Origin of the sequence: Megamonas funiformis (assembly GCF_010669225.1) — a bacterium.
In the GTDB taxonomy this organism is placed as follows: domain Bacteria; phylum Bacillota; class Negativicutes; order Selenomonadales; family Selenomonadaceae; genus Megamonas; species Megamonas funiformis.
This window is the reverse complement of sequence record NZ_CP048627.1, coordinates 692,058-749,728: the sequence shown is the minus strand read 5'-3', so window position 1 is coordinate 749,728 and position 57,671 is coordinate 692,058. Positions and strand designations below refer to the sequence as shown.

The 57,671-nt window shown below is 29.1% G+C and carries 60 protein-coding genes and 1 pseudogene (2 of these 61 cut by a window edge); 19 read left to right on the top strand and 42 right to left on the bottom strand.

Annotated features, from left to right (window positions below; genetic code table 11):
- The 3 genes from GXM21_RS03695 to rpmB form a co-directional block, all read right to left on the bottom strand.
- Positions 1 to 341, bottom strand: the start of a protein-coding gene (locus GXM21_RS03695) for a YitT family protein (RefSeq protein ID WP_008538484.1). 553 nt of this gene lie to the left of the window's left edge; only the first 341 of its 894 coding nucleotides appear in the window; its start codon is at positions 339 to 341; the stop codon falls past the left edge of the window.
- 555 nt (positions 342 to 896) lie between these two features.
- Positions 897 to 2,141, bottom strand: a complete 1,245-nt coding sequence (locus GXM21_RS03690; RefSeq protein WP_008538485.1) for a methionine gamma-lyase family protein — start codon at positions 2,139 to 2,141, stop codon at positions 897 to 899.
- 117 nt (positions 2,142 to 2,258) lie between these two features.
- Positions 2,259 to 2,447: a 50S ribosomal protein L28 gene (gene rpmB, locus GXM21_RS03685; RefSeq protein ID WP_008538486.1), complete on the bottom strand. Its 189-nt coding sequence runs from the start codon at positions 2,445 to 2,447 to the stop codon at positions 2,259 to 2,261.
- Positions 2,448 to 2,822: 375 nt separating this feature from the next.
- Here rpmB and nadE point away from each other — a divergent pair, with 375 nt between their 5' ends.
- From nadE to GXM21_RS03640, 9 genes and pseudogenes are all read left to right on the top strand, one after another.
- On the top strand, positions 2,823 to 4,721 hold the full coding sequence (gene nadE / locus GXM21_RS03680) for an NAD(+) synthase (RefSeq protein WP_008538487.1): 1,899 nt from the start codon (positions 2,823 to 2,825) through the stop codon (positions 4,719 to 4,721).
- Complete coding sequence (gene rsmD / locus GXM21_RS03675) at positions 4,718 to 5,290, top strand: 16S rRNA (guanine(966)-N(2))-methyltransferase RsmD (protein WP_008538489.1); 573 nt, start codon at positions 4,718 to 4,720, stop codon at positions 5,288 to 5,290. Before nadE ends, rsmD begins: the two co-directional genes overlap by 4 nt.
- A 3-nt stretch (positions 5,291 to 5,293) precedes the next feature.
- Positions 5,294 to 5,788: a pantetheine-phosphate adenylyltransferase gene (coaD, locus tag GXM21_RS03670; RefSeq protein ID WP_008538490.1), complete on the top strand. Its 495-nt coding sequence runs from the start codon at positions 5,294 to 5,296 to the stop codon at positions 5,786 to 5,788.
- 26 nt (positions 5,789 to 5,814) lie between these two features.
- Entirely contained in the window at positions 5,815 to 6,315 is a 501-nt protein-coding gene (locus GXM21_RS03665; protein ID WP_008538491.1) for an ATP synthase subunit B family protein, read from the top strand.
- Between the two features lie 93 nt (positions 6,316 to 6,408).
- Positions 6,409 to 8,969, top strand: a pseudogene (locus GXM21_RS03660) (TIGR03960 family B12-binding radical SAM protein).
- Positions 8,970 to 9,133: 164 nt separating this feature from the next.
- Positions 9,134 to 9,514 carry a universal stress protein gene (locus GXM21_RS03655; protein WP_008538494.1) on the top strand — a complete coding sequence of 127 codons (381 nt, stop codon included), beginning with the start codon at positions 9,134 to 9,136 and terminating at the stop codon, positions 9,512 to 9,514.
- 33 nt (positions 9,515 to 9,547) lie between these two features.
- Positions 9,548 to 10,051, top strand: a complete 504-nt coding sequence (locus GXM21_RS03650; protein ID WP_008538495.1) for a gamma carbonic anhydrase family protein — start codon at positions 9,548 to 9,550, stop codon at positions 10,049 to 10,051.
- An 18-nt stretch (positions 10,052 to 10,069) separates the two neighbouring features.
- Positions 10,070 to 10,528: a nucleoside-diphosphate kinase gene (gene ndk, locus GXM21_RS03645; RefSeq protein WP_008538496.1), complete on the top strand. Its 459-nt coding sequence runs from the start codon at positions 10,070 to 10,072 to the stop codon at positions 10,526 to 10,528.
- Between the two features lie 14 nt (positions 10,529 to 10,542).
- Positions 10,543 to 11,040: a cob(I)yrinic acid a,c-diamide adenosyltransferase gene (locus GXM21_RS03640; protein WP_008538497.1), complete on the top strand. Its 498-nt coding sequence runs from the start codon at positions 10,543 to 10,545 to the stop codon at positions 11,038 to 11,040.
- Between the two features lie 42 nt (positions 11,041 to 11,082).
- On the opposite strand, the gene GXM21_RS03635 is transcribed toward GXM21_RS03640, so the two are convergent.
- From GXM21_RS03635 to GXM21_RS03540, 20 genes are all read right to left on the bottom strand, one after another.
- Positions 11,083 to 11,583, bottom strand: a complete 501-nt coding sequence (locus tag GXM21_RS03635) for a Gx transporter family protein (protein ID WP_008538498.1) — start codon at positions 11,581 to 11,583, stop codon at positions 11,083 to 11,085.
- Positions 11,584 to 11,592: 9 nt separating this feature from the next.
- Positions 11,593 to 11,964 (bottom strand): NusG domain II-containing protein, encoded by a 372-nt coding sequence (locus tag GXM21_RS03630; protein WP_008538499.1) that lies wholly within the window; start codon positions 11,962 to 11,964, stop codon positions 11,593 to 11,595.
- On the bottom strand, positions 11,961 to 13,022 hold the full coding sequence (locus tag GXM21_RS03625) for an FAD:protein FMN transferase (protein ID WP_008538500.1): 1,062 nt from the start codon (positions 13,020 to 13,022) through the stop codon (positions 11,961 to 11,963). The genes GXM21_RS03630 and GXM21_RS03625 overlap by 4 nt, the downstream gene beginning before the upstream one ends.
- 32 nt (positions 13,023 to 13,054) lie before the next feature.
- Positions 13,055 to 13,759: a flavodoxin gene (locus GXM21_RS03620; RefSeq protein ID WP_008538502.1), complete on the bottom strand. Its 705-nt coding sequence runs from the start codon at positions 13,757 to 13,759 to the stop codon at positions 13,055 to 13,057.
- Positions 13,760 to 13,815: 56 nt separating this feature from the next.
- A complete protein-coding gene (locus GXM21_RS03615) occupies positions 13,816 to 14,193 on the bottom strand; it encodes a MerR family transcriptional regulator (protein ID WP_008538503.1) in 378 nt (125 codons plus the stop codon).
- A 22-nt stretch (positions 14,194 to 14,215) separates the two neighbouring features.
- Positions 14,216 to 14,455 (bottom strand): hypothetical protein, encoded by a 240-nt coding sequence (locus GXM21_RS03610; protein WP_008538504.1) that lies wholly within the window; start codon positions 14,453 to 14,455, stop codon positions 14,216 to 14,218.
- 111 nt (positions 14,456 to 14,566) lie between these two features.
- Positions 14,567 to 15,451 (bottom strand): LysR family transcriptional regulator, encoded by an 885-nt coding sequence (locus GXM21_RS03605; RefSeq protein WP_008538505.1) that lies wholly within the window; start codon positions 15,449 to 15,451, stop codon positions 14,567 to 14,569.
- 62 nt (positions 15,452 to 15,513) lie between these two features.
- Entirely contained in the window at positions 15,514 to 16,404 is an 891-nt protein-coding gene (locus GXM21_RS03600) for a type II restriction endonuclease (protein ID WP_008538506.1), read from the bottom strand.
- Between the two features lie 23 nt (positions 16,405 to 16,427).
- Entirely contained in the window at positions 16,428 to 17,255 is an 828-nt protein-coding gene (locus GXM21_RS03595) for a DNA adenine methylase (RefSeq protein WP_008538507.1), read from the bottom strand.
- Between the two features lie 20 nt (positions 17,256 to 17,275).
- Complete coding sequence (locus GXM21_RS03590) at positions 17,276 to 17,992, bottom strand: TRM11 family SAM-dependent methyltransferase (RefSeq protein ID WP_008538508.1); 717 nt, start codon at positions 17,990 to 17,992, stop codon at positions 17,276 to 17,278.
- A gap of 123 nt (positions 17,993 to 18,115) precedes the next feature.
- Positions 18,116 to 18,391 carry a hypothetical protein gene (locus GXM21_RS03585; protein WP_008538509.1) on the bottom strand — a complete coding sequence of 92 codons (276 nt, stop codon included), beginning with the start codon at positions 18,389 to 18,391 and terminating at the stop codon, positions 18,116 to 18,118.
- Positions 18,392 to 18,739: 348 nt separating this feature from the next.
- Positions 18,740 to 21,313, bottom strand: coding sequence for a CRISPR-associated helicase/endonuclease Cas3 (locus GXM21_RS03580; protein ID WP_008538510.1), 2,574 nt, complete (start codon positions 21,311 to 21,313; stop codon positions 18,740 to 18,742).
- 70 nt (positions 21,314 to 21,383) lie between these two features.
- Positions 21,384 to 22,214, bottom strand: coding sequence for a type I-B CRISPR-associated protein Cas5b (gene cas5b / locus GXM21_RS03575; RefSeq protein ID WP_008538511.1), 831 nt, complete (start codon positions 22,212 to 22,214; stop codon positions 21,384 to 21,386).
- Positions 22,215 to 22,217: 3 nt separating this feature from the next.
- Positions 22,218 to 23,135 carry a type I CRISPR-associated protein Cas7 gene (locus tag GXM21_RS03570; RefSeq protein WP_008538512.1) on the bottom strand — a complete coding sequence of 306 codons (918 nt, stop codon included), beginning with the start codon at positions 23,133 to 23,135 and terminating at the stop codon, positions 22,218 to 22,220.
- Positions 23,136 to 23,150: 15 nt separating this feature from the next.
- Entirely contained in the window at positions 23,151 to 24,950 is a 1,800-nt protein-coding gene (locus tag GXM21_RS03565) for a hypothetical protein (RefSeq protein WP_008538513.1), read from the bottom strand.
- A 30-nt stretch (positions 24,951 to 24,980) separates the two neighbouring features.
- Positions 24,981 to 25,673 carry a CRISPR-associated endoribonuclease Cas6 gene (gene cas6, locus GXM21_RS03560; protein ID WP_008538514.1) on the bottom strand — a complete coding sequence of 231 codons (693 nt, stop codon included), beginning with the start codon at positions 25,671 to 25,673 and terminating at the stop codon, positions 24,981 to 24,983.
- Positions 25,674 to 26,186: 513 nt separating this feature from the next.
- Positions 26,187 to 27,440 (bottom strand): cytosine deaminase, encoded by a 1,254-nt coding sequence (gene codA, locus GXM21_RS03555; RefSeq protein ID WP_008538515.1) that lies wholly within the window; start codon positions 27,438 to 27,440, stop codon positions 26,187 to 26,189.
- Between the two features lie 43 nt (positions 27,441 to 27,483).
- Positions 27,484 to 28,236 (bottom strand): creatininase, encoded by a 753-nt coding sequence (locus GXM21_RS03550; RefSeq protein WP_008538516.1) that lies wholly within the window; start codon positions 28,234 to 28,236, stop codon positions 27,484 to 27,486.
- A gap of 36 nt (positions 28,237 to 28,272) precedes the next feature.
- Positions 28,273 to 29,745, bottom strand: coding sequence for a sodium:solute symporter family transporter (locus GXM21_RS03545; RefSeq protein WP_008538517.1), 1,473 nt, complete (start codon positions 29,743 to 29,745; stop codon positions 28,273 to 28,275).
- A 120-nt stretch (positions 29,746 to 29,865) separates the two neighbouring features.
- Positions 29,866 to 30,036: a hypothetical protein gene (locus tag GXM21_RS03540; protein WP_008538518.1), complete on the bottom strand. Its 171-nt coding sequence runs from the start codon at positions 30,034 to 30,036 to the stop codon at positions 29,866 to 29,868.
- A gap of 317 nt (positions 30,037 to 30,353) precedes the next feature.
- On the opposite strand from GXM21_RS03540, the gene GXM21_RS03535 reads away from it, so the two are divergent.
- Both GXM21_RS03535 and GXM21_RS03530 read left to right on the top strand, forming a co-directional pair.
- On the top strand, positions 30,354 to 31,544 hold the full coding sequence (locus GXM21_RS03535) for a PucR family transcriptional regulator (RefSeq protein WP_008538520.1): 1,191 nt from the start codon (positions 30,354 to 30,356) through the stop codon (positions 31,542 to 31,544).
- A 69-nt stretch (positions 31,545 to 31,613) separates the two neighbouring features.
- Positions 31,614 to 32,096 carry a prolyl-tRNA synthetase associated domain-containing protein gene (locus GXM21_RS03530; RefSeq protein ID WP_008538521.1) on the top strand — a complete coding sequence of 161 codons (483 nt, stop codon included), beginning with the start codon at positions 31,614 to 31,616 and terminating at the stop codon, positions 32,094 to 32,096.
- On the opposite strand, the gene GXM21_RS03525 is transcribed toward GXM21_RS03530, so the two are convergent.
- Positions 32,091 to 32,528, bottom strand: a complete 438-nt coding sequence (locus tag GXM21_RS03525) for a GNAT family N-acetyltransferase (protein WP_008538523.1) — start codon at positions 32,526 to 32,528, stop codon at positions 32,091 to 32,093. The two genes, GXM21_RS03530 and GXM21_RS03525, sit on opposite strands and share 6 nt — an antisense overlap.
- A gap of 70 nt (positions 32,529 to 32,598) precedes the next feature.
- Positions 32,599 to 33,819 carry a class I SAM-dependent rRNA methyltransferase gene (locus tag GXM21_RS03520; protein ID WP_008538524.1) on the bottom strand — a complete coding sequence of 407 codons (1,221 nt, stop codon included), beginning with the start codon at positions 33,817 to 33,819 and terminating at the stop codon, positions 32,599 to 32,601.
- Positions 33,820 to 33,950: 131 nt separating this feature from the next.
- Between GXM21_RS03520 and GXM21_RS03515 the strand changes: the two genes are divergently transcribed.
- From GXM21_RS03515 to GXM21_RS03480, 8 genes are all read left to right on the top strand, one after another.
- Positions 33,951 to 34,397 carry a GNAT family N-acetyltransferase gene (locus GXM21_RS03515; RefSeq protein ID WP_008538525.1) on the top strand — a complete coding sequence of 149 codons (447 nt, stop codon included), beginning with the start codon at positions 33,951 to 33,953 and terminating at the stop codon, positions 34,395 to 34,397.
- A gap of 164 nt (positions 34,398 to 34,561) precedes the next feature.
- Positions 34,562 to 35,320, top strand: coding sequence for a class I SAM-dependent methyltransferase (locus GXM21_RS03510; protein WP_008538526.1), 759 nt, complete (start codon positions 34,562 to 34,564; stop codon positions 35,318 to 35,320).
- Between the two features lie 29 nt (positions 35,321 to 35,349).
- Positions 35,350 to 36,087: a class I SAM-dependent methyltransferase gene (locus tag GXM21_RS03505; protein WP_008538527.1), complete on the top strand. Its 738-nt coding sequence runs from the start codon at positions 35,350 to 35,352 to the stop codon at positions 36,085 to 36,087.
- Between the two features lie 46 nt (positions 36,088 to 36,133).
- A complete protein-coding gene (locus GXM21_RS03500; RefSeq protein WP_008538528.1) occupies positions 36,134 to 37,069 on the top strand; it encodes an ABC transporter permease in 936 nt (311 codons plus the stop codon).
- 1 nt (position 37,070) lies between these two features.
- Entirely contained in the window at positions 37,071 to 37,880 is an 810-nt protein-coding gene (gene nikC, locus GXM21_RS03495) for a nickel transporter permease (RefSeq protein WP_008538529.1), read from the top strand.
- Positions 37,881 to 37,899: 19 nt separating this feature from the next.
- The gene (locus tag GXM21_RS03490) at positions 37,900 to 39,441 is read left to right on the top strand and encodes an ABC transporter substrate-binding protein (RefSeq protein WP_008538530.1); all 1,542 of its coding nucleotides are present in this window, start codon (positions 37,900 to 37,902) and stop codon (positions 39,439 to 39,441) included.
- A gap of 18 nt (positions 39,442 to 39,459) precedes the next feature.
- Positions 39,460 to 40,233: an ATP-binding cassette domain-containing protein gene (locus tag GXM21_RS03485; RefSeq protein WP_008538531.1), complete on the top strand. Its 774-nt coding sequence runs from the start codon at positions 39,460 to 39,462 to the stop codon at positions 40,231 to 40,233.
- A 20-nt stretch (positions 40,234 to 40,253) separates the two neighbouring features.
- Entirely contained in the window at positions 40,254 to 41,009 is a 756-nt protein-coding gene (locus GXM21_RS03480) for an ABC transporter ATP-binding protein (protein ID WP_008538532.1), read from the top strand.
- Between the two features lie 95 nt (positions 41,010 to 41,104).
- Here GXM21_RS03480 and GXM21_RS03475 read toward each other — a convergent pair whose 3' ends face one another.
- The 17 genes from GXM21_RS03475 to GXM21_RS03395 form a co-directional block, all read right to left on the bottom strand.
- Complete coding sequence (locus tag GXM21_RS03475; RefSeq protein ID WP_008538533.1) at positions 41,105 to 42,613, bottom strand: IMP dehydrogenase; 1,509 nt, start codon at positions 42,611 to 42,613, stop codon at positions 41,105 to 41,107.
- Positions 42,614 to 42,774: 161 nt separating this feature from the next.
- Positions 42,775 to 44,604: a glutamine--fructose-6-phosphate transaminase (isomerizing) gene (gene glmS, locus GXM21_RS03470; RefSeq protein ID WP_008538534.1), complete on the bottom strand. Its 1,830-nt coding sequence runs from the start codon at positions 44,602 to 44,604 to the stop codon at positions 42,775 to 42,777.
- Positions 44,605 to 44,951: 347 nt separating this feature from the next.
- Complete coding sequence (glmM, locus tag GXM21_RS03465; RefSeq protein ID WP_008538535.1) at positions 44,952 to 46,301, bottom strand: phosphoglucosamine mutase; 1,350 nt, start codon at positions 46,299 to 46,301, stop codon at positions 44,952 to 44,954.
- Positions 46,302 to 46,319: 18 nt separating this feature from the next.
- Positions 46,320 to 47,921 (bottom strand): NAD(P)/FAD-dependent oxidoreductase, encoded by a 1,602-nt coding sequence (locus tag GXM21_RS03460; protein WP_008538536.1) that lies wholly within the window; start codon positions 47,919 to 47,921, stop codon positions 46,320 to 46,322.
- Between the two features lie 30 nt (positions 47,922 to 47,951).
- Complete coding sequence (locus tag GXM21_RS03455) at positions 47,952 to 48,899, bottom strand: CdaR family protein (RefSeq protein WP_008538537.1); 948 nt, start codon at positions 48,897 to 48,899, stop codon at positions 47,952 to 47,954.
- On the bottom strand, positions 48,896 to 49,717 hold the full coding sequence (cdaA, locus tag GXM21_RS03450; protein WP_008538539.1) for a diadenylate cyclase CdaA: 822 nt from the start codon (positions 49,715 to 49,717) through the stop codon (positions 48,896 to 48,898). The genes GXM21_RS03455 and cdaA overlap by 4 nt, the downstream gene beginning before the upstream one ends.
- 93 nt (positions 49,718 to 49,810) lie before the next feature.
- Positions 49,811 to 50,245 (bottom strand): type 4a pilus biogenesis protein PilO, encoded by a 435-nt coding sequence (pilO, locus tag GXM21_RS03445; RefSeq protein ID WP_244263870.1) that lies wholly within the window; start codon positions 50,243 to 50,245, stop codon positions 49,811 to 49,813.
- 88 nt (positions 50,246 to 50,333) lie between these two features.
- The gene (locus GXM21_RS03440) at positions 50,334 to 51,422 is read right to left on the bottom strand and encodes a PilN domain-containing protein (protein ID WP_244263878.1); all 1,089 of its coding nucleotides are present in this window, start codon (positions 51,420 to 51,422) and stop codon (positions 50,334 to 50,336) included.
- Between the two features lie 97 nt (positions 51,423 to 51,519).
- A complete protein-coding gene (locus GXM21_RS03435) occupies positions 51,520 to 51,969 on the bottom strand; it encodes a hypothetical protein (RefSeq protein WP_008538542.1) in 450 nt (149 codons plus the stop codon).
- A 36-nt stretch (positions 51,970 to 52,005) separates the two neighbouring features.
- Positions 52,006 to 52,614, bottom strand: a complete 609-nt coding sequence (locus tag GXM21_RS03430) for a hypothetical protein (RefSeq protein ID WP_008538543.1) — start codon at positions 52,612 to 52,614, stop codon at positions 52,006 to 52,008.
- On the bottom strand, positions 52,556 to 52,930 hold the full coding sequence (locus GXM21_RS03425; protein WP_008538544.1) for a hypothetical protein: 375 nt from the start codon (positions 52,928 to 52,930) through the stop codon (positions 52,556 to 52,558). Before GXM21_RS03425 ends, GXM21_RS03430 begins: the two co-directional genes overlap by 59 nt.
- Positions 52,927 to 53,370 carry a hypothetical protein gene (locus GXM21_RS03420; protein WP_008538545.1) on the bottom strand — a complete coding sequence of 148 codons (444 nt, stop codon included), beginning with the start codon at positions 53,368 to 53,370 and terminating at the stop codon, positions 52,927 to 52,929. The genes GXM21_RS03425 and GXM21_RS03420 overlap by 4 nt, the downstream gene beginning before the upstream one ends.
- A 6-nt stretch (positions 53,371 to 53,376) precedes the next feature.
- The gene (locus GXM21_RS03415) at positions 53,377 to 53,850 is read right to left on the bottom strand and encodes a prepilin peptidase (RefSeq protein WP_008538546.1); all 474 of its coding nucleotides are present in this window, start codon (positions 53,848 to 53,850) and stop codon (positions 53,377 to 53,379) included.
- A gap of 42 nt (positions 53,851 to 53,892) precedes the next feature.
- Entirely contained in the window at positions 53,893 to 54,297 is a 405-nt protein-coding gene (locus tag GXM21_RS03410) for a prepilin-type N-terminal cleavage/methylation domain-containing protein (protein ID WP_008538547.1), read from the bottom strand.
- A gap of 32 nt (positions 54,298 to 54,329) precedes the next feature.
- Entirely contained in the window at positions 54,330 to 55,553 is a 1,224-nt protein-coding gene (locus tag GXM21_RS03405) for a type II secretion system F family protein (RefSeq protein ID WP_008538548.1), read from the bottom strand.
- A 1-nt stretch (position 55,554) separates the two neighbouring features.
- Complete coding sequence (locus GXM21_RS03400) at positions 55,555 to 56,571, bottom strand: type IV pilus twitching motility protein PilT (RefSeq protein WP_008538550.1); 1,017 nt, start codon at positions 56,569 to 56,571, stop codon at positions 55,555 to 55,557.
- A protein-coding gene (locus tag GXM21_RS03395) for a GspE/PulE family protein (protein ID WP_008538551.1) crosses the window boundary here: on the bottom strand, positions 56,531 to 57,671 show its 3' portion. 161 nt of this gene lie beyond the right edge of the window; the window shows 1,141 of its 1,302 coding nt (coding positions 162–1,302); its start codon lies beyond the right edge, outside the window; the stop codon is at positions 56,531 to 56,533. Before GXM21_RS03395 ends, GXM21_RS03400 begins: the two co-directional genes overlap by 41 nt.

Genomic DNA, 57,671 nt, shown 5'->3' with positions numbered 1-57,671 from the left:
TTAAGTATAGGGTCTTCTACCAGGTGATAGTTTCCAATAAAACTTGTAGCATCAATAGCTACGGATAACATTACTGTTCCAATAATCGTATCAATCGCATATAATTTACCAAAAACTCTATATGCTAAATATACAATTGGGATATTATATACTATTAATTGTAAACCAATCGGTAAATCAATCATATAGTAAACAATAACAGCAATACCACTGAGTCCACTAGCAAGCAACTTCGCAGGAATAATAAACGTACTATAACCTAAACCTGCAATTAACGAGCCAATTAAGATTTTTAAGTAACGCCAAATATGTGTGTTTGCTAATTCTGACATATGTCTCATCTTTCTCCTCCTATAAAATTTCAAAGTTATGTAAATCTCAGCAAAATGTATTTTAACATATTTAAATTATTATTTGTACCATTTTCACATATTCTTAACAATTCCAAAATAATACTATAAATAAGACTATTTTTCTACTAAAATATTTCTTTTATCAAAATCCATTTTTTTATTATTCCGTTTACCAATCTCTCTATTATTTATTTTAACTTATCTAATTATATAAAGCTATTCTAAAAAAAATTTATTTTTATTTATGTATTGAAATTGATTATCATTTATGTTATATTATATATAAGCTTTTCCTTGACTCTCCAATTATGATATATATACAAGCAAAAAAGGCACGAAACAACGTGTCTTTTTTTGTTATACACAAATATTTAACCAACAAAAATTTTTATGATTTAATTCATTTTAGGTATTGAAAATCATTATCATTTATGTTATATTAAATACAAGCTTTTCCTTAGCTCTCCAATATAATATATACACACAAAAAAAGACACGAAATAACGTGTCTTTTTTTGTATTTATTTTACTTTATCACTAAGATTATTTATTTAAATCTTCTACTGCTTGACCTGCACCCATAATAGCAACTAAAGAATGTTCAAAAGTCAATGCGCCTTGAAGATATACATTATATGGTTCACGAATAGGACCATCTGCACTAAGTTCAATAGAAGCTCCTTGTACAAAAGTACCAGCTGCCATGATAACTTGATCTTCATAGCCTGGCATATCCCATGGTTCTGGAGCTGCATAAGAATCAACTGGAGAATATTTTTGAATACCTTGACAAAAAGCAACTAATTTTTCTTTGCTACCCATTTCAATAGCTTGAATAATATCATTTCTTTTTGTATCTGGTGCAGGTAATGTTTTAAATCCTAATAAATCAAAAAATGCAGCAGCAAAAATCGCAGATTTTACAGCTTGAGCGACAACATGTGGTGCTAAAAATAATCCTTGGAATAACAAGCGGTTATTTGCAAGAGAAGCACCAAGTTCTGCTCCCATACCAGGAGAAGTCATGCGATAAGAAGCAAGTTCTACTAAATCTTTTCTACCTACAATATATCCACCTGTTGGAGCAATACCGCCACCTGGATTTTTAATTAAAGAACCAGCAATAATATCAGCGCCTACTTCAATAGGTTCTTTTGTATCTGTAAATTCACCATAGCAATTATCTATATAACAAATACAATTAGGATTGATTTCTTTGACGAATTTGCAAATTTCACCAATTTCATCTACGCTTAAACTTGGACGCATCATATAGCCACAAGAACGCTGAATAACTACCATTTTAGTTTTTGTAGTAATTTTTTCTTTAGCTACATTAAAATCAACACAACCATCTTTTAATGGCACTTCATCATATAAAATACCAAATTCTTTTAATGAACCTGGGCTATCTGTTGCATAACCAATTACTGTTTGCATAGTATCATATGGTGTTCCTGTAATATATATCAATTGATCACCAGGACGCAATATACCAAATAAAACAGTAGCTAAAGCATGTGTACCAGATACAAATTGTGTACGCACTAAAGCCGCTTCTGCTTTGAAGACTTCTGCATATAATTCTTCAATTTTATTTCTACCAATATCATCATAAGCATATCCAGATGTTGTATTAAAATGTGCTTCAGACACTTTTACTTTTCTCATAGCATCAAGAATTTTTAAAGTATTAAATTCTGCTATTTCATCAGGACGAGCAAAATATTCTTTACATAAAGCTAAAGCTTTTTGTCTAGTTTCAATAATTTTTTCAGAAAATGCCATTTTTTTCTCCTATTATTTTTCCTTAAAATTTAATCATGATATTTGATTTATTCTAGCAATAAAAAATAAGCTGCTTAATACTAAGCAGCTTATTTTTTATAATGTCCGTTAAGACCATTAAGCACGCTGGATTTTACCAGAACGCATGCAGCTAGTGCAAACATTAACACGTTTAACTTCACCGTCAACTACAGCACGTACACGCTGAATGTTTGGTTTCCAAGTGCGTTTAGTTTTTAAATGAGAATGGCTTACATTCATTCCTGCTCTTTCACCTTTAGCGCAGATTTCGCAAACATTTGCCATTTAGCACACCTCCTTAAGGAATGGAAGATAGAAAATAATTACTAAGTCATGAACTGCCTTCTATAATAATAGAAATAATTTACATATTATAATAGTTGACTTCTTGCTTCATCAAATTCGTTACCTACTATCTCCACAAGCTTAAATTCGGGTTGTTCTTGCCCTATTGTCTTGACGACTACATATTTATTATATCTAATAAAAATCATGTCGTACTTTTAAAAAACACAGTGCTAACATTATATCACAGAAAGAATTTAAATTGCAAGCTTTTTATTTATATATATCTCTATTTATCTGCTCATTTACTTGTAAATCAATACAATTCGTGCTATTGTAGTAACATAATTAATTAATAATAAAGGCGGTTGTTTTATGGTAAAAATCTGTTTCAGCCAAATTGATGTTGAACCAAGTCATCCTGACCTAAATGTAGAGCGTATGCTTCAAGCTATTGATGAAGCTAAACAAAATAATACAGATATTATAATTTTCCCTGAAATGTGTATTCCAGGTTATCTCTTAGGTGATACTTGGGAACAAACAGCATTTTTAAAAGATTGTTTAAGCTATGGCGAAGATATTATCGCAGCTTCTCAAGATATTTGTATCATTTTTGGTAATATTGCTGTTGACTGGGATAAGAAAAATACTGATGGTCGCGTTCGTAAATACAATGCTTTATATACAGCTTATAATGGCAAATTAATCAAACCTGAAAAATCTCCATATCCATTTGTCATCAAAACTCTATTTCCAAATTATCGTGAATTTGATGATAGTCGTTATTTCTTCAGTTTACAAAGCTTAGCAACTGAACTAAAACTCAATTTAAATGATATTCTTTCTCCTGTAAAAGTCAATATCAAAGGTCAAGAATTAAATTTAGGTTGTATTTTATGTGAAGATGGTTGGAGTGATGATTATGCCTTTGCTCCGATTGATATTCTTTGTCAAAATTATAAATTAGATATGTTAATCAATATATCTGCTTCTCCTTATACTTTCGGCAAAAATAATAAACGCCATCGCGTATTTGCAAAACAAGCAAAAGATAATAACATTCCTTTAATATATGTAAATAATATTGGTATTCAAAACAATGGTAAAACTATCTATACTTTTGATGGTTCTAGCACAGTTTATGATGAAAATGGAAATATCATTGCAACTTGCCCTGCTTATAAAGCTCAAAATAATTATATAAACTTACTTGGCAATGATGAATATACTCCTCTTCCAATTCCTCAAAATGATGATATTTCTAATATTTATCAAGCACTTCATTATGGTATCAAAAAATTCCTCAAAAATATTCGTATGCAAAAAGTAATCATCGGTATTTCTGGTGGTATTGACTCTGCTGTTGCTTCTGCTCTTTATGCAGATATTTTAGGTGCTGAAAATATTACCTTAATTAATATGCCTAGTAAATTCAATTCTGCTACAACAAAAGGTCTTTCTAGTCAATTGGCTCATAATTTAGGCTGTAATTATGCTATTGTGCCAATTCAAGAAGTTGTTGATTTCACTGTAAATCAATTTGAAAATACTGATATCACTCATTTAGCTACTAATGATGTTCATAAAGTACAAGTATCTTCTTTTGTCAAAGAAAATATCCAAGCTCGCGACCGTTCAGCTCGCATTTTAGCTGGTATGGCAGCTAGCATTAGTGGGGGCTTTACTTGTAATGCCAATAAAGCAGAAACTACAGTCGGTTATTCCACATTATACGGTGACCAATCTGGATTTTTAGCTGGTCTTGCTGATTTATGGAAATATCAAGTATATGAATTAGCTCATTATCTAAATGAACATGTATATAAACGTGAAGTAATTCCTCAAGGTATTATTGATATTGTACCTAGTGCCGAACTTTCTAGTGAACAAGATGTTGATGCTGGTAAGGGCGACCCTATTAAATATCCATATCACGATTATTTATTCCGCGCTTTTGTCGAAAGCTGGCAAAAAGTTACTCCAGAAGATATTCTTCTTTGGTATAGTGAAAAAACTTTAGAAGAACATATTGGTTGCAAGGCTGGTCTTGTAGATAAATACTTTGCTACAGCTAAAGACTTTATCTGCGACTTAGAACGTTGGTGGAATTTATTCACAGGTATGGCAGTAGCTAAACGCATTCAAGCACCACCTATCTTAGCTATAAGTAGACGTGCTTATGGTTTTGACCATCGTGAATCTCAAAATGGCCCATACTATACAAAAGCTTATAAACAATTAAAAGCTAAATTATTAGGTGATAATTTATGAGAATAATCACAGGTTCAGCTCGCGGGGCAAAATTAAAAGCCCCTAAAGGGCAAAATACTCGACCTACTGCTGACAGAATAAAAGAATCTTTATTTAATATATTAGGTTCTTTTATCTATGATAAAAATGTCTTAGATTTATTTTCAGGAACTGGCAGTTTATCCTTAGAAGCACTCAGTCGAGGAGCCAATCATGCCATCATGGTAGATTGCTCTTTAGATAGTATTTCAACTATTAAATTTAATGCTACGCATACAAAACTTATTGATAAATCTACTATCTTAAAAGCTGATGTCTTTGCTACCATAAAAAAATTACATCTAAAACAAACAAAATTTGATATAATATTTTGTGACCCGCCATATCATCAAGATTTATGCTTAAAAGTTTTGCAAATGCTCCATGAATATCCATTATTAACTGAAGATGGTATAATTATTATGGAACATGCTATTGAAGATAAACTACCTTCAGATTTTCATCAATATACTTTATTGCGTAATCAAAAATATGGTTCTACTACACAAATAAGTATTTATGAATTAAAATCAAATAAAAGTGAGGATTAATGTATGACTATTGCTATCTGTCCTGGAAGTTTTGACCCTGTAACTAATGGGCATATTGATATTTTTGAACGAGCTTCTAAAATGTTTGATGAAGTAATTGTTGGTGTTTTCAATAATATAAATAAAAAACCTTTATTTACTGTTGAAGAACGCGTAGCTTTATTAAAACAAGCTACTGCTCATATTCCTAATGTAAAAGTTGATTGTTTTGCTGGTCTACTTGCTGACTATGCTCATCAAAAAAATGCTCATGTAATCGTTCGCGGTTTACGTGATGCCAACGATTTTCTCTATGAGTTTCCACGCGCTATGCTCATCAAAAACATGGCTCCAGATATTGAAAATATCTTTTTAACTACTGATAATAAATATTATCATGTATCTTCATCTGCAATTCGAGAATTAGCTCAGTTCGGTGGAAATATCACTCATTTAGTTCCTCATTGTGTAGAACTTGCTATACATGAAAAAATCAAACGAGTACCTACATCAAAATAATTATAAATTATAGAGGTAATATCACTATGGATTTATTAGACTCCCTTCACGAATTAGAAGATCTTGTGGCTAGTTCTTCTCGTTTCCTTTTAACTAACAAATGCTTAGTAAACGAAGAAGAACTCATTCGTCTCATAAGTAATATTCGCAAAGAATGGCCTTCTGCTTTAAAAGAAGCTGAAGAAATCAATGCAAATCGAGATAAAATAATCGAAGATGCTCGCATAGAAGCCAAAAATATCATAGAACAAGCAAAAGTATATGCTCAAAAAAAAGCTTCTGAAAATGAAATTACTTTAGCTGCCGAAGCTAAAGCAAAAGAAATTTTAGAAAAAACATATAAACATTCTGAAGCTATGCGCAATGATTCTGTTCAATATGCTGAACAAGTATTTGACCATATGAGTGTTTATATCCAAAACATTTTAAATACAGTTCAAGTAGCTAAAAATGGTCTTCAACATGTTGGTCTTCCTGAAAAAGATGAAACTGAAGAAAAACAAAAGTCTACTGAACAAAAAGATTAATTATTATTTGGTATATATTATATTTAAAAGCTACTGTATGAAAAATAAAAATTTCCTATACAGCAGCTTTTTTCATGAAGAAAGGATATTAAATTGATTAAACTAGACCCTTCTATTTTACAAACTGTTACCAAACCTGCTCGCTATACTGGTGGCGAATTAAACGCTGTACACAAAAATCATAAAGATGTTGATTGTCGCTTTGCTTTATCCATGCCTGACGTTTATGAAGTAGGTATGTCCAATTTAGGCTTAAAAATTCTCTATGAAGTATTAAATGAAAGACAAGATACTGTAGCTGAACGTGTTTATGCTCCTTGGCTTGATATGGAAGACAAAATGCGTGAACATAATATACCACTTTATGCTTTAGAATCTTTTACACCAATCAAAGAATTTGATTTTGTTGGCTTCTCACTTCAATATGAAATGATTTACACTAATGTTTTAAATATGTTAGACTTAGCCAACATGCCTCTTTGGCAAAAAGACCGCACAGAAAATGACCCATTTATCGTTGGTGGTGGCCCTTGCGTATATAATGTTGAACCTGTAGCTGATTTCTTTGATTTCTTTGTCATCGGTGAAGGCGAAGAAGTTTTAAATGAAATCGTAGATACTTTCATCACTTGGAAAAAACAAGGTAAAGTAGGTGGCAGACAAGGATTTTTAAAAGAACTTGCTAAATTAGACGGCATCTATGTTCCTTCATTATATGAAGTTCATTACAATGAAGATAATACTTTCAAAGAAATTTTACCGCTTTGCCCAGAAGCTAAACCTGTAATCAATAAACGTGTAATCAAAAATTTCCGCGACTCTTTCGCTATCAAAAAACCTGTATTACCTTATATTGATATCGTTCATGACCGTGTAATGCTCGAATTATTCCGCGGTTGTACTCGTGGTTGTCGTTTCTGTCAAGCTGGTATATCTTATCGTCCTGTACGCGAACGCACTGCTGACCGCTTACGCACTATCGCTAAAGAAATGCTCGATAACACTGGTTATAATGAAATGAGTCTTACATCTTTAAGCTCTGCTGATTATACTTGCCTTGGTGAAATCGTAGATGACCTCATGGAAGATTATAAAAACGAACGTGTATCTTTCTCTTTACCATCTCTACGCATTGATAGTTTCTCCATTGACCTTGCTCACAAAATGCAACAAGTCCGTAAAAGTGGTTTGACTTTTGCTCCTGAAGCTGGTACACAAAGATTACGCGATGTAATCAATAAAGGTGTAACTGAAGAAAATCTTATGGAAGCAACAGGCGCTGCTTTCCGTCATGGCTGGAAAACAGTAAAACTTTACTTCATGATGGGTCTACCAACTGAAACTGATGAGGATATCATCGGCATTGCTGAACTCGGTGCAAAAGTTGCTAAATTATATCGTTATATCACTAAACGCCGTGATATTCGCGTTACTGTTAGCGTATCTTGTTTTGTACCAAAACCATTTACACCATTCCAATGGTTCCCACAAAATACTTTAGAAGAATTCCAACGTAAACAACAATTATTAAAATCTCATATCACTGACCGCTCTATCCAGTTTAACTATCATACTGCTACAACTAGTATCCTAGAAGGTACTATTTCTCGTGGCGATAGACGCCTTAGCAAAGTAATCTATCAAGCATGGTTAGATGGAGCAAAATTTGATGGTTGGAGCGAAGAATTTAAATATGATGTTTGGATAAACGCTTTTGCCAAATGCAATATTGACCCATATTTTTATAATATGCGTGAATATAAATTTGATGAAAAACTCCCTTGGGAACATACTACTCCAAGTGTTAGCAAAAAATTCTTATTGCGTGAATACGAAAAAGCTACAAAAGGCGAGTTAACAAGAGATTGCCGTCATGGCAATTGCAACGCTTGCGGAATTTGCCCTACACTTGATACTGATATGGATACTATTAAATAATTATCTATTATGTTTATGGAGGTTTTTATTAAATGATAAAATATCGCTTAGAAATCACAAAAGGCGAACCTATAAGATATATTTCCCATCTTGATTTTGCATCTTTAATGCAACGTGCAATTTGTCGTGCTCATCTTCCAGCAGCTTACTCCGAAGGTTTCAATCCTCATATGAAAATTTCTTTTGCTTCTGCTTTATCTGTAGGTATAACAAGCGATGCTGAATATATGGATTTAGAATTAAAAAAAGACATTTGTCAACCTGAATTATTTGATAAATTATCTAAAGCATTGCCACCAGGAGTGAGACTTTTAAAAGCTAGACAAATTGATATGCGTGCTAAAGCTTTGATGTCCATTGTTGATGAAGCTTCCTATTCTATCGTTTTACCTTGTCAAGATGACTTAAACACTGTAACAAAAGCTATCAATAAATTTAATCAAACTAAAGAAATTGTCGTTGTTCGTGAAACACCAAAAAAACGCAAAGAAATAGAAATCAAACAATATCTTCCTAAAGCTATGCAATACAATTTAGAAGATAATACATTAAATATTTCTTTAAATATAAAAATCACATCTACTGGTACTACTAAACCAAATGAAATTTTAGATGTATTAAAAAATGAATATAAATTAAATATTTCTGTAGAAAATGCCCTAGTTTGTCGCACAGGATTGTATCATCAAGGAAAAGCCTTAATAGATATAGACTAATTATAAAAATCTCTTAGTATATTTTGTTAATATATTAAGAGATTTTCTTTTTTCAATTTAATTTATTTCTAAACAAAAAAAGGATTTTCAAAAATTATCACGAAAATTAATAATATAAGAAATATGAAATAAAACTTTATGTCCTATCATAAGGAGGTTTTTTTATGAGTAAAATTAATAAAATCCTAGTTCCTGTAGATGGTTCTGATAATGCTTGTAAAGCAGTTGACCAGGCAATTTCTTTAGCCGAAAAAGCTGGTGCATCTCTTGAATTCGTTTACGTTTCTAGTCATATCAATGAACATATTCCTAGTGATATCATCTTTGATCGTATCTGGGAAAAACTTCCAAAAGATATTACTGCAACAAAACATGTAGAAACAGGCTCTCGTCCAAAAGCTATTATTCGTGTAGCTCAAGAAACTAATTCCGATATCATCATCATGGGTAGCCGTGGTCTTGGTATCTTCAAAGGAGCTCTCATTGGTAGCGTAAGTCAAAAAGTTATTGAAGATTCTCCTGTTCCTGTAATGGTCGTAAAATAATTATAAATTATTTTTAGTTAGGGGATTTTTTTAATGATTCAAGCTTATAAATCACATACACCTAAAATAGCTAAGACTGCATATGTTCATCCTAGTGCAGTAATCATCGGTGATGTTACTATTGGCGAATACACTAATATTTGGCCAGGTGCTGTACTTCGTGGTGATTTGCAACCTATAGTTGTTGGTGATTATACAAATATTCAAGATAATGTAACTGTTCATGTAATGAGCAATGCACCTACTCATATTGGCAGTTATGTTACTATCGGTCATAATGCTGTTATTCATTGTAGTAAAGTCGGCGATAATACTCTAATTGGTATGGGCGCTATACTACTTGGATATGCTGAAATTGGTCATAATAGTGTAATTGGTGCAGGTTCTCTTGTTACTGAGCATAAAAAATTACCAAATAATTCTATGTTATTTGGCTCACCAGTAAAAGTAGTCCGTGCTTTAAGAGAAGATGAAATCGAAGCACTTCATGAATCAGCTTTACATTATAAACTTTTAGCTGATGGATACAAAGAATAAAAATAGGAGTTGTCTTTTATGAGAGAAAGAACGTTGGTATTAATCAAACCTGATGCTGTAGTAAATTATCATATTGGCGATATTATTAGTCGTTATGAAAAAGAAAAATTTGATATTGTAGCTATGCGAATGCTAGAAATGGACGACTGTATAGCCTCTAAACATTATGCTGAACATGTGGGTAAACCTTATTACCAACGTTTAGTGGATTTTATGGCTTCTGATAGAATTGTCGCTTTAGTAGTTGAAGGTGAAAACGCTATTGAAAGAGTTCGTGAACTCCATGGTAAAACAGACCCTAATTTAGCACAACCTGGCACAATCCGCAGTGATTTTGCACTTTCCAAAACTGTAAATACTGTTCATGCTTCCGATAGCCCTGCTAATGCAGAACGTGAAGTTCATGTATTTTTCAGTGAAACAGAAATCTATATACCTAACCATGATATCGACTTTAGCGTATATAATGGTGATTGATAAAAGGAGAAAATATGTCTATTTGTACAAAAACAGGGGATAAAGGCACTACATCTTTATTTACTGGAGAACGCGTTGCTAAAAATTCTTTACGTGTACAAGCTTATGGTACTGTTGATGAAGTCAGTTCTGCTCTCGGTCTTGCTAGAGCTTTTGCTCAAAAAGAAGAAGTTAAACAACTTTTATTAGAACTTGAGCAAACTAATCTAAAATTAATGGCTGATTTAGCTAGTATCACAGATAAATATTATATAAATAATGAAATCATTTCTAATATAGATCAAAAAATCGTTGAGTTTGAAGCTAAATTACCAGCATTGACTGCTTTTATTATGCCTGGTAATACTCAATCTGGAGCATTTTTAGATTTAGCACGTACTACTACGCGTAGAGCTGAACGTGAAGTTTTAACTTTAGCTGAAAAAGAAGCTATTAATGAAAATGTAAAAATTTATTTAAATCGTTTATCTGACCTTTGCTTCCTCCTCATGCGTGTCGAAGAAGAATTATAAACAAAAAATCCTATTGCCTAAAATTTTTAAGCAATAGGATTTTTATTTTTGCATTAATATGGCTTTACTTTTGAGTAAATATTGTGTACATAAACCAATAAATAAACCTGTAATCATTGCTGATAATAATAACCATGGTAAATACATCATAATTGCTAAAGTCTTTGTTATAAATATTGCTATAATTATTTGCCCTATATTATGTGCACAAGCTCCTAATATACTAACTATAAAAATGTATTTTTCTTCTATTTTATCATGCAGTACACTCATCACAACAAAACAACAAATTCCGCCAGCTAAACTATACATTATAGCCATAAGATTACCACTAAATAAACTACCTAAAATAATTCTAGCCATCAGCACCAATAGTGCCTCCTTTGCTCTATATCTATAAATTACATATAAAGTTACTATATTTGCTAAACCTAATTTAATTCCTGGAAATGGAAAAGGATTTGGTATTTGTAATTCTACAATAAATATACTTAGTGCTATCGCAGTTAATAAAGATAATTGCACTAATTTTTTTGTCTTCATCACTATCACCTAATTTATCATAGCATCAATTTCTTTATCATCATTTACATATTGAATTACTAAATGATTGGGCAAACACACTATAGGAGTAAATGCTGATTTTAAAATTCCCATATTTACACATGTTTTATCAGGACAATCAGCTTCAATTATACTTATCTGTTTATCTTTTATTTGAATTATATTTTTATGACCTTGGAATTCTACCTGTATTAATTCATCTTTACTCTTATTTAAATCCAAAGTATAAATTATATTTCCATCTTGAATTATCTCCACTGTATTTGTTTTTTCGGCAAAACTATTTCTTAAACCAATAAAAACGGCAATAAATATAATTCCCAAAATAATACATATTACTGATTTATTAATATTGTTCATAAAGTTATCACCACCATATGATAATCTTTATATTTATCTTGCAAAGTAAAACTATCAACTAAATTCTCAGTTATATATATTTTTTTATCATCTGTAATCAATATCATCTCAAATGCATCATTTTCATCTTTATTTTGCTTCCAATAATTAATAGCTTCATCTACTCCCATTACAAATAATGCTGTGGATAAAGCATCACCTAATTTTCCTTGTTTTGTCACAATCGTTACGGAATTAATATGTTTATCTGCTGGTTTACCTGTTTTTCCATCTAAAATATGCCAATATCGTTTGTTATCTTCGCCGATAAAATATCGCTCATAATTTCCTGAAGTTACAATCGCACAATCTGCTAATCTTAAGATACCTATATAATCTTGACTATTAGGTGATTTAAGTCCAATATTCCATAAATCACCATTTGGTTTTGTTCCTAATAATTGAACATTACCACCTAAATTTATTACGGCAGACGATATATTATTTGCCTTCAAAATTTTTATGATTTCATCACCTATATATCCCTTAGCTACTGCTCCTAAATCAATCTGCATACCATCTGGCAAATATATTTGATTTTCTTTTAAACTAACTTTCCTATAATCCACATAATTTAATAAATCTCTTATTTTTGTTTCATCAGGTATTTGGTATTTTCCTGTAGTAAAGCCCCATTCTCTAAGCACTGGATATATAGTCGGCTCTAAAGCTCCGTTTGTTTTTTCTGCCATCTGTAAGGCAAATAAAACTACATTTTTAGTATCTTCACTTAATTTTATATCTCGTTCTTGATGATGATTTACTTTATAAATTTCACTATTTTCATCAGTAACCGATAATAATTTTACTAATTCATCTATTCTCGTTTTTATTTTCGCATTTAAATCTAATGGATATAGTGAAGGTTTTTCATATATTACCCATGAAATTTGCGTATCCATTGCTAAAATAGTATCTTTTTCCACTATTGTTTTATTTTCTACAAATATTTTATACGTAGCAAAAATAAGAAAGGACAATATAATCACTATGAAAATATATAATTTTTTCTTCATCATTATCTGTCCTTTCTTATAAATGTATATTTAAATCAAATATTATAACCTAAATCATTTAACCATTCATCAATTTCATTTTGACTAAACTCTACATCTTCAGCTCTAATTGTTATACCTTCAATTACATTTGCATTTGGCTCTAATTTTTTAATTGTATTTATAGTGTCAGAAAAAGCGCTACCGCCAGAAGTATTAAACGGAATAATTGTCTTATTACTCAAATCATATTCATCAAAAAAACTATACATTGCCATTGGCATATCATACCACCAATTTGGATAACCCACGAAAATAGTATCATAATCATCTAAATTTGTTATATGATTTGCAAGTTCAGGACGAATATTATTTTCATGCTCCTGTTTTCCTTGATTAACAGTCTCATTATATGTTGATGGATACTTATTTACTGTCTGAACAGAAAACATATCCCCTTTTGTTTTCTCTTGAATAATATGTGCTACTATACCTGTATTACCAGTATTTTCATCATTCCATTTTTGTATACTAGCGCTAGCTGAAGCATCTACATCTTGTGGCAATTCACTATTTTCACCATAAGAAAAATAAACTATTAATGATTTTTTCATATTTGCATTGCCCTCTGTTTGTACTTCTTCCATATTTGTTGAAATAACAGGCTGATTATCTTGTGTATCTTTAACTTCTTCATTTGCACAACCTACAGCTACTAAAGATATCAATGCCATTGAAGTTAATATCATTGTTTTTTTCATAATTATTTTCCTTTCTTCTATCCCTATAAAAATCAAGAATATTCAAATATTTTTATTTAAAATATTAAAGCATTTGTCTTAGGTACTAAAATATTATCATAATTATTAATTTGATAATTTGCTTTTTCTATCATAGATTGTAAATTCGACATTTTTTCTAATAATATTTGCTTAGATTTTATTAATAAATTTTTGCGTTCTTGATATGTATTATTGCCACATTTTGCCAAATTTATATACTCTATAATATCGTTTAAAGACATTCCACTATTTTTTAATGTTTGAATAAATTTTATCCAATTAATAAAATTCTCATCATAATTACGTTTGCCACTATTATCTCTTGGTACATTAGGTAATAATCCTATTTTTTCATAATATCTTAAAGTATCTGCTGATAGACCTATTTCTTGTGATATTTCTCCAATTGTCATTTTTACTTCCTCCTTATCTCTTTCATTTGCATTTATCCTTTTTTAATAAATAAATTACATAGTCTACACAATCCAACTTCTTTTGCATCTCATGAATAGCTTCCAATAAAATAAATCTTTGCTTCTTCAAAAATTTTATATGTTCACTTTTTTTATTTTTAACTATACCTCCTAGACATTTATTAAATTGACCTACATCTAATTTATTTAATGAATTCATACTTTTTGTAGAAAAATTTTTATGATTTTTTACTATTACCATATATATCACCTAAAAAAATAATGTGAATGTAAATCAAATATTTTTTATATCAACTTACATTCACATTATAAAATAAAAATCAAATATATGTCTAATACCTATTTTTTAATATCATTTCATGCTTAAAAAGCATTGTATATACTCTATAAATTTCGTTGTAGCCAAATTAAATGGCTGATGTCTTTTCCAAACTAAAACACTATTAGCTATCAAAGCTGGATATAGTGGTATGCATTTTATTCTATTTTCATCTAAAAATGGCAATGAGCCTTTAATAATTAAAGTATTTCCCAATCCTTTTTCTACCATAATACTTGCATTTGTACTCATATTACTTGTAAATGAAATATTCAGTTTATCATAATACTTACCAAACCAATGTGCTAATTCATTTTTGGCTTTTGGTCTACGTGCTAATATTATTTGTCTTTTGCTCAACTGTTCTGCAGTAACAAATTCTTGCTTAGCTAATTCATCATCAGCTCTCATTACAGCACCCCACACTTCTTTTGTCTGCAATCGAATATATTCATACTTTTCTATATTCACAGGCTCTAATAATAAACCAATATCTATTAATCCTTTATCAATTTTTTCTTTGATCTCATCTGCATTTGCTGTATATAAATCATAAACAATAAGTGGGTGCTTCTTTTTAAAACCAGCTAATATATCTGCTAGTGTTGATACAGAACTTAATTCTCCACATCCCAAAGAAATCACACCATCTAACATTTCATCTTGTTCATTTAATTCTTGTTCTGTTTTGTCCACTAAAGAAATTATTTCTTCTGCCCTACGTCTTAATAACATTCCTTCATTTGTTAAACTTATCTTTCTAGTTCCACGATTAAATAATTTTACTCCAATATCTTCTTCTAATTGAGCTAATTGTCGACTCAATGTTGGCTGGGTAATATGTAATACATTCGCTGCTTTTGTTATATTTTCTTCCCTTACAACAGTTAAAAAATATTTTAATACTCTAAATTCCATAAAATTCACCTCACAATATAATTATATAAAAAAATGCACTAGAAAAAATTCTAATGCATTTTTTATTTAAAAAGTTTTGTTAAAATTCCATTTTCCATATCATTTATATTATATATATTATCCAATATATTGAAAGTTTCTTGTAAATTCTTTTTCGTTGTTTGCCAACCTTTACCATCAGTAATCCAAACAAAATCTATATTATCTAAGTCTTTAAATTCTAATGCTAATTCTTTATAACTTCTTGCCGTTTCATTTAATTTAGAACCTTGTGTTGTATAAAAATTTGTCTCAATTAAATAATATTTTTGCTCTGTTTTAACAACAAAATCAAATTTTTTCTCTGATTTTTCTTTTTTACTACTTTTAAATATTTCATCAATCTTTAAATTAGACAAATCTATATTAAAATCTTCTTTCAAGCGATTTTTACTTACCTGCGTAAAATAATTCTTTTCTTTAACAAAACCACTTTGTAAAATATAACTTTCCACCAATGTTTCCATTGCTTTCCCTGTTCTATTTTTTCTAGTATTAGTATCTAAACCTACTTCTACACCCAAGATATAATCATATAAATTGGCTATAAGATGATTACTCAATAAATCAAATATTCCCGTATTTTCCATGAATAAAGCATACTCATCTATGCTATAATTCATCTTTTTAAAATTGTAATAATATTTTTGTACTGTATCATTAATGATTATTACATCTGTTGTTCTTTTAGCTATTAATAAGGGTATTACTTTCAATATTTGTGGATATTCTAATAATAATTTTTTAAAATCTTCTCTTATATTTTTACTATTTATTAAACTGTTTAATATATATATTTCTGTTTTTATTTTTTCTGCATTTTTGTATACTTTTTCAAAATCAGTATAATATTTCCAAGTAGCAATTGAATCATTCATGGTTGATAACCATTTATCAAAATCTCTATTTTTCATAAATAACTCCATATTATCTTTTATTAATAGTTTGTTATAATTACTTCTTCGCCTTTTCTATTATTGGCATCAGAATTAATATATCTTCTAACCTTTATAACTTCTCTTGAATAATTTTTATACAAATCCTCAATAAATACAGTATTATGATTAGTCAACATACAAAAGCAACCTTTTTTAGTTAACCTATCAAATAAAATAGCTAATCTTTTATGACTTTCAATATCAAAACCTTCTTTAGTATACGCTTCAAAAGAATTATCATTTAATGGGGCATATGGACTATCTAAAAAAATAAAATCTCCTTCTTGTGCATTTTGACAAGCCACTTCAAAATCGCCCTCTAAAATAGTTACTTTTTGTAAATATCTTGATACAGCTTTTATATTGTCTTCATTAAAAGATTTTGCCAAACTATTATTAAATGGTACATTAAATAAACCTTTGCTATTTACACGATATAATCCATTAAAGCAATGTTTATTTAAATAAATAAACAAACTAGCTAATTCTATATCATATTCAGATTTCATTATCTTATCATTAAATATTTCTCTTTTTTTATAATAATATTCTTTAGGTTCAACATCACTTTGAATATCTATTTTTGATAAAAAATCCATTAACTCAATAGGATTATATTTTATTTGATTATACACATTTATAAGTGCTTTATTTATATCATTAATTATTGCCTTATCTGGTGTTATACCAAACAATACAGCGCCACCACCTATAAATGGTTCTATATAATTTTTATATTTCAAAGGCATTTTTTCCTTAATATAAGGTAATAATTGGCGTTTTCCTCCTGCCCATTTTATAAATGGTGATATATTATTATCTATCAACTCATCATCTCCATAAAAATTTACTTTTTCTCAAATATAAAAATATATTCATGTGCTAATAAATAAAAAGAATGCTTTATATTTACCCATTTTAAAGTAGATTTACAATTATGTTGTTCTTTTATTATTATATCTTTTAAAATAAAACCTTGCTGTTTAAAAATATTCATTACATAAAAACCTAAAGGAATTAAAATTCCTTTTTTTCTAATATCGCCTACCATAATAGCACAAATATGATTAGATTTTAACACACGATACGATTCTTTTGCTACATTTTTCATAGCTAACAAATATTTTTCAACACTTAATAATGATATATCATATCGATTATCTTTACTATACTTAATGATATTAGCATATGGAGGATGTGTACAAATACAATCTATACTATTATTTTTTATAAAATATATATTTTCTGCACTACATAATCTTATATGAATATGTGATGATGTTTTACACTCAAAATTTAAGTTTTTTTCTGTTATTTTATATGCCTTCTCATTAACATCTATACCAATAATATTTCTATTTAATAATTTAGCTTCAATTAATGTTGTTCCACTTCCCATAAATTGATCTAATATCCAATCATGTTCTGCTGTAAATTTTAATATTAAATTACGAGGAACATATGGTGACCAATTTCCACGATACATTCCTGAATGTGTAGCCCAATTGCCTCTTTTAGGAAAAGACCATACTGTTGTCATCTCCAATTTAAAATTATCCTTCATATCATCATATCCTATAGTTTTTCTCAATTATACTATAAAGACATATTACTAAGGTTTCATCTAATAAAAAAACATAAGAATATTATTTTATACAAAACAACATCCTTATGTTTATACCATCATTTAAAATTTTATCTGATATACTAAAGATTTTACTACTGCATTTGTTAAATCTTTATCGTCCATATAATTAACTGCTGTTGAAGCTAAGAATAATTCCAATGCACTTATTTTCGTTAATCGTTGCACCTCATTAGCAACTAGATATCCCGCTGCTAATTTCAATGCTTGATCATCTTTTAAGTCATCTTTCAAATCATCAAACGCATTTGCACTGACAGTCATAGTAGACATCACCATAATACAAATAGTAACCAATAATATTTTTATTTTTGTCAAATATATACCTTCAAAGTCATAGTTTGTATATTATAACAAAAATAATCCTTTCAGTCTATAAAAATTATTAATAGCTTATATATTTATTCATAATAATTTATTATTATTTTTTGTTTTAAAATATTTATATATTTCCATTACTAAGTTCATTTAAAACAACTTTTGTTACTGTTAATCTAATCGTTATATTTACCCTAGTATCTACAACAGCAAATTTAAAAACAACATTTATTACTATTAATTCCTTATTTTTAAGATTTTATATTTTATACTCTAATTTAAACAACATTCTAGAAAAATTTTAACCAACATAATAAATCTATATTATTAATAAAATAGATTTATGCTTCAATTCTCAATATATAATATCTCTCTATTAAATTTGTCTTTTATAAAATATTTATCGCCATCTTCCAAGCAAGTAATATTACCCATTTGTTCATAAAATTTTCCTATACGCAAATTATGTTTACTAACTTGATAGATAAAATTATTCATTTTGCTTGTAATTCTAGATAATTCAATTTTCCACTCGGCATAAGACATAGTTTTTCTGCCATTTTCCCATAAATCTACATAACTATCCCAAATTTGTTTTCCATCTAAAATTTCACCATCAACACATAAAGTCCTAATTATATAAATTTGTACCATATCCTGTGTATCATCAATCAACTTCATATGAGTAGATATACTTTCATAATTTAAATCAGAAATATCTTTTATAAATTCATCAAAATGATAGCTATATTTTCCCATGGTAGTTTCTAATACTTTCTTATAATACTCATCAAACAATTTTAATTCTAAAATCTTTTGCATATTTACATCTTTTAATACAATACTTTCACTCAACCGTACATCATCTTTGTATATATCGCTTGCTTCATCAACTTCAAAAAAATATGCTATACCTTCTTTTTTGCAGGAACGATTTATTCTACCCAAAAATTGCTCTTCGCTATCCAACTTTGATATATTTTTATAACCGATATCCATATCTATATCTACACCAGCTTCGATAACTTGTGTAGATACTAAAATTATAGTATCTGTAGCTTTTTTAACTTTATCTAAAATCCTCTTTCTCTCTGCTATGCTATCATCACCAGATAAATATTCTATTTGCACATCTTTAAAATCTTCATTCTCTTGTAAATCTACCCAAAAATCATGTGCTGTTTTTTTCTTTATAAATTCAATCAAAATTTTCTTATCTGATTTTAGATATTGTTTTAAATGCGTTTTTAACTCATCTAATATACTATCTTTATCAACTTTTAATAAATCATAATTTAACTTTACACGATTTTTAAAACAATCCACTGCAAAAAATCTACTCGAGTTTTCTAGCAAATCTACTGCTTGTGCTTGAAATCTCGATAAAATATCCAAATCTGGCAAAGTAGCAGACATTATAATGATTTTAATATTAAACATTTTCGCTAATTCTTTTAAATAACATATTATTTCAGCCCAAATTTTATTTTTATAACTTTGAATTTCATCTAGAACAATTACACTATTTGCCAATTGATAAAAAGCCAATACATCACTTTGTCTATTACCAAAGATAATATTAAATAAACTAACATGTGTTGATAAAATCATAGGATAATTTAAAAATTGTCTATCAAGTAACGCTTTTTGATAAACATCTTTTTCTTCATTATCATTTAAATCTTTTTCTGATACTTTTATCGGCGTTATTGAATTTATTACTGCAATATTTTGTTTAATGTCTTCATTATCAGCAAAAACCTTCTCTAAAGTTTCTAAGTTTTGTTCAACTAAAGTATTAAAAGGATAAATATAAAATATCTTTTGTAATCTCTTATCATGTTGCATTAATTTAAAACTAGCATTAATAGCTGTATTACTTTTACCACTACCTGTTGGAGCTTCTAAATAAAAGATATTTTCATCAGTATTAGCTTTTATTTTTTCTTCTACTTCACAAAAAATCTCACTACGTAAAATATTAATATCTGTTACTGTATTTAATTCTTCATTACTTATAGGATATCTTTCTTGTTGATATTGGCGAATATTCTTTAATAAATCAGTATTCTCATAGACACTATCCCATTTATCAATATCATTTAAATCAGTATTTTCACTAAAATCCGCCTCATTCATAAATTCTGATGTAGCATAATAATCACTAGCTACTAACAAAGAATATAACCAGCGTATATAAATAGATAAATATACCCCTTGTTTAATACTTCTTTTACCTACTTTTTCAGCATCTTTATCTACTTTGTTTAAATTTCTAAACATATCTTCTATATCAGATTTTATAAAATCTATCTTAACTGAATAAATATCTTCATTATTTATAATTCGTTTTAATTTAGAAAAATACGTATCATCATCTAAATTTATAAGCTTAGTAAATTCCGTTAAACTTCCTAATTCGCTATGATGTCTAGCTATAATATATCCATTATATAAAATGAACTCCGCCAATAAATTTACAATCTCGTCTTCATTTTTTTCATCATAAACAAGTTTTCTACAATAATCCATATAAAACATTGATGATAAAAAAGAATGATGTGTATTTACATATGCTTCATTTTCTTTAAAATCATTGACTTTTAATTTCATCAATTGAAAATTTGGATTTACTTTCCCTATATCATGAAAAATAGGTATCGTCATAATAATTTCTTTTAATAAATCTTTAGCTTTATTTTTTAACTTATTATCAATATTTTCTTTCTGCCAAAAAACATCACAAAATCTGTCAAAAATTTCATCTGAATTTTTACTCTGCCAAAATTTAAAAAAATACTTATTTGTTAATTCAGTATGTGCTAGTAAGGTTTCATATATTATTTCATTATCTTTAGATTTTTTATGAGCCTTGTATCGATTTAGATTTTTAACTAAATTTTTTAAGATATCCGCTTCCATAAACAATCTCCTTCCTAAATTTAATTTAATAAACAACTCTTGTTTCTATTAATCGTTTATAGTATTTCAATCAATAAAATACTATATTTTTTCTTTTTTTAGCTTCTATTGCTTCTTTATTATCTTGATTTGATATTGAATATACTTGTTTACTATCTAAAAATTTAACAAAACCATTTGTATATACAAATCTTTCTAATTTGTAATTATTCACTTCTGCATCGATACTTTTTGGCAATGCTTCTTCATATTTAAATCGACTATATGATTCAATTTCATCTTCACTCAAAATTTTTCTTAATTGTCTCGAATTTTTTTCTATAAACTCTATATTATCTTTCGCCATAAAACTATCAATTCTATAATCATCTTGTATTACAGTTTGAGCTTCTTCTACGCCTAAATACTCAATATCTGCAAAATGGTCATTTGTTCCTAAATATGGATAAAATTCGCATTTATAATTTTGTATAGCTTCTTTGATTTTTATAGCTTCTTCACAATCTAGCAAAATACAAATTTCCCATTTGGGATTTTCAAGCCATTGTTCTTTTACAATCAGATTTCCACCCTGTTCTTTGGAAGCATATCCAACAGAGTTATTAAAAATCTGTATTTTTTTAGTAATAACACCTTTAGGATTTAAGGGCAAAATAGCAATCTTTAAATCTTTTAGTTTCTCATAGAATTCTGGATATGATGGCTCTAATTTGCCTTTTTTCTTTTTATTAGACAAAATATCTTGCATTTGACTATAGCCTTTATATCCTAAGATAGCCCCTAAAATACCTAATAGTGCTACTCTATGAATATTGCCATAAGTGAAATAACAATACGTATTTACTTCTGGCTTTTTAAAAAAAGCACTCTTTCCACTAAGTTTAAATTTTAAAATTTCCATTTATTACACCTCTTTAGAGGTTATGATATTAAAATGCTTAACATCTTTTATATCGTCATTTGTTAATTCTGTAGTATATGGATTGTAATAAATTTCTATAGATTTAATCTGCTGGTTCATATCATTTAATATATCCGTCAAATTCTTCAAATCTATGATATTTTTATCTTCATCTTTGGCAAAAGTTATATATTCCGATAAATTAGGTAAATAAGCATCACTTTCCGTTTCTACAAATACAGCGAATTCATTTTCACAACCAACTTTAGAATTTGTTGCAAATGCTGTAACAGATACCAATGCTGTGCGTTTAAAGTTTTGATAATCTTCTTCTGTATAACCTTCTGTAACGCCTAATTCTATTAATTCTTTATAAGCAAGTGGATTAATTACAAATGGATAAAAATAATGTGCTTCATTACTTGTAATTTTTGTACCAATAGTGGAATTTTTAGCATTTTCATCTGTTGAATCTGCAAATGGAGATAAAATTGGCTGTTCTTGCGCTGTGGAATTATCATATTTATTAAAACCTTGACCGATTTGTACTGCGCCAGTAATTGCAATATTACAACCAGCTTCTGCAAAAGTTGCACCAAAATTCTTTATATCTACAGCATTCATTAAATTAGTCAAAACTTTTTTAACATCCTTTAAATCTTCATCTTCAAAAACTTTTATATAACGTTCCTTCAATGTTCTTGGAATTAATTTTTCATTTAAAGACTTAATATAAATTACTTTTTTACCTTCATTATCCCACATTTTTTTCATTGGATATTTTAAAGCTTTATCACTACCAAATATATTGCCATCTGTTGTTGATTTTGGATATCCTGAAAAATCTGCATTCCAATTACCCATAACTGAAGAAATACCTAAAATACCATATATTCTTTTATTCATAGTTTTATCTTCCATTTTATTGTCCTCCTATTATTCCTTTTCTTCACTTTTAGTATAAATCACATTATTATCCATATAGCCAAATAAAATCATCTCTTGATTTACTTTGCCTTCTGGTTTATAACCTAAAATCATAGCATAAAGATTTTTTACACGTGAATTTTTAGTTAAAATATTATAATTATATTTTTTATATAATTGTAATAATCTTGTTTTGATAACTGTATCATTTTGAGCATTGAGTACTGGATTTATCAAAGATTGTGCTTTTTTACTAGCTTTACTTAATGATATAAAATATGCCATTAATTGACCTATAGCATAATAATACTCTTCATTATTATTAACTATTACTGCTTTATCCTTAGACATAACTTTTTCTTTTACACTCATTCTTATTTTAGTTGCTATATCTGCCATTTTTTCTCCTCCTCGTTTTTCTAAATTAGCAAAATAATCTTCAAATGACCAATGCAAATTTAATTGTGTCATTGCACGCAAATTATAATCATTAATCAATGTATTTTTTATTAATTCCAAAACAAATTGTTTTTCTACTACTTCAAAGTTATTATCAATGCCTTTATATATCCAATCAAAAATAACATTACGATACATAATAATTATTCTTTTTAAAACACTATCTTTCACACTAATATCATTTGCATCAGTAAAATAATTCGTCAATAAATACTTAGAAAAAAATATATTATTTATTAATCTTCCTACATCTGTTCTTTTTGTATAAATACCTATGTTTTTCGTATACTCTGGATATTTTTCTATATTCATCTTGAAAAAATCTTGATAATTAAAATTTAAAAGTAATTTATCTTGATAATTTACTATACTATCTTGAACTTGAATTTCCAATTCCTTACCTTTTTGAATACGCAAATAATATCCTGCTTCTATACCTGAAAATTTTTCTCTTTCTTCTTTATCACTATATGCTTCTATTTTATTATTAATTATGTCAACATATATATTATTCTTACCATTAGTAGCAAAATTCATTAGATATTCAAAAAATTGTTTTTGTAATAAAGCGGTATCTCCATCTAATAAATACGAAGCTGGATTTTTTCTTGTTTTTATAGACAAAAATGGTTTCTTAGCATTCATACCCATATTATTATCTGGAATACCTTGTATTTTCCCGTCAACTTCTACATTATAATAATTATTATTGTATATATTAGGATAAATATAACGATTATCTTCTTGGATAAATAGCTCTTTATTCTTCTTATTATCTTCTTCATTTGTTTCAAAAACTTCAAAGAAAATTTTAAGATATTCTTTTTTTTCTAAATCAACATTTACCAATTTATCAATAGAAAAAATATGCTGTTTTATCCAACTTCTACATTTTTCCAATAACGTTATATTTACAACACCATGATCTTCTTCAAATTTTTGATAGATTTTACTTGCTTCTTTAGATTTTTTATATTTTTTCTCTAAAGGATTTTTTAAAGTATCATAATAGTTATCAATAATTGCTTCTGTTAATTTAGTAGTAATACTTTCCTTTTTCACTGCAAAAGCTAAATAATTATTAGAATGAATTACTTTTTTTATATCTATTGGTTTGTTCATAGATATTAATTTACTGTGATAATCATAAAAACAAATATCATTTAATAATGTATCGTCCGTACAATTTAAATTTCTTGTTTTTTTATCAAACTTTATATCTGCATTTTTCACAGTACCATCATTTTTTACAATTACATATGAGCCATCAGCAGGAATATATCCTTTTAAAATGAGATTATCTTCATGCTTTAACATTTCTAAAAAAACATCTAAACATTCTTTAAACATAAAATTCCTCCCTTCTTTTACATAAAAAATTTATAGCCAACGATAATTTAAAAATCCACAGCCACGAGCATTCATCTCACCCAGACCAACACCTAAAGCAAAATACCATAGATCTTGAGCACGCTTATTATCTGCCACTTGTATTTGAACTTTATCTCCCAGTAATTTTATTTTTTTATACTCTATAGCAATTGGCTTTTTATTTTTAAGTTCTATTACAGTATATAAATCAAAGTCTTCATCAATTTTTTCTTGATGATACGCATTCCATTTTTTAATTAAATTAACTTTTAATCTTTGCTCAAATTCTGCAAAACTTATAGCTTCTTTCCAATAACCTTTTTCTGTTTTTATGATCATAGGTGTAAGCGTATATACGGTTTCTAATATTTTCTTTGGCAACACTCTTATTTCTGCTACCAATCCTTTAATTTCTTTTATGTGATTATCCACACATACTAATTTAAAATATTTTGCTAATTCTAAATCTACAGTACGTATAGTCAAAGTATATATCTTTCCTTTTTTATAAACCCGATCATTTTCTACTGGATATAACTGATCATAGCAGTAATTTTTAAAACTATTTTTTTCATGAAAATTTAACCACTCTTCATCAGTTTTAAAACCCGAATCAATAAAAGCTGTTATCTTTTCTTGAATTTTATTAATAACAATATCTTCTAACAAAAAGATCTCCATTCTTATTTGATATACTTTCATCAAAACACTCCTTTCAAAAACCATTAAATAATTTATATATACCTAAATAAGTAGTAATTTACTACTACCCATTTAGCGTAAAATTAAAAATAATTAATATTTCTATACCTACTTTTGCTTTAATAATACTTAAAATTAAATTTATCATCTTGTCATCCTTTCACTATAAGCTTTATTAAGTTGAGAATAATATACCATAATGGACAATAACTTGTCAATAAAATTTTAATCTTTATTAAGTTGAAAATTAAATACGATCAAAATAAATATTTTTATTGTATTCATAAGAATATTTATTTATAATAATATAAGATTTAATACTAACAAATTTTGTATTTGAAAACTTATTATAGTTTTCATTTTAGATTAACTATAACATTTGATGTTTTCTATGTTCTAAACTATATATCCTACTAAAATTTTTAAGTTTGGCATGATATGACAAAAAAACTGTAATAATTTGAGAAACTACTCAATTATTACAGTTTTTGTTTTACTAAACATTATTTTAATTTAAGATAATAATTCAATATCAGTATTTACTTTTTCTGGAATTTTATTAAACAAATATTTTCCATTTCTAATAGAAGCTAATACACCTGCACGTTCACAAACTGCTTCAAATTCACTTTTAGCATTAATAACAATAAAATTAGCATCTTTTCCAACTTCAATTCCATAAACATCATCTAGGTTCATAGTTTTAGCTCCATTTATTGTTATTAAATCCAAAGCATTATCAATTTCATCAAAAGACATCATCTGGCAAATATGAATTCCATGGTCTAAAATATTCATCATATTTCCATTTCCTAAAGGATACCATGGATCTGACATGGAATCTTGAGCAAAGCAAACATTTATATGATTATCATTCAATTCTTTTACTCTTGTCAATCCTCTGCGTTTTGGATATGTATCCTGACGACCTTGGAGATAAATATTTTCTGTTGGACATGATATAAAATTCATTTTTGTTTTACATAATAAATTCATTAATCTAAAAACATAAGCATTATTAGCCGAACCTAATGAACAAGTATGACTAGCTGTAGTCTTTTTATCTATCCCTTCCATATATGTAAGAGCTGCTAATAATTCTACATAACGAGATTGATCATCATCTGTTTCATCACAATGAACATCTATTAAGCGATCATATTTTAAAGCCAATTCAACTGCTTTATGAATAGATTTTTCACCAAATTCCTTAGCGTATTCAAAATGAGGTATTGCACCTACACAATCTGCTCCCATTTTTAAACCTTCTTCGACTAATTCTACGCCATTTTTATATGCATACATTCCTTCTTGCGGAAAAGATACTATCTGAATTGTCACTATATCTTTTAATTCTTCTTTTAACTCTAAAATAGCTTCTAATGCCTCAAAATTTTTATTAGTTACATCTACATGTGTTCTAATATATTGAACTCCTGCTAATACTTCTTTTTTTATTGCTTTTTTAGCTCTATATTTTATATCTTCTTTTGTAAATTTAGATTTTGTTTCACTCCAACGTTGTATACCTTCAAATAATGTTCCTGTTTTATTAGTTGCTCCTTCTAATTTTGTAGTGAATACATAATCTAAATGTATATGTGGATCTACATACGGAGATACTACTAGATTTCCTTTTAAATCAATAATATTATAATCATCTTGTGGTTCTATTTTACCAATTCTTTCAAATTTGCCATCATTTACTAATATAGATTGTAATTCTTTATTTCCTTTTAAACGAACATTTATAAATAAATTTTTCATAATATATATCTCCTATATGTTATACCCTAATAATATAAAATTATTATAAATTAAATTCCTTTTTACAAATATTTACTAATTCAGGAAGTACTTTATCCACTATTATTTTTCCTTTTTCAGCACTAGAATAAGCACAACTTGCTAATGCTCCTGATTCTGGTACATCATCTTTTTTCAATGGATATCTAAAATAAGGCAATGCATTTGTTGATACTACATCCACTGTTCTATCCATTTTGCAAAGCTCTGGTGCAAAATATAACATCAAAGATGTTTCTGTTACAGCTGCATGTTCTAAAGCCCAACCTGGGAAAGGCACTTTATCGAATATCAAATCTATCACATCTTCAGGCATTGGGTCCCACCAATTAGATTCAACAATTGTTGCTGCTCCATTTGTTTCTCTATTGACTAAATCCATTGCTTCAACTACAAATGCTTCATTTTCAAAATGTGCATTCATAATGAATATTTTTGTAAATCCATCTCTTATTAATTCCATCAATATATCATGAACTAAATAAATTAAAGTATTTCCATTTAAATCTATTGTTCCTGGAAATAATGGACCGCCACCACTTAAAGGTTTTGATTTATAGCCATAAACAATTGTCGGCATTACTACTCCATCTATTTTTTCTGCTAAATGTAGAGAAAATTGTTCTGCTATTTTAGCATCTGTACATAAAGGAAGATGTAGGGCATGTTGCTCTGTTGAACCGATTGGCAAAATAACTACTTTATCTTTTTTATCATTGAATTCTGGCCAAGTTAAATCGTGCATATAATACGACATATAAATTCCTCTTTCCTTTAATAATCTAATAAATTATTATTTAGCTTCTGCTACATTACTGATTAAAGCTCTATTCTTTTTATTAATAAAGACAGAAATTACTACCATACAGATAGCTGCTACAACAATAGCCATCAAACCTGCAAACCAAAAATTAAAACCAACTACATAATTGAAAATAATATAAGCAATTGGACCAACAATAGAGGAAACAATAGCTCCTTCTTTTGTAGATTTTTTAGAAACAATTGCTGCAAATAATGGAATACCAATACAAGAACCTATTCCACTCAATCCCAAATATAATACAACAGATAAAAATTCTGGTGGATCAACATAATTAAATGCAAAACAGATAAATGCTACTACTACAATCGCAATTCTAGTAACTAAAACTTCTTTTTCTGGTGAAGCATTTTTGTTTATAGTTTTAGAATAAAAATCTCTACCTACTGCCTGACCAATTACCAATAAAACAGAAGTTGCTGTAGACATCATGGCTGCAAAAATACCAATCATCATAAAAGCTGCAACTGCTGTAGGCAAAAGATTTATTGCCATTGTTACAGTTAAATAATCGGCTTTAACATCTGGGAATAACACTCTACCTGTTAAACCTGCAATATAAAAACTATTATAAACAACACTTAAAATTAAAGCTGTGATCAAGAATGTTCCAATTGTTTTTCTTTTTACATTTGGTATGGCTAAAAAACGAGAACATAAATATGGCTGACTTATAAAAATAACACACCAAAAAACAAAATTTCCTAAAACTCCAGATAATGACATTTGAGCATCAGATGCTTCATCTTGAACGACCTTCAACATATTAGGATCAATCTGTGATAATTTTTCTTCTAAACCACTAAAACCACCAACAGCATTTAACGAAACAACCAATAAAACTATACTAATAACTAACATTGGTAAACCTTGTACAAAATCAGTCCATGCTACCGATCTTAAACCACCAACAATAACATAAAAAATAATTACAACTGTTATAATAGCTAATCCCATATTAAAAGAAATACCAGTAAAAGATTCTAATAAAACAGCTGCTCCTTTAAATTGAGCTACTAACGGAAAAATATAAAAAACAGATATTACACCTGCAATTATTAAACGCAATGCTGTACTATTATATCTTTGTCCTAAATATTCAGGAATAGTCAATGAACCAAGTTTTTCTGCTTGCTGTCTCATTTTTGGCATAAGCAATACAGCTGGAATGATTAAACCTGGCACAATAGCAATAACTACCCAATAATATGGCCAGCCTACTGTAGACATAATCCCTGGATCTCCCATGAAACAAGCTGCACTAATTGAAGATGTTACATAAGAAAAGGCTAATACTACTGTAGGAGTACTGTGTCCACCTAGATAATATTCAACATCAGCAGATACACCAGATGCTTTTTGTTTACTAGAAAAATATGCTACTATTCCTACAAAAACTAAAAACCCAAAAAAGAATATTATTGATAATTCCTGTAAAGTCATTATAGCCTCTCCTTTTTATAAAAAATAAAAAAAGTTTATAGAAAATAAAATTTGATATTCCAATCCTATTTTATCTTCTATAAACTTCATTGTTTATTATTAAATCTATACTATTCAATTTTATACTCCCATAGCCTGTGTTTCTTTGACTTTTATTTGTTTTGTTTCATTTATTATTTTAACATCAACTTCATCTAATGATTCTTTTTTATACATAAAATTTAAAACTACTCCTAAAGATAATACAGCTGTAGCAGCCTGACAACCTAACATAATTACCCATGTTTCCATAATAAATTCCTCCTTAAAATAAAAAAAGCTTATACAAAAATAATTGCCAAATTCTATTACAATTATTTAATGTATAAACTTCCTTGTTTATCTTTTATATTATTTTCTTGATGTTCATATCATATCTATTTATAACTTAAAAGTCAATATTATTTATTCCAATAACATAAAATTTATACTGTTTCTACAAAGATATTTCATATATTTTGTGCAAAACTTACAAAATATATTTTCGTATAATTATAAAATCATGATTATACTATATTGTATATGCTATAATTTTTCACATATATTATCCCTTATTGGAGGTATTCCTTATGTTTCAATGTAAAGATTTATTTAAATTACCATCTTTATCTAAAATGAAAATAATTGCAGGAAATAAAGGTTTACATAAAATCATTCGCTGGAGTTATAAGGCAGAGTCCATTCATCTCGCAAAATGGGTACATGGTGGAGAACTTTTGATTGTCAGTAAAATGGTTATTCATGAAAAAGATTTTAATTTGTATAACTTCTTAAAAGAAGCTATTTCTCTAAATATATCTGGTGCACTATTACTCATTGGGCCAAATTATATTGAACAAATTCCTCAATCTGTCATAAATTTAAGTAATCAGAAACATTTTCCTTTATTTCTTATACCATGGGATACTCCACTTGTTGATATTTTTGAAGAACTAGGTCATGCTATTGCTAGTATTAATTTGATTAATGACAAACACAAAGATTTATTATTCAGTATCATTTTTAACACTAATCTATCTCTTGATTATCTAAAATATCAAAGTCAAGAAGTAAATTTTTCTTTTGATGGATATTTACAATTCTTTGAAATCAATTTTCTTTTACCTCAAAGTGAAAATGCCATTATTTTAAATGATGTGGATAAAGATACTATATGTCAATTTATTCATACATTATTTGAAAATGAACATATTCCCATTTTATCCTCTAGTTATACTAAAAATATCATCGCTTTAATTAATGTTAATAATACTTCTCTTGATACATTAAATACACTTTTTCCGCAAATATTAAACTATATTAAAGAAAATCATCCCAATTATATTGTAAATATCGGCATTGGTACACGACAAAAATCACTAGAAAAATATAAACTCAGTTATGAACAAGCCTCAAAATGTATTAATCTAGCTATTAAACAAAAACAAAAAAATATGATTTATTATTATGAACAATTAGGTTTATATCAATTATTTTACGATATAAACAATAAAACTCTATTAGAGAATTTTGTGCATAATATACTATATAGTTTAATGGCTTATGATAAAAAGTATAATACTAATTTAATACAAACTTTAGAAGTATACCTAAATAAAAATTGTAATTTAAATCAAACAGCCGAAACATTATTCATTCATCGCAATACCATAAAATATAGATTACAGCGTATTGAAGAAATTACTAATACTTCTTTAGATGATGCTTTCACTCGTTTAAATTTTTTCAACGCTATCTTAATCAAGAAATTTCTCCAATAAAATGATAATCTCTCATTTTTCATTATGATATAATATCTTTACTTATAAAAAATTAAAGGAGATTTTATTTTGAATAAGGCTGAAATCTTACAATATCTTACTGATAAACAAATACCTTTTACTAAATATGAACATGAACCTATATTTTCTGTAGAAGAAGGCGATAAATCCAATCTTCCTAATCGTGAAAAGGTCATTCGCAATCTATTTTTATGTGATGCTAAAAAGAAAAACTTCTATCTTGTTTCTTTATTTGTGCATAAAAATATCAACCTCAAAGAATTAAGTGAAAAAATTCCTAGCAAACGTCTTAGTTTTGCTAAACAAGAAGCTATGGAACAAATGCTAGAAGTAAAACCTGGTAGCGTTACACCACTTGCCATATTAAATAACAAGGATAAAAATATCTTAATGATATTTGACAGTGAATTACAAAATCAAACAATAGGTATGCATCCTATGGAAAATACAGCCACTGTATTTTTAAAATTTGAAGATTTATATACTCTATTACTACCTCATGGTAATGAAATTCGCATTATTGATTTATAAGGTTTTTATAAATAATAATTGCCGATTTTCTTTTAGAGAAATAAATTCATGATATATTTCAAATTCTAACTTTTTGTGAAGTTTTATACTAGCTATATTCTTTCTAGCTACTTGAGCAGTAATTACCTTATATCCATAAAATTTAGCTATATTTTGTATTAACAGTATACTTTTAGTTGCTAATCCTTTATTCCTAAATGGTTTAAAAATTTCTACTCCTTCGCTAACTACAGTACTAGTATGTTGATATAATGATATCATACCCACTATCTGTCTATTTTCTACAATAGCAAATATCTCAAAAAATTTATTTTTATATTTCAATAAATTCCATTCTCTTATTATCTGTTTAAATTGTTCTTCTTTTAAATTAGGCATATAATATTTTGTCAATTCAAGATAATCATTTTCATTAAAATGTCGTAAATACAATTATTTACACCTCTAAATAGTTATTATATAGTAAAGAGGCAAATATCAAAAATATTTGCCTCTCTTCTAACTATACGATCTGGAATAAATAGAATTTAAGATAATAAGTTTCTGGGATACCAAATACAATTGGGTGGTCAGGAGATTGTTGACGTGCTTCTATCTGACGAAGTGTTACTTTTGCATCACTTGCTGCTTCATTTAACATTTTTAAGAATAAATCTTCTTTCATGAAATGAGAGCAAGAACAAGTTGCTAAATATCCGCCACGTGGCAATAATTTCATTGCACGTAAATTAATATCTTTATATCCACGATAAGCATTTGTTACAGTCGCATGAGATTTTGTAAATGCTGGTGGGTCTAAGATAATAAAATCATAATCTTTATTTTTTTCTTCGATAAGTTTTGTTAATAAATTAAATACATCAGCTTTAATCGCTTTAGCATTATCAAGCCCATTCATTTCAATATTTTTAGTAGTCATATCTACTGCTTCTTGAGAAATATCTACAGCTGTTACAGATAATGCACCACCACTAGCAGCATTTAAAGCAAATGCTCCTGTATGAGTAAAGCAATCTAATACTTTTCTGCCTTTTGCCAAATGAGCTACGGCTCTACGATTGTATTTTTGGTCTAAGAAAAAGCCTGTTTTTTGTCCGTTTTCTACATCAACATTATATTTAATATTATTTTCAGTGATGACTAAAGTTGTATGTTCCTTACTTTCATCTAATAATGGATGTTTATAAAATCCTTTGTATTCTTCCATACCTTCAAGTTTGCGGATTTTAACATCATTGCGTTCATAAAAGCAATTTATTTCTTCGCCATATTCACGCATGATTTCAATTACTTTACTAAAAATAACATCTTTGCGAACTTCGATACCTAAAGATAAAACTTGTGCTACTAATACATCTTCAAAACGGTCAATTGTAAGCCCAGGGAAACTATCTGCTTCACCAAAAATCAAACGACAGCAGTTGAAGTCTTCACCCATTACTTGACGGCGATAATCAATAGCATAACGTACGCGACGTTCCCAAAATGCTTCATCAAACTTATCATTAGCATTTGTGGAAATAATTCTTATGCGAATTTTAGAATTATCATTAATAAAACCTGTACCAAGGTATTTGCCTTTATTTGTAAGTACATCAACTAAATCGCCATTTTCATAAGTGCCATCGATGTCGATTACTTCATCACCAAAAACCCATGGATGACCATGTTTTACAGAACGTTCTCCTTTTGGTGTAATTTTTATTTTTGTAAATTCTCTCATTTTCTTCGTCCTTTTCTTTAAAACTACAAATAAAATATTATGCTCTATTATATCAATTCTTATGAAAGCCTTCAAATATAATCTATAATAAATTAAAATATATTTATCACTTTAGCGAAAGGAGTTTCATTATGTATCTAAAGGAAATAGAGTATTCTTTGCGAAATGAAACACTCATACATAAATTGACAATTATTTGGCAAAAATCAGTTGAAGCTACACATTTATTTCTTTCTCCTCAAGATATAAAAGATATTTTACCTCAAGTAGTCATAGGATTAAAACAAATTCCGATTTTACTCGTATCATTTACAGATGATGATGAGCCTATCGGTTTTGCTGGAATTGCTGACGATAAATTAGAGATGTTATTTTTAAGTCCTGATTCTTTTCAACAGGGTATCGGCTATAAAATGATTTCCACAGCCATACAAGATTATCAAATTAAATATGTTGATGTAAATGAACAAAATCCTAAAGCTCTAAAATTTTATTTGCGACAAGGTTTTACTATTTTTAAACGTTCACCTTTAGATAGTGATAACCGCCCCTTCCCCATATTACATCTAAAAAAATAAATCTAAGCTATAAAGAAAATCTTTCCTAGCCCTGTATTTTCAAGGAATAATCTTCTTTATAGCTTTTTTCATTTTTCGCTTATTTATATCCCCTAGTAGAGCTTGTGGCTAAATATTTATCGTTTTATACTAATTTACATAATCATACAATGGTGAGGATAATTATGACAAAATTATTACAAGAAATACAAACTTATTGGACAAATCGTGCCGAAGGATATTCTCAAGTCAATCAAGGCGAATTACATAGTGAACAAAAACATAAATGGCAACAAACTTTATTACAATACATTCCCTTTAAAGCCAATAAAAATATAAAAATCTTAGATATTGGCACTGGCCCAGGCTTTTTTGCTATTATTTTAGCTCAATTAGGTTTTGATATCACAGCCATTGATTACACTGAACAAATGCTTTTAGAAGCTAAACAAAATGCAGGTAAACTCAGTGAACAAATCGACTTTCAACAGATGGACGCTCAGAATTTAAACTTTCCTGATAAAAAATTTGACGTCATCGTTACACGCAATCTGACATGGAATTTAGAAAATCCGCAACAAGCTTATAGTGAATGGTATCGCGTCTTGAAAAAAGATGGCGTTTTATTAAATTTTGATGCTAATTGGTACAACCATTTATTTGATGAGCAAAAAAGGCAAGCTTATGAAGAAGATAGAAAAATAGTTGCCAAAGCTCACATAGACGACCACTATACTTGCACCGATATTGATGCCATGGAAAATATCGCCAGACAAGTTCCTTTGAGCGGTATAAATCGACCTGATTGGGATAGAGAAATTTTAACTAAAATCGGTTTTACTACGATAAATATTATTCCAGACATCTGGCAACAAGTATGGAGCGATGAAGAAAAATTAAATTATGCTTCTACACCAATGTTTTTAATTAAAGCAATCAAGTAATCTAAATCAATATTAAATGGGGAATTTTTATGGAAACAAAAATCAAAGATAGAATTGTTAATTATTGGACAAAACGCAGTGAAAATTTTGCTCAATTGCGACAAGAAGAATTGCATAGTTATATGTCTGAATTATGGCTCACTGAAATCACTAAATATTTACCACAAAGACCTTGCAAAATTCTTGATGTAGGCACTGGCAGTGGTTTCTTTGCTCAATTATTGGCTAAACATCATCATGAGGTTGATGGTATTGATTTAACGCACTCAATGATTGAACAAGCTAAATTATCTCTAAAACAATTATCCGATTATAATTCTAAAATAAACTTTCAAGTGATGGACGCTGAAAATCTTTATTTTGCGGATAATACTTTTGATGTCGTCATCTCTAGAAATCTCACATGGACTTTGCCCAATCCACAAAAAGCTTATAGCGAATGGTATCGCGTATTAAAACCACAGGGAATTTTATTAAATTTTGATGCCGATTATGGCAATGAGCAATTTTATCAAACTAAAATAGAAAATCTACCTCTAAATCATGCTCACCGCCAAGTGAAACCAACACTTATGCAAGAATGTGATTTAATCAAAAATAGTTTAGAAATATCTTCAAAAATACGTCCTGATTGGGATTTACGCATTTTAAAACAACTTCAATTCAAAGATGTATTTGCTGATACAAATATCGGTCAACGTATTTACAAACATCAAGATAAATTCTATAATCCTGCTCCTGTATTTTTAATCTACGCACAAAAATAAATTAATTATTTACTATTATTCTATTTATATTTTATATGGGAAAATCATGAAAAAATATATACTACATCGTTTACTTTATTTAATACCTATTTTATTAGGTATTACTTTATTCACTTTTATTTTATTACATTCAACTAATGATATTGTCGATATCATGGAACTAAATCGTGGAGTCGTTTATTCAGAAGCCACTAAAACACAAATTCGCCAAGATTTAGGCTTAGACCAGCCGATATTTATTCAATATGTAAATTGGCTATTATCCATATTATCTGGCAATATGGGAACTTCTTATCTTTCTGGAAAAGATGTTTCTTCTCTGTTTTTTGATAAATTGCCACAAACTTTATATTTAACATTTAGCTCTATCTTATTGACTCTATTGATATCTTTGCCACTTGGTATTTTATCAGCGATTAAACAAAATAAGATAATTGATTATATTATTCGCCTATTTAGCTTTATCGGCAATTCCTTACCTGGATTTGTAGTGGCTTTGATTTTAATTTATATTTTCTCCGTACAATTAAAATTAATTCCTGTTTTAATTGATAATAATTTTATCGGTCTTATTTTGCCTTCCATAGCACTTGCCCTGCCTATGAGTGCAAAATATATCCGCCAAATCCGCATTGTAGTCATTGAGCAACTTCATCAAGATTATGTACGCTGTGCTAAAGCTCGTGGTTTAAAATTATCTACAATTTTAATTCACAGTATTTTAAAAATGATTACACTTCCACTTTTAACGCTTATTTGTCTATCTATTGGTTCACTTTTAGGTGGTAGTGCCATCATTGAAACTATTTTCCGCTGGGACGGTGTCGGCAAATTGGCTATTGACGCTATCAACCTTCGCGATTATCCCATCGTTTTAGCATATGTATTTTATCTCTCTCTTATCTATATGTTTATCAATCTGATTGCAGATATCTTATATCATTATTTAGATCCTAGAATAAAACAACAATGGAAAGCTTAATATGAATACTAATTTTAAATTTTATTTATTAACTTGTGCTATTTGCATTTTACTATTCATCACTATCCTAGCACCATATATTGTACCGTTTGATCCCTATGAACAAAACTTGGCCAATACACTACAAGCACCTAATACCATACACTTACTCGGTACGGATAAATATGGTCGCGATATCTTTTCTCGCATCTTAATTGGTGCTCAAACGACTATTTTTTCTTCATTATTTCTCGTCATTATATCAAGTGTTTTCGGTTCTTTAATCGGTGTTATCTGTGGTTATTTTGGCAAAAACTTAGACAATCTTTTAATGCGAATCACAGATATTTTTCTTGCTTTTCCGGGAATTATCTTTGCTATCGCTTTAGTTGGTATTTTAGGTGGTAGTATTTTCAATGCCATACTGGCACTTTCATTGATTTCCTGGCCCAAATTTGCACTGCTTGCTCGCAGTCAAACTTTAGTTTTAAAAAATTCTCTATTTATTAAAGCAAGCATTATCAATGGTTCTAGTGATTTCAAAATTATCTACAAACATATTTTACCTAATATATTACCCATTTTACTCACTACGGCCACTTTGAATATCGGTACTATGATTATGGAAATTGCTGGTCTATCTTTTTTAGGCTTAGGTGCTATGCCTCCATCAGCAGAATGGGGTGCCATGATGAGCAGTGGTCGTATTTTTTTACAAATTGCTCCATGGATGATTTTAGCTCCTGCTGCTGCTATTTTTCTCACAGTATTACTATTTAATCTATTTGCTGATGTACTTAATGATAAACTAGATCCTAAACAATTATCCTAAAATAAAATAGGAGGTTTTCATGTCTTTTTCTAAAGTCCTAGCATTATGTTTATTTTTAATAAGTTTTTATTTAACAGGTTGTACTTCCGATAACACTACTTCTTCCACAGAAAAAGTATTTCATTTTGGCACTACTGCCTATGGTATTGAAATGGGCAATACTGGTCTAAATCCACACCATGATTATTCCGGCTGGTCAGCAGTCCGCTATGGTGTTGGCGAGACCTTATTTAAATTTAATGATAAAATGCAACTTGAACCATGGCTGGCTAAAAGCTATGAACAATTAGATGATTATACTGTAAAAATCACTTTAAAAGATAATATTAAATTTTCTAGTGGTAGAGCCTTAGATGGTCAAGCTGTCAAAGAATGTCTAGAAGATTTAATCAAAAATCATGACAGAGCTCCTTTTGATTTAAAAATTGCTTCAATCACAGCTGATGGTCAAGATATCATCATTAAATCACAAGAAAAAGTACCTGCTCTTTTAAATTATCTCAGCGATCCTTATGGTGCCATTATCGATATGCAATATGGCATTACTGCTGATAATAATGTAGCTGGCACTGGCCCCTTTGTCGCTACTAAAGTATCAGATAAACAAATTGAACTTGTAAAAAATCCTAATTACTGGAACGGCAATGTAGCCATGGATAAAGTAATTATAACTGAAGTAATAGATGGCGATACGCTCACTATGGCATTACAAACTGGAGAATTTGATGCTGTCCAAGGGCTTCCTTATGCTAATTTAGATTTATTCCAAAATAATCCTGATTATCATGTGAGTTCAATAGCTACTTCTCGCTGTTTTTTTGCCCAAATAAACTATAATAATCCTATACTTCAAGATTATAATATTCGCAAAGCTATAGCTATGAGTTTAGATAAACAAGGTTTTACGCATAATCTACTCCAAGATAATGGCTCTATAGCCATTGGTGCTTTCCCAGATAATTTCACCTTTGGTGGCGACAAATTACAAACTGTAAATTACAATCCAATAGAAGCTAAAGAGCTATTAGCCCAAGCTGGCTGGGTAGATAATGATGGTGATGGCTATGTTGATAAAAATGGACAAAAACTCATACTTCGCTGGCTGACTTATCCTGGTCGCCAAGAATTGCCCTTGCTTGCAGAAATCGCTCAAGCCAATCTAAAAACTATCGGCATTGACTTAAAAATCAACAATACTATCAATCAACAAGAATTTTTAGCTAGTGGAAACTGGGATATCTATGCCAGTGCCTTTGTAACTGCACCGACTGGCGATCCAGAATATTTCTTCACTACACATTGTCTCCAAAATTCAGCCAAAAATCGTGGTAAATATTATAACGATAAATTAGAAATCTTAGCGCAAAAATTGCATAATGAATTCGATAGTCAAAAACGAGCTGACTTAGCAGTGCAGATGCAACAGATTTTATTAAATGATTATGGCTTTATCTTCGCTTCTCATTTAAAAATGTCTTTTGTCTCTAAGTCCAAGGTCATAAATTTTGTAGCTCATCCTAGTGATTATTATGAAATCACTGCCGATTTAGACTTTAAATAATAAATAGGTAGGTCAATCATGTCCTTATTAACTATTCAAGATTTAACTATTTCCCATAATAAACAAAATATCTTAAATAACATCAATCTAAAATTAAATACTGCTGAAATAATTGGAATTGCTGGCGGTTCTGGCTCTGGAAAAAGTACTTTATTAAACAGCATTTTACATCTATTGCCCCAAGATTTTAATATTCAAGGTGAAATCCATTGGCAAGATAAAAATTTATATGACTTAAAAACAAAACAATTAACTCATATCTATGGTAAAGAAATCGCCTTTATTTCACAAAATCCGCAAACGTTTTTTTGCCCTGTCCGCACTATTAAAAGTCAATTCATTGAAACCATATCTGCACATCAAAAAATCACAGCTGATGAAATCATCTCTCAAACATTAGATATTTTTACCAAAATAGGTTTAAATGACGGCAAAAATATTTTAAATGCCTATCCCTTTATGTTATCTGGTGGCATGAACCAACGCATTAATATCGCCCTTACAATGATGTTAAAACCTCAGTTATTAATTGCTGATGAGCCTACTTCTGCTTTAGATGTCATGTCCCAAGCTAAAGTTTTGCAAGAATTATTATTGATGAAACAAAAATTAAATACGAGCATTTTATTCGTATCTCACAATTTAAAAGTTTTAGCTAAAATAGCAGATAAAATCATCATCATGCACCAAGGCAAAATAATTGAACAAAATCCCACAAAAATTCTTTTAGCCAATCCTCAAGAAGGTTACACTAAAAAATTATTACAAGCCGTTATCACACTAAAAAAATAAACACCTAAAGAGGTGCTTTCATGCAAGAAATTTTAAAAGTCATTAATTTGACTAAAAACTATCTAAAAAATGACCATGACTTTAAAGCTTTAGATGATATAAACTTCACCTTGAAAAAAGGTGATAGCCTTGCCATTGTCGGCGAAAGTGGCTGTGGCAAATCTACATTAGCCAATATTTTAATAAGACTTGAAACGCCAACTACAGGAGAAGTATTATTTAAAGATAAAAATATCCATCAATATTCTAGACAAGAATTGAAACAATTTTATCGCCAAGTACAAATGGTCTTTCAATTACCTCAAGAATCATTTAATCCACGTCAACGTCTAGGCGATAGTATTATTGAGCCACTCCTCAATATTGGTACAAACAAAGCTCAAGCAAAACAAATTTTAGATGATTTATTAACTAAAGTAGCTTTACCCTTGGAGATAAAAAATAAATATCCTCATCAAATAAGTGGTGGTCAATGTCAGCGTTGTGCTATAGCTAGGGCTATTTCTATTAAACCTCAAGTTTTAATCTGTGATGAAATAACATCTGCCTTAGATACGATAACGCAAATGGAAATCTTGAATTTACTATTAAAACTTCGCCAAGAACTAGATTTAAGCATTATTTTTATCTCTCATGATTTAGCTTTAGTCCAAAAATTATGTAATAAAATATTGATTATGTATCAAGGAAAAATCATTGAACGAGGATTAACCTCAGAAGTTCTAAAAAATCCCCAAGAAGAATACACAAAAGAATTAATTAATATTTGTAGTTAAAACAAATATATAAAACAAAAAGATTGCACTAGAAAATCTTCTAATGCAATCTTTTTTTATTTACCACAATAATAATCAATCAAAATTAATTAAAATCAGTCATTACCTCTGAATTTATCTTTAAGAATAACGTCATGTGAACCGCCTTCTACGATACTTGTTGCAGAAACTAATGTGAGTTTTGCTTTGTCTTGGAATTCTTTGATGTTTAATGCACCACAGTTGCACATTGTAGAACGCATTTTGCTAAGAGTTAACATAACGTTATCATGTAATGGTCCTGCATATGGAACGTAGGAATCAACACCTTCTTCGAAGGATAATTTTTTATCTCCACCGAGGTCATAACGTTGCCAGTTACGAGCACGATTAGAACCTTCGCCCCAATATTCTTTTAAGTAAGTACCATTGATACGAACTTTATTTGTTGGGCTTTCATCAAAGCGGGAGAAATAACGTCCGAGCATGAGGAAATCTGCACCCATAGCTAATGCAAGAGTCATATGATAGTCATGTACAATACCACCATCAGAACATACAGGAATATAAATACCTGTTTCTTTATAATATTCATCACGAGCTTCAACTACATCAATTAAAGCTGTAGCCTGTCCACGACCAATACCTTTTGTTTCACGAGTGATACAGATAGAACCACCACCGATACCAACTTTTACGAAGTCAGCACCTGCTTCAGCTAAGAAACGGAAACCCTCTCTATCTACTACGTTACCAGCACCAACTTTTACATCTTCGCCGAAGTTTTCATGAATATATTTTAATGTTATTCTTTGCCATTCAGAAAAACCTTCAGAAGAGTCGATACAAAGTACATCAGCACCAGCTTTTAAAAGTGCAGGAACGCGTTCTGCATAATCACGAGTGTTGATACCAGCACCTACTAAATAACGTTTATTGTTATCTGTAAGTTCTAATGCATGTTCTTTGTTATCTGTATAATCTTTTCTAAATACCATGTAGCGTAAACGTTGATTTTTATCAACAAGAGGTAACATATTTAATTTATGTTGCCAAATGAGGTCATTTGCCATAGACAATGTAGTAGTATCTGCATCAGCATAGATTAATTTGTTAAATGGAGTCATGAAAGTTTCAACTTTTGTATCCATGCTCATACGACTAACACGATAATCACGGCTAGTAACAATACCTACTAATTTTCCTGTTGGTGTACCATCTTCAGTAACAGCCATTGTAGAATGTCCAGTTTTAGCTTTTAATGCTAATACTTCGCCTAAAGTAGTAGAAGGCATAATATTAGAATCACTACTTACAAAACCAGATTTATAATTTTTTACACGACTAACCATTGCGGCTTGGTCTTCAATGCTTTGAGAACCGTAAATAAAGGAAATACCGCCTTCTTTTGCAAGTGCAATAGCCATTGTATCATTAGATACAGCCTGCATGATAGCGGAAGTCATTGGAACATTAAGCTTTATTTTTGGTTCTTCACCTTTTCTGAATTTTACAAGTGGAGTTTCAAGAGAAACATTTGCAGGAATGCATTTTTCAGAAGAATAACCTGGAACTAATAAATATTCCCCAAAAGTATGAGATGCTTCTTTAAAATAATATGCCACGACAATACCTCTTTCCTTATTTTTTATAGTACTAGTATAACGCAAAATAAAATGTAATAAAAGTATTTTCTAGATAATAGTATTATTTTTCTTATTTGTCAACTACTATTAAACAAAATTAATAAAAACGGCTGCAATTTCTACAGCCGTTTTACACTTTTTTATTCTACTGTTACAGATTTAGCAAGATTACGAGGTTTATCTACATCACAACCACGAGTAATTGCTGCATAATAAGCAAGTAATTGTAAAGGTACTACAGTTAAAAGTGGAATTAATAATTCATCTGTAGCTGGAACTTTAATTACATGGTCTACATATTTTTCAAGTTCATTATCATCTTCAGCTGCAATACCAATCATAACTGCATCACGAGCTTTTACTTCTTTAATATTGCTTAAAGTTTTTTCATATACACTTTTTTGAGTTGCAAGAGCAATAACAGGCACACCAGATTCAATCAATGCAAGTGTTCCATGTTTTAATTCACCAGCTGCATATGCTTCAGCATGAATATAGGAAATTTCTTTTAATTTTAAAGAACCTTCAAGTGCTACATTATAGTCTAAAGAACGACCAATATAGAATACATCATTGTTAAATGCATAATTTTTAGCAAAAGTTTTGATTGGTTCTACATCTTCTAAAGTACGATTTATTTCATCTGGAAGTAAACGAAGCTGTGTTAAAAGTTCGTGAGTTCTTTCAGTTGTAATAGTGCCTTTTAAGCCAGAAACATACATAGCAAATAAGAACATTGTTACAAGCTGAGTTGTATATGCTTTTGTAGAAGCTACAGCGATTTCTGGACCAGCCCATGTGTACATTACCTGATCAGCTTCACGAGCTATAGAAGAACCTACTACGTTTGTAATAGCTAAAGTTTTTGCACCAAGGCGTTTGGATTCTTTAAGTGCTGCAAGTGTATCACTTGTTTCACCAGACTGACTGATAACAATTGTAAGTGTGTGTTCATCAATGATTGGATCACGATATCTAAATTCAGAAGCAATATCAATTTCTACTGGTATACGAGCTAATTTTTCAATGTAATATTTACCTACAAGACCAGCATGATAAGCTGTACCACAAGCTACAATATAGATTTTATTAAAGTTTTCTACATATTCTTTAGTCCATTTTAATTCATCTAAAACAACTTGTGTATTTTCTTTATTGATACGTGGAGAAATTGTATCTCTTACTGCTTTTGGCTGTTCATGAATTTCTTTTAACATGAAATGTTCATATCCGCCTTTTTCAGCAGCTTCAGCATTCCAATTTACTTCAAATACTTTTTTAGTGATAGGATTGCCTTTTCTATCTGTTACCCAAATGCTATCTTTTTTAACTACTGCAATTTCGCCATCATTCATGATATAAGTACGACGAGTATAAGCAATAATAGCAGGGATATCAGAAGCTATAAAGTTTTCACCTTCACCTAAACCGATTACTAGTGGATTATCTTTTTTAGTACAAATAAGTGTATCTGGATAATCTTGGCACATGAAAGCAAGAGAATAAGAACCTTCAATTCTATTCAATACTTTATTTACAGCTTCTACAAAATCGCCTTCATAAACATCTTCGATTAAATGAGCTACAACTTCAGTATCTGTTTCAGAAACAAATTTATGTCCTTTAGCTATTAATTCTTCTTTTAAAGACATAAAGTTTTCGATAATACCATTGTGTACAATAGCAAATTTACCAGAACAATCTGTATGTGGATGAGAATTCACATCAGATGGACGTCCATGAGTTGCCCATCTAGTATGACCAATACCCATTACACCTTCAGGAGTATTATTTTTGATTTTTTCTTTTAATGCAGCTAAGCGACCAACAGATTTTGCCACATTAATTTTTTCACCATCAAAAACAGCAATACCAGCAGAGTCATATCCTCTATATTCTAATTTTGTTAATCCATCAATTAAAAAATTAGCTGCCTGTTTTTCACCAACATAACCTACAATACCGCACATAAAAATATGCCTCCTAAAATTAAATTATTAAATTTTTGAAGATATATTTTCTGTATAAATCTTTTGCTGTATTGTCCTTTTAATCACTTAAAAGTTTTGCCAGCTACTATCGACTAGATTAAGCCGAGAAGCATCCGCTGATATTTTCGACGACTTCTTCCTCGTACTCTATTTCATAAATATAAAACAGAGCCAGCGCTAAAGTTTATATAAACCCTTTTATTATCTTTATATACAGAACTATATCAAAAAAGCATGCACAAAATTATTTCATCTTTGTGCATGCTCATATTTTAATTATAACTTATGATTTTGTCAATAGAAATAAAATAAATATATTTTTCTATTTATCCTTGCTGAGCTTTTACTACATCAGCAATTTTATAGCAGATTTCTTCCAATTCTTTTTGGTCAGGGCCTTCAGCCATTACACGAATTAAAGGTTCTGTACCAGATGGACGTACTAAAATACGACCATTTTCACCTAATTGTTGTTTGCCTTCTTCAATAGAAGCTTTTATAGCTTCATTATCTTCCCAACCATCTTTAGTAGCTACTTTTACATTTACTAAAAGCTGTGGATAACTTGTCATGATTTTTGTAATTGCAGAAGCTTTATGTCTTGTACGTTTTAAATAAGATAATACTTGAAGTGCTGTAACAGGGCCATCACCAGTAGTAGAAAAATCTGTGAAGATAATATGACCAGATTGTTCTCCGCCTAAGTTATAGCCATTAGCAAGCATATTTTCTAATACATATCTATCGCCTACAGCTGTGATTTCTGTACGTCCGCCATTTTCTTTAATAGCTTTATGGAAACCGATATTTGCCATAACTGTAGTAACTACAGTATTATCTTTTAATTTGCCTTTGCCCATCATATAAATAGCACAAGCTGCAATCATATGGTCGCCATCGATGAATTCACCATTTTCATCAATACATAAACATCTATCAGCATCACCATCATGAGCAATACCAATATCTGCTTTATGTTCTTTTACAGCTTCCATCAAAGATTCTAAATGTGTTGAACCGCAATTGTCGTTGATATTGATACCGTTTGGTTTATCGTGAATTACGATTACATCTGCACCTAAACGACGTAAAATTTTTGGCATAGCTTCATAAGCTGCACCATTTGCGCAGTCTAAAACAATTTTCATACCTTCTAATTCGATATCAGTAGTTTTAGTTACAAAAGATACATATTCATCCAATAAATCATGACGATAAACTACATTACCAATTTTGTCATCTGTTGGACGATATAAATTATCATTATTTTCAATTTCATGTACTAATGCTTCGATTTCATCTTCTACAGCATCTGGTAATTTATAACCATCGCCACCAAAGAATTTAATACCATTATCATGGAATGGATTGTGAGAAGCAGAAATTACAATACCTGCATCAGCTTTATGTTTGCGAGCTAAATAAGCTACAGCTGGAGTTGGCATTACACCTGTTAACACTACATTACCACCAGCAGAACAAATCCCTGCAGATAAAGCTGCTTCATACATTGGACCAGATAAGCGAGTATCTCTACCAATATAGATTGTGCAAGCTTCGCCATCTTTCTTTGTAAAATAAATGGCAGCAGCACGTCCTAAGTTATAAGCTAATTCTGGTGTTAATTCAACATTTGCCTTACCTCTAACACCGTCAGTTCCAAACATTCTAGCCATAAAATAAACCCCTCTCAATTATTCTATAATATTTTCTATATAAGCATAAGCTGCATTTACGCCATCAACGGCAGCACTCATTATACCGCCAGCGTATCCAGCACCTTCGCCTATAGGATATAACCCTTTTATATTTTCAGACATATATGTTTGTCTGTTGCGGATAATTCTACATGGTGCAGAAGAACGCATTTCTACCCCAGTCATCACCACATGTTCACCTGCAAAACCTGGAATTTTCTTATCAAAATTAGGTAATGCTTCAGCCAACATCTGCGTTGTAAAATCTGGTAAACATTCGCGTAAATTGCAAATCTTTACTCCCGGTTTATACGTTGGTTCTACTAAAAAATTATCATCACTTACTTTATCTTTTAAGAAATCGCCAACCGTTTGCACTGGTGCATGATAATTTCTACCGCCACAAATATATGCCATTTCTTCATAATGACGTTGAAAAGCAATGCCATCTAAGACATTATGACCAAAATCATCTGGCGTTACATTGACGAGCAGAGCACTATTTGCAATACCAGAATTACGTTTATAATTACTCATACCATTTACAACGACTCTGCCTAACTCTGAAGCGGCAGCTACTACTTGACCACCTGGGCACATACAAAAAGAATATACACTTCTACCTTTTTGGCGATTATTATAAGTCAATGAATAATCTGCTACTGGCAATAATTCACTTTTATAATCTTCACCATATTGAGCTTTATCAATTAAATCTTGCGGATGTTCTATACGGACACCAATTGCAAAAGGTTTCGCTTCCATGGATATTCCCTTAGAATATAACAATTCATACGTATCTCTTGCACTATGACCAATACCTAAAAATACATCACTTGCTGTGAATTTTTCTTTATGGTTGATTTCAACTCCACAGATTTTATCATCTTTTATTATAAAATCTGTAACTTGTGAATTAAAGAAAATTTCTCCGCCTAAAGCTTTTATTTTTTCACGAATATTTTTTACAATAATGCGCAAAATATCTGTACCGATATGTGGTTTATGCAAATATTTTATTTCTGGTGGTGCTCCAGCTTCTACAAAAGCTTCTAACACATCTGTAATCTTATTATCATTGATACGAGTTGTTAATTTGCCATCAGAAAAAGTTCCTGCTCCACCTTCGCCAAATTGTACATTGGAATTTTCTTTTAATTGTCCACCTTGCCAAAATTTTTCAATATCTTGATGTCTAGTATCCACATCACTTCCACGTTCAAAAATAAGTGGTCGATATCCATTTTTAGCTAAAACTAACGCCGAAAACATTCCCGCAGGGCCAAAACCAATTACTATCGGTCTAGATGTTTTACTTTTTTGACAATTAATTTTATCTGCTTTTTTTGTAATTACAATTTCTACATTCTTGTCTTTTTTTAATCTAGCTAAAACTTTATTTTCTGCAATATTAACTTTCACATCTAATATATACACAAAATAAATAGGAGCTCCCTTATACCTTCTAGCATCAATCCCCTTACGAACAATTACCACCTCATCAATATGTTGAGGTGGTAACTTTAATCGTTTTGCAACTAAATCATTTATCGGAGATTGGTCATTAAATGGTACATTAAAATTTTTAATTCTTATCATTTAACAAACCTACTTCATCTTATTTTAACTTTATTTATTTGTTTTATTATCAGTTTTATTTTCTTTTGTTTCTATTTCTATCCATACAGTTACTTCCTGATTAGGAACATTTATATCTTCTGGCACAATTAAATTAACTGTTTGTTTCGTCGATTTTGTAACATTTGCCAAAGATATATTTTCTGTGGATAAATAAGTCATATTGCCAATAATATCAGGATTACCACTAACTTCTATTTTTTCAGGCTCTACCTTCACTGATTTTAAGATATAACCCATTGGCAAATCAGACATCAATGTCGGTTTTATATCGATAATTTTTTTGTTTAAACCTTTAGCCAAAATAATGGAAACATCTACTGTTTTAGGTAATAGTTTAACGCCTTCCACTTCTTTATCTTTATCATTAACTGCAATAAGTGGCACTGTTACACTAAAGTTTTCATTATTTCCATTTACACCAATATAACCTACTGCCGCTGTTACTTTATTTAAAATGCTAACAGGGCCTTCAATTGTTATATTCTGTAAAGACTGTTCTACACTTGCTACCACTTTGCCATTACCTGGAATACCAGATAAATTCAAGCGAACAGGTACTTCTTTTTGCTCAATTTTATCAACATTTATAGATACTTTTGTTGGACCTGCTGAAATCAATTCAAAACCACTAGGTAAAACCGTCTGTATCTGTAAATCATGAATTCCATTTTCCACACCATTTAAATCTACATAAGCTCTAAAGCTAGATGTTTCTACATTTGAAAATAGCGAACGTGGTGCACGCACTTTCAATTTTACTTCTTCAACATCTTTGGATATTTGATATCCTTCTGGTGCATTAACTATTCCAATTGGCACTGTATAAGTATTTTCAATCTGCGGATTTTGGTCATTCATTACAAAAATCCAGCAACCTATGGCAACTATAAGTGCTAAACATTTTTCTGGAAGATTTTTTCTAAAAAAACTTATCATTTTTTTTGCCTCCATTTCAAGACAGCTTCTTTTAAGGTTGTCTTTCTTGGTGAAAATATTGGCATCAAATATTGTTTTAACTGTTCAGAATCTAAATGACGATATATTCTACCTGCTTCAGCCACAGAAATTGTTCCTGTCTCTTCACTGACAATAACAACTACAGCATCACATTGTTCTGATAAACCTATAGCTGCACGATGGCGAGTTCCAAGCTCTGTGCTCAATGACCTATCATCAGTAAGTGGCAATAAACAACCTGCCGCAATCAAACGATTACCGCGTATAATGGCTGCTCCATCGTGTAGTGGAGTGTTTGGGATGAATACATTTAGTAAAAATTCAGCACTAACAATCCCATCAATTTTTATTCCACTTGCACAAATATCATTTAAACCCATATTGCGCTCAAGTACAATCAATGCTCCTGTTTTTGTAGATGATAATTTTGTAACAGCCTTATCCAATTCTGATACTAACGAACAAGCTTCTTCATAGTTCAACAACATTGAACGTTTGAAAAATCCACCTTCACCTATATGCTCTAAAGCACGTCGCAATTCTGGTTGAAATACAATTGGCAATGCTACAAATAATAAAGTAACAATTTTTTGTAATAACCAGTTTATAACATGCAATTCAAGCCAACTAGTAATAATCGCTAAAAGTAATAATATCAATAAACCTCTTGTCAAGGTTATCGCTCGTGTATTTTCTAACATTTTATACACTCGATATAAAATAAATGCCACAATTAAAATATCAAAGACATCTAATATGCCTATAGTTTTTATAAGACCTTCTAGCTGTATCAACATATAGATTACTACTCCCATCTATATTAAGTATAAAATTTAAATATAAAAATATTCTATTTAATTATAACAGATTTTATTTATCTTTATCTATTATTAATTATTCGCATAAATTTGTAAAGTTAATTTCGCATTTATCGTATTATTTTGTATAAAAATATTGCTATCTTGTATACTTACCAATCTACTATTTAAATTCAATTGATGTAAAAAATCAACTATAGCAAAATAATCACCTTGCAATACAAGTTCTATTTCTTCCTGCTTTAAATTATCTTGCGTACTCTTATTTTTAGGCATCATTTTTATGATATTCACTGATGAATATTTTGCCATATCATTCAACTGCAATAAAAACTTTTCTTCATCTATCTCTTGCGGTATTTTTTCTGCCAATAAATTTAAATTAAAATTTATCTTTTCTCTATAACTATCTATATTTTTATTTTTTGCCATAAAATCATAATAACTTACCAATTCTTCTTGTTGTTGATTTTTTTCAGTATTTAATATATCTATTTTAGAACTCACTATATTTCCTAAAAAAAATAGTATCATTATCCATAGACTAATGATACTTATGCAAATAATTAAATGTTTATAATCTTTATATTTCATTTTACCTCATCACTATCTTCATCGTAAAATCCAATAAATTATCTTCCGTATTAATCTTTATCTCTCCAATTTCACTCGTTTGGAAAAATCTTATTTCTGATAATTTCTCTTTATATACAGCTATACTTTGATAATTTCTCGCTCGTCCCTTTAGAAAAATTTCTCCATCTTTTATCTTCAAATCAGTTAAAGCCACATCATCTACTGTATTTGCACCTAAATTAATTAAAATAGCATATATATTCACTGATTTTTCTTCTAAATTCTGTACTAACTTTTGTTTATCTTTAATTAAAGCTTCTTGTTGTTTTAACTGCTCTATATCATCTATATCATTTTGTACTAAAGTTATTTCTTCTTTTATATTTTGTTCCTGTCTTTCAGCTTGATAATATTTTGTAATTATATAACCACCTAAACAACAACTACAAGATAATAAAATAGTTATCAACAATAAATATATATTTTGCCAATTTAAATAACTCAACTGTTGTCTTTTAGGCAAAAATTCTTGATATTGTCGCTGTAAAAAGCATACTAAAATTTTACTTATCACGTCAAAATCTTCTATTTCAGCCAATAATTCTCTATCTATTTGTAGCTCACAATTAAAAATATCGCTTCGTTTTTCTACTCTATACCTTTTTATATATTCATCTTCTGCTATCACATCTATTTTTATATCATTTTGACAAAACACACTATATAAATTAAGATTTTGTTCTTTTGCCAATTGTTGCCATAAATCCACTAAATTCTTATTGATTAAATTCACTTTTAAATTATAATTTTCTTTTTCATCTTTTAATGTATATGTATAATAATACTCTTCTAACTTTATATCTTCCTGTAACTCCCAATACAAGGCTTTTTTTATTTCCGACAAAGGCATACGAGGAAAACTATAATGTAAAATCTGATGTTTTTGCTCAGCAAAATTTATCACTAAATATTTTATATTTTCTCGTTCTTGTTCCTTATAAAATCTATATAAAATCTCTTGATAAAAATTAATATCTTCATTATTTTTCTGAATTTTTTCCGCATAAAAATGAATGATTTGCCATCTATCATCAGTTATTTGCTGCACTGTCAGCAAAGAAAGTTTATCTTCTTCTATATAAGCAAATATAAACTTAGCAAAATCTCTTATATATAATTTTCTTCCTATTTTCTTTAACTCTCTTTTAACGTTCCCAACGCTGTACAATGCAATCATCATCTTTCTTTTGTAAATAAATACAATTTGGATTTGTGATATCTTCTAAACTACTTTCTACAATTAATTTGTATATGTCTTGATTATATGTCTGCATTAAATATGCTTTTATCTTTACAGATTTTTTCATCTGTTTATCTGTTACTGTCTTTTCATCTACTATAATAGCTTTATCAAATTCATCTTTACCTTGTGCCTTCATGCAATCATCTTGCCATTTTTCTTTATCGTATTTATATATATCAATTAAATTTAAACTTTCACTTATTGTATAATTTTTAGTCTGCATATTCATTTTTAATATTTCTAAACTATCATTTTCTGTAAGACTTAATCTATAAATATACAAAGAAAAAACAGCCATTAAACTCAAAACAATCAGCATAGAAATACTTATCATACCATCTTCTTTGTTCATGATTAAACCCTCATTTTTCTTCAATTATTTCTTCGATTAAGGCTCTACATTATCCATTATTTTTGCATTTCGCTGTAAAACCACTGTAGTGAGTTTAAATTCTTGATTAGTTCTATAAGTTTTACCAGTTACATCTAATTGATACAAATTATCATCAATTTTACGACAACTGTAACTTATATTGTCATTACCAAAATAATTTTCGCTATTTAATGGCTGTTTAGCTCGAATAGTATATATATCATTATTCAATTTGGATATTTCACAACGATAAATAATCGCTCCTTCTTTGCGAAAGCCGATGTATTTTTCCATATCATCAGAATTAGCTGTAGCCCTTCTTTTTGTCGCAATAATTAAAGTTTCTTTATGCGCAAAATCTATCTGGTCTATGATTTCATCAGCATAAGTAATTTCTGTTGCCATATTCTCCAAAATATTTTTCGTCTGTTCTTGCAATATCCAATTGTCAATATAGTTAAAGATACTACTGCTAATGGCTTGCACTATGACTAAAATAGCAATTATTAAACTAAAAATTAACGGTAAAATTATCAATGCATTACCTACAATAAAGCCTTGTTGTTCATTTAATAGCTTCTCTTTTAATTTCTCTTTCTTGATATTCCATCTCTTCTTGATCATGATAATGCCAGCTTATTTCAATACTGATTTCATTTATATCACCTTGAAAATTTTCTTTTTGTTTTATCATATATTTCATACCATTGCATTCTATTTGATTAGGAATAATATTTGCTTTTTGTTCTTCCATGAGATTTAAATATCCTTGTGCTAAATATATCGCTGTCATTCTATAACCATTGTTTAACTGTTGATTTCTCAATATTCCCATACAAATATATATCATTGCTACACTAGATAATATAGCCATCAAAATCAATAATTCTATATGCAAAAATCCATTTTCATCTTTATTTAAATTTTGCCACATATTCATGATGAGTCCTCATAAGAATTTATTATACGTATCCTACCCACACGATTTATCACAATATATTTTGCTGTATTTCCACTATAAATTTTTATCGTTTTATTTGGCCAACTGTTGTATAAACTATTTTGGCGAAAAACATAAAAATTAGCATTATCATCAAAATCTATTTTTATATCATCAGGCAAATCATAAATCCTTTGTGCCGTATTTTCATTTAAATTCAATATATATTTATCTCTATAAATATAGCAATGTGGTCTAAAATCACTATCTTTCATATAATGATAATTTCTTGAACACTCCTGCACATTCATCAATATACTGACTAAATTAATTGCTTCATTATTGACCTTCTGTTCTTCACTGGCAAAATCAACAAATATCACACTCTGTGTAAACAATGCTATAATCCCTGTCATTATAATTAATTCTACATACCACATTTGCAATTAACCTATAAAACTAAGCCACAAATTTAAAATATCATCAGCTTCAAAAAAAGCTATAATATTTCCTAAAATAAGCATCGGTGCAAAAGATATCTTTTCTTTTTTACTCACTTTATTTATGTTCCTTAAATAAAAATAAATAGCCACTATTCCGCCAAAAATAAAACTTACATATATCGCCACTATACATTGAGGATAATTACACCATAAGGCTAAAACTAAAGCTAATTTCAAATCTCCTGCACCCATTAATTGCTTAGGGTAAAAATATATCACACAAAAGATAATTAAATTGATTAATAATGCATAGATTATTTTTTCTAAATCTATGTTAAAAATCATTAATCGAACAACTAATATTAACCCTAAATATAATAAACTCTTATTTTTTATCTTCAAAGTCTTAAAATCTACCCAAGCAATTTTGCCTAAATACATACAAACAATCAAATCATAAATAAAACTTGCTTCCATTTTATTACTTATCTCTTTTATATTTATCTCTAATTATGAATATTATTCACTAGTATTTTTACCAAATTCCATCCTAGTCTTTCCCATAAAAGTAGCATTTGTTTTATCTGAATTTAGACTATAATTTTCTCCTGTTTCATTAGAATTCAAAACGCCATTTACATATACATCTCCAGTAGGTGCCTTTATATTTTCTACATCAATATATTCATCTAAATCACTTATATCCTGTGGTGCTCTATTATTTTGGACTTTATACATTGCTATTGCTGTATCTAAAGATTGCAAATCAGCTTGTACTCTAGATGTATTTGCCATTGCTAAAGATTCATTAAATTTCGGTAGGGCTATTGCTGTCAAAATAGCAATAATTGCTACAACAATCATCATTTCAATCAAAGTAAAACCATCTTCACTTAGTTTTAGTTGTTCAATTTTATTCATCATTTTTATCATTCTTTCCCATAATAACTAAAAATTTATAAACCAATATTATTTACCAAATCAAATAAAGGCATAATAATAGCTATAATAAATACTCCCACAATAAAGCCCACGCTTATCATCAATATCGGCTCTAATAATTGCAAACATATCTTTATTGTATTATCTAATTCTTTTTCCCAAAAACTAACTAAATAAGATAATATATCTTTTAACATACCTGTTTTTTCGCCAATATCTATGAATTCTTGTAAAATATTTATACTCAACGAAACTTTAGCAAAAGCATCAGCTAATGAAAAACCTTGCTTTACTAAATTTTGCACCGTTTTTAAATTATCTTGTACTAATATATTGTGATTGCTATTTAACATAATGTTTAAAGCTTCATCTATACTGATACCACTTCCCAATAAAAAAATTAGCTGATTAACTATATTTACTAAATAAAACTTTCGCAAGAAATCACCAAATACAGGCAATTTTAATATATATTGCAAAAAAATTAATCTTAATTTATCTTTTTGCCCTACAAAAATAATAGCTATAAAAATCATTAATAATGATGCACATAATTTTATAAAATGAGACTTTATATTTAAACCTATAGATAAAATAGTTGCTGTTAAATAAGGTAAATCAATATGCATACGTTGAAAAATATCTGCAAATGCTGGAATGACTAAAAAAATCATCAACATAATTACTATTGCTAAAACGCACAATAAAAAAACTGGATAAATACATATTTGTCTCAATTTTTGTTTTAATTCATATTCTTTGGCTAAAAAAATACCTGTGTCTTTCAATGCCTCTGCTAATAAACCTGTATGTTCTGCTATATTTATTGAACTTATTAAATACGCAGGTAAATTAAAATTTTTTTGCCAAATAGCAGATAAATTTTCACCTTCATTCAAACCTATAATTGTTTTTTCTATAAAATTTTTTATATTTTTATCACGTAAATTATTCTTAACTATTTTTAAAGCCTCTATAATATCTATTCCTGACTCTAAAATAATTGACAATTGCTGGCAAAGTAAAATCACTTGTTTATTAGTAATCTTTTCATCTTTCCCTATGCTTTTTATATATTCTTTTATACTATAGATATCATTATTGTGTATGGCTATTATCAAATATTGTTCTCGCCTTAAATAATCAATCACCTCCAATTTATTATTTGCTACTAAAGAGCCTTTTATTAAATTGCCTTGTTGATAATCTCTTGCTATATAAAAAAATTTAGTCATCATCTTAACCTATATACTTCTTTGCTATTTTTTCATCTATTAACTTAGCTTTAACTAATTTTTCTATATCATCTTGTATAAACTGCATACCATTTTGTCTATTTAATTGCATTTGCGAAATCAACTGTGATAACTGATTTTTACTAATTAAATTTTTTACTGCTGTAGTTGCCAATAAAATATCCATACAACAAACTAAATTCTCATCTATTGTTGGAATTAATTTTTGAATGATAATACTATTTAACGAACTTGCAATCTGCATACTAATAGCTTCTATCTGTTCTTGATTAAAAAAACTTTCCATGCGTATTATCGCTTCTATCACCGAAGAAGCATGTAATGTTCCTAAAACTAGATGACCTGTTTCAGCAGCATTTAAACAAGCTTTCATCGTTTCTGTGTCTCTTATTTCTCCCACCATTATCACATCTGGATCTTGTCGCATTGCCATCTTTATAGCTTCACTGAAATTTTCAAAATCTACATGGTATTCTCTTTGATGAATTAATGATTTCTTATTAATAAATACATATTCTATAGGCTCTTCTAAAGTTATGATATGCTTAGATTTATTTTGATTTATATACTCTATCATAGAAGCTAACGTCGTTGATTTTCCTGTTCCTGTAGCACCACAAATCAATATAAAACCATTATCATTATGCAAAATATCTCGCAAGACTTTTTGCTGATAAAAATTCTCTATAGGCTTTACATTATCATTTATCAATCTAATAGCCATACCATAACCTTTATAAATCATATAGATATTTATCCTAAATCTTCTATTATTAAATTCATAAGCATAATCTATCACTTTATTTTGCCTAAATAAGATTTTCTGTGTTTCATTTAATGTATTTTCTATCACTTCCCTAAAATCTTCTCTTTTAAAAAATTCATCTTCCCAAATATTTAACCTATTATTTTGGCGATAATATATATTTTTATCAGTAGTTAAATGAATATCTGACCACTTACACACTATCGCTTTTTGTAAAATTTCTAGGAACTTCATTTATTTGATATACTCCATTTAAAGTTTTCCATACTTCTTGCGCTGTAGTTATGCCCTGTAAAACTTTCATCTTTCCATCATCTAACAAAGATTTAAAATCTGTTAATCTCGCCTCTCGTTTTAAATTCACATCAACATCATCTCTACTGATTAAATATCTCATTTTTTCTGTAGGTCTTAAAATCTCTTGCAAAGCTATTTGACCTAAAAAACCTGTATAATTACAATATTTACACCCCTTTCCCTTATATAAATCCATACCTAAATAAAAATCTTTTCCTAAAAGCAATGCTTCTAAAGAATTTTCACTTGGTTTATAACTAACTTTACATTTAGGGCAAATCTTTCTCACTAATCGCTGTGAGGTCATACCTAATAAAGCAATGCTAAGCATCACAGGGCTGACTCCTAAATCAATTAATCTAGCTGGCACACCCAAAGCATTTTTAGTATGCAAAGTAGTTAATACTAAATGACCTGTCAATGCCGTAGTTATCGCTTGCTTAGCTACCACTTCATCTCTTATTTCTCCTATCATTACAATATCTGGATCTTGTCTAAGTGATGCTCTCAAAGCTACAGCAAAATCCATGCCTGCTTTTTGATTTATCTGCATCTGATTTATACCATCTAGATTTAACTCTACAGGATCTTCAATCGTAATAATATTAGTATCCAATCTATTTAAATAATTTAAACTAGCATAAAGTAAAGTAGATTTTCCAGAATTTACAGGGCCTGTTATCACAATAAGACCACTTGATGCACTTATCATATCTTTAAAATATTTTAAATTCATTTTAGAAAATCCCATTTGATTTAAATTCAACAGATTTTCTTTATTCCCCAATAGTCGCAAAACCACTTTTTCGCCAAAAAGTACAGGTATAGTAGATATCCTGATATCTATATTTTGAGCAGAAAAAATAAATTTTCCATCTTGTGGCAAACGCTTTTCTGCTATATCTAGATTACTTATCAATTTTAAATATGATATCAAAAAGTTACTGATCTTATTTGAAGCTTTATAAATCAATATCAATTTTCCATCTATTCTATAGCGAATTTGTAGATATTTTTCCTGTGGCTCTAAATGAATA

Bases quoted from the DNA above. Each gene is read 5' to 3' on its own strand.
- GXM21_RS03430 (WP_008538543.1), bottom strand. From the start codon at position 52,614: ATGATCAAGAAGAGATGGAATATCAAGAAAGAGAAATTAAAAGAGAAG.
- GXM21_RS03500 (WP_008538528.1), top strand. From the start codon at position 36,134: ATGAAAAAATATATACTACATCGTTTACTTTATTTAATACCTATTTTA.
- nadE (WP_008538487.1), top strand. From the start codon at position 2,823: ATGGTAAAAATCTGTTTCAGCCAAATTGATGTTGAACCAAGTCATCCT.
- coaD (WP_008538490.1), top strand. From the start codon at position 5,294: ATGACTATTGCTATCTGTCCTGGAAGTTTTGACCCTGTAACTAATGGG.
- GXM21_RS03580 (WP_008538510.1), bottom strand. From the start codon at position 21,313: ATGGAAGCGGATATCTTAAAAAATTTAGTTAAAAATCTAAATCGATAC.
- GXM21_RS03480 (WP_008538532.1), top strand. From the start codon at position 40,254: ATGCAAGAAATTTTAAAAGTCATTAATTTGACTAAAAACTATCTAAAA.
- GXM21_RS03505 (WP_008538527.1), top strand. From the start codon at position 35,350: ATGGAAACAAAAATCAAAGATAGAATTGTTAATTATTGGACAAAACGC.
- codA (WP_008538515.1), bottom strand. From the start codon at position 27,440: ATGAAAAATTTATTTATAAATGTTCGTTTAAAAGGAAATAAAGAATTA.
- cas5b (WP_008538511.1), bottom strand. From the start codon at position 22,214: ATGGAAATTTTAAAATTTAAACTTAGTGGAAAGAGTGCTTTTTTTAAA.
- GXM21_RS03535 (WP_008538520.1), top strand. From the start codon at position 30,354: ATGTTTCAATGTAAAGATTTATTTAAATTACCATCTTTATCTAAAATG.
- GXM21_RS03590 (WP_008538508.1), bottom strand. From the start codon at position 17,992: ATGAAGGATAATTTTAAATTGGAGATGACAACAGTATGGTCTTTTCCT.
- GXM21_RS03625 (WP_008538500.1), bottom strand. From the start codon at position 13,022: ATGATGAAGAAAAAATTATATATTTTCATAGTGATTATATTGTCCTTT.
- GXM21_RS03565 (WP_008538513.1), bottom strand. From the start codon at position 24,950: ATGTTTAAAGAATGTTTAGATGTTTTTTTAGAAATGTTAAAGCATGAA.
- GXM21_RS03600 (WP_008538506.1), bottom strand. From the start codon at position 16,404: ATGAAAAATAGAGATTTTGATAAATGGTTATCAACCATGAATGATTCA.
- GXM21_RS03620 (WP_008538502.1), bottom strand. From the start codon at position 13,759: ATGAAAAAAACAATGATATTAACTTCAATGGCATTGATATCTTTAGTA.
- rsmD (WP_008538489.1), top strand. From the start codon at position 4,718: ATGAGAATAATCACAGGTTCAGCTCGCGGGGCAAAATTAAAAGCCCCT.
- GXM21_RS03635 (WP_008538498.1), bottom strand. From the start codon at position 11,583: ATGAAGACAAAAAAATTAGTGCAATTATCTTTATTAACTGCGATAGCA.
- GXM21_RS03435 (WP_008538542.1), bottom strand. From the start codon at position 51,969: ATGAACAAAGAAGATGGTATGATAAGTATTTCTATGCTGATTGTTTTG.
- glmM (WP_008538535.1), bottom strand. From the start codon at position 46,301: ATGGCTAGAATGTTTGGAACTGACGGTGTTAGAGGTAAGGCAAATGTT.
- GXM21_RS03650 (WP_008538495.1), top strand. From the start codon at position 9,548: ATGATTCAAGCTTATAAATCACATACACCTAAAATAGCTAAGACTGCA.
- GXM21_RS03415 (WP_008538546.1), bottom strand. From the start codon at position 53,850: ATGGAAGCAAGTTTTATTTATGATTTGATTGTTTGTATGTATTTAGGC.
- GXM21_RS03545 (WP_008538517.1), bottom strand. From the start codon at position 29,745: ATGACTTTACAGGAATTATCAATAATATTCTTTTTTGGGTTTTTAGTT.
- GXM21_RS03510 (WP_008538526.1), top strand. From the start codon at position 34,562: ATGACAAAATTATTACAAGAAATACAAACTTATTGGACAAATCGTGCC.
- GXM21_RS03570 (WP_008538512.1), bottom strand. From the start codon at position 23,135: ATGGAAGATAAAACTATGAATAAAAGAATATATGGTATTTTAGGTATT.
- GXM21_RS03655 (WP_008538494.1), top strand. From the start codon at position 9,134: ATGAGTAAAATTAATAAAATCCTAGTTCCTGTAGATGGTTCTGATAAT.
- GXM21_RS03410 (WP_008538547.1), bottom strand. From the start codon at position 54,297: ATGATGAATAAAATTGAACAACTAAAACTAAGTGAAGATGGTTTTACT.
- GXM21_RS03540 (WP_008538518.1), bottom strand. From the start codon at position 30,036: ATGGAAACATGGGTAATTATGTTAGGTTGTCAGGCTGCTACAGCTGTA.
- GXM21_RS03455 (WP_008538537.1), bottom strand. From the start codon at position 48,899: ATGATAAGTTTTTTTAGAAAAAATCTTCCAGAAAAATGTTTAGCACTT.
- cas6 (WP_008538514.1), bottom strand. From the start codon at position 25,673: ATGAAAGTATATCAAATAAGAATGGAGATCTTTTTGTTAGAAGATATT.
- GXM21_RS03550 (WP_008538516.1), bottom strand. From the start codon at position 28,236: ATGTCGTATTATATGCACGATTTAACTTGGCCAGAATTCAATGATAAA.
- GXM21_RS03405 (WP_008538548.1), bottom strand. From the start codon at position 55,553: ATGATGACTAAATTTTTTTATATAGCAAGAGATTATCAACAAGGCAAT.
- GXM21_RS03485 (WP_008538531.1), top strand. From the start codon at position 39,460: ATGTCCTTATTAACTATTCAAGATTTAACTATTTCCCATAATAAACAA.
- GXM21_RS03640 (WP_008538497.1), top strand. From the start codon at position 10,543: ATGTCTATTTGTACAAAAACAGGGGATAAAGGCACTACATCTTTATTT.
- GXM21_RS03520 (WP_008538524.1), bottom strand. From the start codon at position 33,819: ATGAGAGAATTTACAAAAATAAAAATTACACCAAAAGGAGAACGTTCT.
- rpmB (WP_008538486.1), bottom strand. From the start codon at position 2,447: ATGGCAAATGTTTGCGAAATCTGCGCTAAAGGTGAAAGAGCAGGAATG.
- GXM21_RS03615 (WP_008538503.1), bottom strand. From the start codon at position 14,193: ATGACAATTGGAGAAATATCACAAGAAATAGGTCTATCAGCAGATACT.
- GXM21_RS03490 (WP_008538530.1), top strand. From the start codon at position 37,900: ATGTCTTTTTCTAAAGTCCTAGCATTATGTTTATTTTTAATAAGTTTT.
- GXM21_RS03690 (WP_008538485.1), bottom strand. From the start codon at position 2,141: ATGGCATTTTCTGAAAAAATTATTGAAACTAGACAAAAAGCTTTAGCT.
- nikC (WP_008538529.1), top strand. From the start codon at position 37,071: ATGAATACTAATTTTAAATTTTATTTATTAACTTGTGCTATTTGCATT.
- GXM21_RS03515 (WP_008538525.1), top strand. From the start codon at position 33,951: ATGTATCTAAAGGAAATAGAGTATTCTTTGCGAAATGAAACACTCATA.
- GXM21_RS03400 (WP_008538550.1), bottom strand. From the start codon at position 56,571: ATGAAGTTCCTAGAAATTTTACAAAAAGCGATAGTGTGTAAGTGGTCA.
- GXM21_RS03630 (WP_008538499.1), bottom strand. From the start codon at position 11,964: ATGAACAATATTAATAAATCAGTAATATGTATTATTTTGGGAATTATA.
- cdaA (WP_008538539.1), bottom strand. From the start codon at position 49,717: ATGTTGATACAGCTAGAAGGTCTTATAAAAACTATAGGCATATTAGAT.
- ndk (WP_008538496.1), top strand. From the start codon at position 10,070: ATGAGAGAAAGAACGTTGGTATTAATCAAACCTGATGCTGTAGTAAAT.
- GXM21_RS03460 (WP_008538536.1), bottom strand. From the start codon at position 47,921: ATGATAAGAATTAAAAATTTTAATGTACCATTTAATGACCAATCTCCG.
- GXM21_RS03665 (WP_008538491.1), top strand. From the start codon at position 5,815: ATGGATTTATTAGACTCCCTTCACGAATTAGAAGATCTTGTGGCTAGT.
- GXM21_RS03425 (WP_008538544.1), bottom strand. From the start codon at position 52,930: ATGAATATGTGGCAAAATTTAAATAAAGATGAAAATGGATTTTTGCAT.
- glmS (WP_008538534.1), bottom strand. From the start codon at position 44,604: ATGTGCGGTATTGTAGGTTATGTTGGTGAAAAACAGGCAGCTAATTTT.
- GXM21_RS03420 (WP_008538545.1), bottom strand. From the start codon at position 53,370: ATGTGGTATGTAGAATTAATTATAATGACAGGGATTATAGCATTGTTT.
- GXM21_RS03605 (WP_008538505.1), bottom strand. From the start codon at position 15,451: ATGGAATTTAGAGTATTAAAATATTTTTTAACTGTTGTAAGGGAAGAA.
- GXM21_RS03610 (WP_008538504.1), bottom strand. From the start codon at position 14,455: ATGGTAATAGTAAAAAATCATAAAAATTTTTCTACAAAAAGTATGAAT.